We start from the raw sequence: 55,781 nt of genomic DNA on the forward strand, positions 1-55,781 counted from the left end.
TGAAAACTGGTTCGACTTCTTGCTCATGGCTCTATCCTCTCAGGGAAAAGAGCCTCCTCAAAACCCGGGGCGGTTCACCCTGCATTCTCAGGCAGGGACATGCTGTATAGCTTGCTCAAGACGCGGTACTTACTGAAGGGCGACTTGTGGTCGTACAGGTCTGCCCTCTCGTCGAGAGAATCGACTGGCAAGGCAGTTGTGCGCGACCACTCCGCAGTGTGATTGCTGGGGCAGGTCATCCGGGTGTAGTTCAACCCATGCTGCTTGGTAGCAAAAAAAAGCCCCGGGTGCAAAGCGCCGGGGCCATGAGAGGGACCGTGGGTGTTTCCTCTGTCAGTCTGCCGAGCCTGGCGCATTCGCACCATTCACCGTTGTCGGCATCTGACGACCGAACACGGCAGGCATCCAGCCACTGCCCTCGGCCAGTCGTTCGGCCTCCTGCGCAATCTCTGCCTTCTTGAGCTTGGACAGGCGCTGCACCTCATTCGGCGCGAACTGCGCTACCGCATCCAGGATCGCGGCCTTGGGCACGTGCTGGAAATAGCTGTCGGCCGTGGGCTTCCACCACGCGGCCACGTCCAGGCCCAGCGCCAGCGCCAGTTCGGCGCCGGACTGGCTGGCGGTCGCGCGGGGCGTCACCACGTCCACCGCCGGGGCGGTGCACAGCGCCAGCAGTTGAATCAGTTCCTCCTGAGATTTGTCCAGCAGCACCGTGAACAGTTCGCCCGGTTCCTGCGGCAGCTTGTCGGCCCAGGTCTGCCGCAGCTCGCGCAGCGCGACTGCGGCCGGCGACTCTGGCCAGTCGGGTGCCAGGTCTTCCAGACGATCGCGCAGACTCAGGCGCACGCCCAAGGGCAGGGCGTTGCGGTAGCCGCCTTGCAGGGCCTGCTGCACCAAGGCATGGACCAGCACAGCCAGCGCCACCTGTGGTTGTCGCGCCATTTCGATCTGCAGGGCGGCGGTTCGGTGCGCGCTCAGGCGCTGGGCCAGCCGGTCGGACAGGTGTTCGGCGCCGTGTGGCACATCACCCGTGGTCGATTCATCCGACTCGCCGCCTTCGTCGCTAGGGGTTTGGCCGTTGGCGGCGCGTTGCCGCGCAGCGTCCAGCGCGCGCAGGGCCTTGGCTTCGGCTTCGCGCAATAGTCCCCGGTGCATCAGAGGCAGCCCCTCACGGTCCAGCGTGACGATGGCCCCGGCTATGGTGCGGACCTCGGGCGCATGGCCGCTGAGCTGAGACTGGACGGCTTCGAGTTCAGTCGCCAGGGCCTCACGGCGCTGGTGCAGGGTTTCTGCCTTGTCTTCGTCGTCCGCTTCGTAGGCGTCCTCCAGCGCGGCATCGGTGCGGTCAAGGCGTCCTTGCAGGACGGCGATTCGCCGGGCTTCCTTCGCGCTGGGTTCGCGGCGCGTGCGCGGTGCATTCTGGAATGCCTGCCGCTCGGCAGGGCTCAGGTGCGGCACCGCCTCCACCCATGCCCAGCCCTCGGCGCGCACTGGCTCGGCCAGTGCCTCCAGCTTGTCGCGCACCAGCCGTTCCAGCAGCGCGGCATCGATCAGCGTGGTGCCGGTGGCCTCGTCGTCGTCGAACAGGTCGCGACGGATGCGGCCCCCGGCAGCGGTGTAGGCGTCCTGGCCGACGAAGCGCACCAGCGCATGGTCGGCACCGATTTCCCGCTCGGTCAGGCGCTGGCGAAGTGCAGCGGGCGAGCGCTGCCATTCGGGCGCGTCGTAGAACGCCGCTTCCTGGGCGGCAGGGTCGTCGGTGACGGCCAGCGCCATCAACTGGTCCAGGCTGACCGAGTCGGCGCGGTAGTCGGCCATCAGGCGCGGCGAGACGTTGGCGAGCTTGAGGCGGCGCTGCACCACCAACGGCGTGACGCCGAAGTCGGCCGCGATGTCTTCCACGGGTCGCCCTTCGGCCACCAGGGCGGCGAAAGCCTCGAACTGGTCGGCCGGGTGCATCGCCTCGCGCTGCACGTTCTCGGCCAGGCTGGCGGTGCGCGCGCTCGCGTCGGCCACCAGCAGGCAGGGCACGTCCCAATCCTTGGCGATGCGGCGCTTCTTGGCCAGCAGCTTGAGGGCCGCAAAGCGGCGACCTCCGGCCACCACCTCGTAATGCCCGCCGTCCGCCGCCAGCGTGACGGTGAGGTTCTGCAGCAGACCTACGCGCTCGATGCTGGAGGCCAGCGCTTCGATGGATGGTCCTGTCGTCTTGCGCACGTTGCGGCGCGACGGGCGCAGCCGCGACAGCGGCACGAGCAGCATCTGCTGCGAGGGCTGGGCGGGCACTTGCGGTGTGGGGATGGCGTGCAGGGCCTGAGCTTCGGGTTGGGTGAGTGCGTTCATGGTGAAACTCCTGTCGGGTGAGCGGTGAAGCGGGGTGTGTGGTGAGGGAAGGGCGGCTGCAGGGGCCAAGCCCTGCGCGCCGCGCGGGTTCGGAATCAGGCCTTGAGCTGGCGCATGCCATCGGCCAGCAGCCACAGGGCGCGGTTCAGGCGCAGGTTCTGGTCGATGCCCTGCACGGGACGGGTGCTCTGGCGGCGCCCGTTGGCGCTGCGGCCGGTCAGTCCGCCCTTGATCAGGTTTTCCTGGGTGCGGTTGAACACGCTCCACAGGTCGCGCCGGTCGTCGTCGTGGCGACGCGGCATCAGGATTTGCGACTCGGTGACGGGCGGCGCCTGCTCGGCGTCGTCGTACTTGAGGGCGAGCGCGGCACGCGCGAATACCTCCGACTCGCCCACGTCCAGCGCCACGGCCTGCATGGCCTCGCGCGATTCCTGCGCGTTCCCGAAGCCTTGCAACACCGTGTAGGCGCCTTCGATCACCTGCGCGGCCACGTCGCCCTTGTGCGGCACGCGCACGTCGGCCACGGTGTCGCCGCACACCAGCCCGTTCTGGCAGACGAAACGGAACATGCCCGCCAGCATCTGGTAGCTGCTGGTGCCGTCGTGCGAGTTGAGCAGGATGATTTCGTTGGCCTCGCGGCCGTTGATCTGGCTGGCGTGGCGCAGCCGGATCAGGTGCTTGGTGAACTCGCGCCGGTCGTCCTGGCGCACGCGGGTCTGGCACACCATGAAGGGCTGGAAGCCCTCGCCGCGCAACTCCTGCAGCACGGTGGCGGTGGGGATGTAGCTGTAGCGCTCGGAGCGACTGCCGTGCGGCGCCTCGGCAAAGATGGAGGGCGCCACGGCGCGGATCTGGTCATCCGACAGCGGGGTTTCGGAACGCAGCACCGGCGAACGCGGTGCGAAACGAGAGGCAAGTTGCATGGTCATTTCTCCAAATGAAGCTGGCTGTTGAAAACACCCACCGGATTCCTAGATTCGGAGCCCTCTTCGGGTCTTCCGGTGGGGTCGGCGCAAAGACCTGGGCCGGTCCCGTCGCCACCGTCTTTCCTGAGTTCATCGCCCGCGACCACAGGAGCGCGCCACCCGGTGCCGTCAAGGAAGCAAGCGCCAGGGTTGGTGCGGCCCGCAGGCGCAGCCGAGGACACGGCCTGGCGCGCCTTGACGACACCGGGCGGTGTGCTACGGTCGCGCAAGTGGTGATGGACGAGGGAAGAGGGCGCCAGTGGCCCCTGGCCGCAGATGGCGCCGACCCCACGCAAGCGCAGCGCGCAGGTCCGGTCGCAAGGCCGGGCCGATGGCGTCAGCCGACCGGAGGGAAGGAAACAATGGAAGCCCGCCAGGGACGAGACCGCGTGACCGCAGGGAACTGGGCTCGGTGCGCAGCACGACAGCGCGGCCGGCCAGCCTCACAAGGCCGGCGACGCCCGGTTGCACGGAGCGCTCTACGATGACGACATGACCGAGAAAGACCAGAACCACCCAGATCCCCTGGAGCAGATGCTGCTGCGCTCGGATGCCTTGCACGAACGGCTGAACGAGCTGCTTGACGACGCCGCGTTCGACGGGTCTGCGCGTGGCGAGGCCGCTCTGGGCATGTGCGTGGTGGCCATGGAGCACGGGACCGCCTTGCGTGCCTTGATGGCGCTGGGACTGCCGACCTCGGCGGTCAGCTTGATGCGGCTGCAGTTCGAAGCCTTGACCCGCTCGATGTGGCTCATCTATGCGGCCAGCGATGCCGCCATCGAGAAGCTGTCGGCCCCGCTCACGCTCGAAACCGAACAGGTCGCCAAGAACCTGCCCAGCGCAAAGGAAATGATCGAGCAGATCGGCAAGCGGGTCGGGCAGAGTGTGCCTGCTGCGGCCCACGGGATGCTGACCCAGTTCAAGGACGTGTCCTGGAACGCCATGAACTCCTTCGTGCACGGCGGCATCCACCCACTGCGACGCAGCGCCGATGGTTTCCCCGTGCACCTGGCCCTGCAAGTGCTGCGCAACTCCAATGGACTGAGCACCATGACCGGCATGACGATGGCAGTGCTCACCGGTGACGAATCCATCGTCCAGCCGATGATCAAGATCCAGCCGGCGTTCGCCGACTGCCTGCCGGATCTGCTGAAACCCTGAAAACCCGGGCGTCCGTGACACCCTGGTGGCTGGTCAGACGACGATGCGTCCGGCCAGCCGCGCGTCCCGAGCGTAGGCGCTCAGGCGCTTTTCGGCGCGAAAGTGCAGGTCGCGCTCAACCGGCAACCCGAGCCGACCACGTACCGTCGCCAGTTCCTGAAGACTGACCCAGCCCAGTTCGGGTGCACCCAGGCCCAGGTCGCACAGACCGAAAGCATGATCGTGGTCGTCCGGGTCGATCTCGGTCAGCAGCCAGGTTGCGCCAGCGTCGGGTGTGAACAGCTTGACCACGGGCGCCGGGTCGAAGTCGGGGTTCTGCAACGATTCGCGGCCGTTGGCCAGCAGCAGGACGCGCTGCTCGTCGGTGATGAGTGCGTTCATGGTGAACTCCAGAAGGAAAGCCGGGCGGGATTGCCCGCAGCCTCCGGGTCACGGCGCAGCGCAGCGGTCAAGGTTCGTAGACGGCCGCCCAGGCCGCCAGCGCAGCGCAGGTGCGCGCCGACCTTGACGGCGAGAACGACGTGGCACGCTGGGTACAACAGCAAGCCAGCCCCACACACTGCCCAGATGCTCCGATTGGGCGGAGTGCGTTCAGGAAATTTGCTGTTCCCGAAGGCTGAATGAATCGGATGACTCACACTTACCAGGCGCGTCTTTAACCAAGCCAACGTCCGAGTTCATCCCGAGCGCCACAACCTTCGCGGCAATGCGCGACTCCATTGAGACTCGTGGCGCCACCACCAGAATGACGGAGCCTTCGCAAACCACTTCGTGGTCGTCGGATGCCTGGATGCAGAACTTCGCGCTTCGCTGCCCCAGGCGTTCAACCCATCCTCGCAGCTTCAGGGTCGATCCGGGCGGGATCGGCCCCTTGTGCTCCAGCTCTATCGTCCGGCCCACCACGACCTCCGAGGTGGCATCCACGTGCCGCTGCATCTCGCGGATGCAGATGGACTCGACAACGGCGACCAGATACCCGGTCGCCAGGCATTCGATCAGCCGCTGCGCATAGTCGCTCCCATGCGGGAGCCTTGAAAACAGAGCCCGGGCCGTCTGTTCGGGCGGCACGCTGTAGGTTTCTTCAAAGGAAATTTCACTGATGCCTTGGTGGTTCATGGAATTGGGCGAGGGGTTGATGGCGCGTATTCGCTCTCCGAAACCCCGCGTCAAAGCGGGGTGACAGGAACAGCGTTCGATCCTCGTTCGGATGCATCGCGTCTTCAACCCAGCCAGGCGTTCTCCAGCGTAGCTGGCTCGATGCAGATGTCCGGGGTGGTTTCCGACAGAGGATGCCCCACCGCTTCCGGCCTTGAAACCATGAAGTGTTCGTGCCACTGGGTGGTGGCACGCTGTTGGGCAGGAAGCGAAAAAACGGGAGCCGGTGTGGCCCCCGGTCGCGCGGGCTCAGATCAGCCCACGCTCAGCAAAGGACAGGATCGTTGGCCCTGCCAAGATCAGGTGATCGATGACCCGCACGTCCACCAGCGACAGCGCGCTCTTGAGGGTCTGGGTCAGATGCTCATCGGCCCGCGAGGGCTCGGCCACGCCCGACGGATGGTTGTGCACCAGGACGATGGCCGCCGTGTTGTGTGCCATGGCTTCCTTGACCACCTCGCGCGGATAGACCGATGTCTGGGTCACGGTGCCGCGGAACATCTCGACGTACTCGATGACCCGGTGTTGGGCGTCCAGGTGGATCACCGCGAACACCTCGTGCTCCAGCGTGCCCAGCTTGATGCGCAGGAAATCGCGTACCGCTTGCGGAGACGACAGCATCTCGGTGCCGCGCAACTGACCTGCGAGCACCCGCAGCGCGGCCTGCAGCACCTCTGCCGGCTCGGCCGGACGGTAGCTGCCCGCGACATCGCGAACGAGCAGGGAGGAATCGATGGAAGACGTGAACGACAGGGAAGACAGCTGCGACATGATCGGCTCCGGTTCGGAATCGGGCGGGATTGCCCGGAACCGGCCACCCACGCCGCAGCGCAAGCAGTCAGGGGTCGGAGGCGAAGCCAGAGACGGCCGCCAGGACGCCAGCGTGCAAGGCACGCGCAGCCCTTGACGGCGAGAACGGCGTGGTAAGTTGAAAGGACACAGCAAAACGCCACCCCCGCACACCACAACAGCCCCGGCAAGCGGAGCGCGCAGCGGCCATGCCGCGGAGGCGTCAGGGATCAAAGCCGGATGGCCGGGATTCGGCACGAAGCCCGGGGCGCAGCCCGCGAGCCCGGTGGCGGGACGCCGAGACGTCAGTGAACTTGCATCTTTGCTGAACAGTAAATATTGCGATTTTTTGGAAAATTCGATAGAGTGCAGAAATTCACTGTGCAGTAAACCGCCCAAAAGCATGCTTGAGCTGACCATGACCGAACACCAGTTGGTCTCGCGCCTTGTGGATGCATTGCGCGAGCTTCCCGATGTCCATGCGGATGTGGTGCGTGGGGAGCTTTCAGGCGGACGACCTGATCGGGGCCTGGATGCTGCGGTCGATCTGCACGTGGCTGGGAAGTCGCTGGCCGTGCTGGTCGAAGCCAAAAAGGCGGTCTACCCCCGCGATGTGCGCCAGGTGATCTGGCAGATCCGGGATGCCAGCCGCGCGTGGGCAGGCAACCATCAAGGCGAGGTCGTGTCGCTGATCGCGGCGGAGTCGATCTCGCCCGGCGCCAAGGAACTGCTCAGGAGCGAGGGCGTGGGCTACTACGACAGTGGTGGAAGCCTCTACCTGCCCGCGCCCGGCATCTACCTCTACATCGACAAGCCTCCACCCAAGACGCTGGTCAAGTCGATCCGCTCTCTGTTTTCTGGCCGACGCGCCCAGGTGCTGCATGCACTGCTCCTTCATCGTCAGGCGTGGTTCGGCGTCACCGAACTGGCCCAACTGGCGCAGGTGTCTCCGGCCACCACATCTCAAGTGCTGACCGAGCTGGAACGCTTCGACTGGCTCGAAGAAAAGGGGCAAGGCCCCAGCAAGGAGCGCAACCTTCGCGAACCTACCGCCCTGCTTGATGCCTGGGCCAAGCAGGTGAAGATCGATCAAACGCCTGCGCTGAGCAGGTACTACGTCCCTGCGACCAAGCCGGACGCGTTGGTCATGCGCGTTGCCGAAGCACTGGAAGGGCGAGGCGTCGAGTACGCGATCAGCCACGAGGCTGCGGCCCAGCGGCTCGCTCCCTTCCTGTCCAACGTGTCCCAGGTGCGCCTGCGAATGTTGCCCGGGCACGCCACAGACTCCGCCCTGAGCGACCTGGGTGCGCGCTTGGTCACCGAAGGAGCCAATCTGGCTGTGATCGAGACTAAGTCGACTGGCGAGCTGCTGTTCAGGGAGCGCATGAACGGACTGTGGCTGGCCAGCCCGATTCAGATCTACCTTGACTTGGTGTGCGGCGAAGGTCGCTCGAAGGAAATGGCCGAGCATTTCCGCAAAGAAAGGATAGGCTTCTGATGGCCAAACCAGCAACGCTCGATGGCTACAGCGACCAGTACACGGTGGACTGCGAGCGAGTCCTGGTGACTTTGCTGCGCGGGCTCGGGCCTTGGAAGGATTCTGTTTACCTGGTCGGCGGGCTCACGCCGCGATATCTTGTCCCGGCACGGCCACCGGTCGTGCCCGCGCATGCTGGCACCCTGGACGTGGACATCGTCATCGACCTGCAGATCCTGGCCGACACCGAGGCTTATCACACGCTGGAGGACAACCTCAAGCGGATGGGCTTCGAACGCGCCGAGAACGAGGCCGGAAAGAAGCTCTCATGGCGCTGGCAGACCCGTACCGAGCACGGTGCGCTTATGGTGCTGGAGCTGTTGGCCGACGCCCCCGACATTGCCGGCGGCAAGGTTCAGCCTTTGCCGACCGAGGGCACGATCTCAGCGCTGAACATCCCGCACTCGTCGATCGTTTTCGACCTGCACCAGGTCACGGAAATCCAGGCTGATCTGCTGGGCAACAACGGCGTCGCCACCGAGAAGATCAAGCACGCCAACCTCGTCAGCTTCACCTGCCTCAAGTCTTTCGCTTTCGACCAGCGGTTCGAGCGCAAGGACGCGCACGACCTGATCTACTGCATCGAACATGCGCCCGAAGGCATCGATGCAGTGGCCATGGCTTTTCGGCAGGAGCTTGCCGGCAAACATGGCCCGGTGATAGCTGCATCGCTGGCAATCTTGCGAAGTCGCTTCGCCGGCGACGAGAAGATCGATGGCTATCGGAAAGATGGTCCGGTCTCGGTTGCCAAGTTCGAGCTGGGTAAGGGCGACGAGCCGGAGCAGCGTGAGGCGAGGGCGTTGCGGCAGCGGCAGGCGAGCGACGTGATTGAACAGCTCTTGGCTCGAATCGGATAGGGAGAGCGCGTGGCGATCAAAGCGATCTTCGTTGGCATCAACAAGCATCTTGACACCTCCATTCCCGAGCTGAGCGGGGCGCGGCGCGACGCCACGGCCTTGTGGGCGCTGTTCACCGACACCGTCGAGGGCCTGAATGCCCGCCTGCTGGTGGACGAGGCTGCCACGCACGCGGAAGTGTCCGGTGCGATGCTTGGCACCCTTGCCGCCGCGAACGCCGACGACGTGGTGGTCATCGCGTTCGCCGGGCACGGCTCTCCGGATGGCAACCTGGTGCTGTTCGACACGGATGCGGGCAACCTCGCCGGTACAGCCTTGTCAATGGCGGGCTTGGCGGACGCCTTCAAAGCGACGAAGGCCCGCGCCGTCCTGTGCATTCTCGATTGCTGTTTCAGCGGCCAAGCACCCGCGCGCGTTCTGGAGACGACTGCACGCCCACGCAATGCCTTTGCGCTCACGGGCATCTATGGAGAAGGGCGCATCCTCTTGGCTGCATGCGCGACGAACGAGTCTGCATGGGAGCAGCCAGGTACCGGGCATGGCTTGCTCACCCACGCCGTCATCGAGGCCTTGACCGGCGTGGCTGGCGAGTCGGTCAGCTTCCCGGAGATTGGGGGCGAGATCATCCGACTGGCGCGCGTGGAGGCCGAGCGCATCAGCGTCACGCAAACGCCCGTGTTTCTGGGCAGTGTGCAGGGTGGCCTGACGTTCCCGGTGCTCAAGCGCGGCGACAACTACGCCGCAGCTTTTCAAGCAAGGGCCGTGCAGCAGATGTCGGGATCGTTCGCGGAGTTTTCCGCCCACGGCTTTCCGCCGGAGATCGTCGAGAAGTGGGCAGCGGACTTTCCGCAAGGTCTGAATGCGCTGCAGCTCAAGGCGGTCAACGAGTTTGGCGTGCTCGCCGGCAACTCCCTTCTGGTCGTCGCGCCCACAAGTTCCGGCAAGACGATGGTTGGCGAGGTGGCGGCGATTCAGGCGGTCACGTCCGGCAAGAAGGCGGCATTCCTGTTGCCGTACCGAGCGCTGGTCAACGAAAAGTTCGAGGAATTCACCGAGCGCTACTCGGCTGCCGGGTTGCGGGTGGTCCGTTGCAGCGGAGATGCCACCGATGGGATCGGCCCCGTCCTTGCCGGGCGATACGACTTGGGGTTCTTCACGTACGAGACCTTTTTGAATCTCGCGCTCGGATCGCCGCGATTGCTGACCCAGCTCGGCCTGGTTGTGCTGGACGAGGGGCAGTTCATCACGGACCCGCAGCGCGGCATCACGGTCGAATTAATCTTCTCGCTGCTCTTGCGGGCCCGGCAGCGCGGCATCGAGCCGCAGCTCGTGATTCTGTCGGCAGTCATCGGGAACTTGAACAGCTTCGATCGCTGGCTCGGTGTTCCGCTGTTGTTGTCGCGTGAGCGCCCCGTGCCGCTCGTCGAAGGCGTGCTCGACCGGCGGGGAACATTTCAATACGTCGATATCGACGGGACCACGAAGATCGATGCCTTGCTGTCTTCGCACCGCATCGTGCAGCGTCGCGACAAGCCCAGTTCGCAGGATGTCATCGTGCCCCTGGCGCAGCAACTGGTGGAGCAGGGCGAGAAGCTGCTGGTGTTCCGTAACATGCGTGGTCCGGCCCAGGGCTGCGCGAAGTACCTCGCCAAGGAACTGAGGCAGCTGCCGGCTACAGCCGTCCTAGATGTTCTGCCTACCCAGGATCTGACCGGCGCATCGCAGGACTTACGGGAGTGCCTTGCTGGCGGCACCGCATTCCACAACACCAATTTGCTGAGGGCGGAACGCGAAGCTGTCGAGAGAGGGTATCGCAGCGCCACAGGCGGTATCCACGCTCTGGTTGCCACGACGACCTTGGCCGCCGGTATCAACACACCGGCCTCCACGGTCGTGCTCGCCGAGAACGAATTCGTCGGCGAGGACGGTCGACAGTTCACCGTGGCCGAATACAAGAACATGGCGGGGCGTGCCGGCAGGCTCGGCTTCAACGAAATTGGTAAGGCGATCATCTTGGCCGACACGCCAATGGAACGTGCGCAGCTTTTCCAGCGCTATGTGCTGGGCGTGCCCGAGGACGTGAAATCCTCCTTCCAACAACGCGACCTGCCGACATGGACGCTGCGCCTGCTCAGTCAGGTGCGCGGCGTTCGAGCCGGCGAGATTCCGGGCTTGCTGGTCAACACCTTCGGAGGTTACTCGGCATCGCGCGCGAATCCGCAATGGGTCGCGATGGTGGAGCGGGACGTGACGGCTCTGGTGGAGCGCCTCTTGCAGGCTGGGTTGGCCGAGCGCGAAGGCGATCTCATCCATCTGACGCTGCTCGGGCGTGCCTGCGGTTCGTCCTCCTTGTCGTTCGAGTCGAGCTTGCGCCTGGTCGAGCTGATGGGGCGCCTGAACGTTGCTCAGACGCCACCTGATCACATTCTCGCGATGGTGCAGGTGTTGGATGAGCTGGACGCTATCTATACGCCGGTGATGAAGAAAGGGCAGTCGGAGAGCGTGCGCGCCGGCGAGGCGGCGCAACGCTTCGGGCATCAGATGCCTCAAATGCTTCAACGGTACTGTCGTGACCAAATTGAGTTCTGGGCTCGATGCAAGCGCGCGGCGCTGTTGCATGACTGGATCGAGGGAACACCCGTCGATGTGCTGGAGAAGCGCTACTCCACGACGCCATTTGGCGGGGCCATCGGCTACGGCAACATCATCGGCATTGCCGATGCGACCCGGTTTCATCTGCGTTCTGCGCATCAGATCCTCGGGACGCTCTTCCCGGATCAGCCCGACTTTCTAAAAGGCTTGGACGAGATTCTTCAGCGGCTCGAGTTCGGGTTACCCTCCGCCGCGCTGCCTCTCACGAAGATTTCGGTAAGGCTGACTCGCGGCGAATGCTTGGCGCTGCTGTCCATCGGCGTGCGCGACGCCGACGACTTGAAGAATCTGGACGACGATCGAATGCGGCACTGCGTGGGGCCGGGTACAGCCGCGCTGTTACGACCAACGGGCGACATGGCTGGCGCGGCTGGATGAACAGGATGAGGCGAAATGTTCTTGGAGGAGGCGTGCATGAGGAGTAGAGAACAAGCGCTAGAACTCGTCGAAGCAGCGTTTATGCAGGCGCAGCGTAAGCAGGGCTCGAGCGCTAAGCCAATGGCGCTCGCGGTGCTGAACAACCGTCTTTTGCAGATGACGGATCGCCGGTTCAAACCTCAGGATTTTGGTGCGAAGGACCTCAGGGCGTTCGTAGCGATGTTGAGCCCGGTGTTCCGTCTGGACGGCGAAGCGTCGCGCGTCGTTGTGGAACGGGTTGCACCGCCTGCCACGGTGGATGGTGCAGAGCGCGCGGCGCGGCGCCCCACCGCTTCATCACCGGCGATTGAGCCCAAGGGCACGGCTGCTGCAGTGGTCGCCCATCGGGTCAATGCGCCCGCCACGATGCAGGTGGCGGAGTCCGGTCGGATCCGCAAGGATCTGTGGCAGGCCATCGTGGATTACAGCAGTGGGCGCACCTATGTTTGGGATGCGAGCGTGGGCCTTGCGCGCGTCGCCCAGCCTCATGATCTCGCACCGCGGATGCCGACGCTGTCGTCAGTCGAACTGGATGAATGGCGACTGACTTTTCTCGAAGCGAACAGAGCCTCCCTGCAAGGAGTCGCGTTGGTTAACGCGCAGCGCTGGCAGGAGCAGCGGCTGTCGACGAACTACTTGCCCTTCGAGCTGCAGCAGGCGTGGAATCGAGAGCTGACGTTGCGCGTGAAGCAGCGTCTTCAGGAGTTCTTTGTCAACCCGCCTACCGGGGAGCCCGCGGCGGAAGGGCCGAACGGCGCGGCGCGCGAGGAGGCGATACGTGAGGCCTTCGAGGTGGAGGTTTCCGCCGCCAGGGACCGTGGGGATCTGTTCTCGGTTGGGGCTCTGGTGACGAGCTTTCTTTGCGATCGCGTCGCCCGAATTCTCAACTCAGACGTGAGCGCACCCAGATCTGACTACGAAGCATGGCCGGCAGCAATTGCTCAACCATTTCGCTGGCGGTCATGCGGTCTGCGCGGCTTGAAAGGCTCAGCGCACCGACTACAGTGCCCCCAAGGTTGTAGAGTGGAATCGCAATAGAGCGCACGCCAACTTCAATCTCCTCGTTGCTCAGGGCATAGCCGTTGGCCGCGCAAGACACCAAGAGCTTACGTAGGCGCACAGGGTCCGTGAGAGTGTGCGGCGTCAGCCGACACAGTGGCATGGCATTGAAAAGTGATTCAAAGTCGGCACCCGACTTTGAACTCAATAGCACACGTCCAGTCGCTGAGCAGTGCAGCGGCAATCGTGAGCCAACGCCCAGACCCACCGTCAAACTCTTGCGCGCGGTGGAGCGGGCCGCGACCATTGCTTCCATTCCATGAAGCACGACCACCGAAGCCGATTCTCGGGTCCGCTCGCTCAAGGCATCCAGCGTGGGCTGCAACAAGCGAGGTAATCGGGTCGAGGTCGAATACGCATAGGCCAAGCGCAGAACTCCGTGATCAAGCCAGAAGCGTTTGCCATCGGTCCGCGCGTAACCCCCTTGGCACAGTGTCAGCAGACAACGTCGCGCGGCCGCAGGGCTGATACCGACCCGACGAGCCGCCTCAGACGAGGTTAGCCGCGCATGCTCATCGTCGAAAGCTTCGATCAGGCTCAGCCCCTTGGCGAGGCCAGCGATCAGGTCTTTCTCTTGGGTCGGCGGAGGGCAAGAAGTTACATCCATGGGACTGGCATCACATTGACAAGCGTCAAAGATATTTGGTCGTGTTTGCGCTATGCGCAATATTGACTATATCAACCTCGGGCAACAAACGCACACTACGCCCCGTTTTGACGACATGTCTGGCTTGGCCGGACTTCCACCACCCGAGGAGAAAACTTTTGAAAAAACTCACGATCTGGATTTGCTCGCTAGCCGCCACTTTCACCTGGACCTGCGCGCAAGCCAACGAATTCCCCAGCAAGCTGCTACGTCTCGTTGTTCCGTTCCCGGCAGGCGGCACGGCCGATGTCCTGCCGCGCATCCTGAGTGAAAAGCTGCGCGCCCGTTTCCCGGCTGGCGTGATCGTGGAGAACAAGCCCGGTGCAGGCGGCAACATCGGTGCCGAGTTGGTTGCCCGCTCTGAGCCTGATGGGCACACATTGCTGGTGTCCCCACCAGGTCCCATCGCCATCAATCGCAGCCTGTATGCAAAGCTGACCTACGATGCGAGCCAGTGGGTTCCGGTCACGGTGCTGGCGGCTGTACCTAACGTCTTGGCGGTCAGCAACCAGCTACCGGTCAAGAATGTGGCCGAGCTCATCGCCTACCTCAAGGCCCATCCCGGCACTGTTTCCTATGCATCGCAGGGCAATGGCTCAACCTCGCACTTGACAGCCAACTTGTTCCAGTCCCTGACCGGAACACAGATGGTCCACGTTCCCTACAAAGGCACGGCACCCGCACTGACCGATCTCGCTGGAGGCCAGGTGGATGTCTTCTTTGACAACCTCGGCTCCGCAAGCTCGCTGTACAAGGCCGGCAGGATTCGGATCCTGGCGGTCGCAGACAGCAAGCGCGCGTCCATCGTCAAAGAAGTGCCAACCTTTGCGGAAGTCGGCTTCAGCGGCATGCAAGCCGTGACCTGGTTCGCCGTCGTCGCACCACCCGGCACGCCGGCTGCCGTCGTCACGAAACTCAACAACGCACTGGTCGACATTCTCAAGCAGCCCGAAGTGCAACAGCGCTTTGCCGAGCAAGGCGCCGAAGCCGTGGGCAACACCTCAGAACAGATGGGCCAACTCGTTCGCGGAGAAGCCGCACGCTGGGCCAAGGTTATCAAGGATGCCAACGTCACGGTTGACTGACCGGCGACACATCTACCCGCAAACTCAAGGAAGCAACCATGAATCAGACTCACCCCATCACGTGGGTGCGGGGGCTACACACCCGCGTACCGTATGCCGTCTACCAGCGCCAAGACATCCTCGAACAGGAACAGAAACGCGTCTACGAAGGACCTGCCTGGAACTACCTCTGCCTGGAAGCTGAGATTCCCGAGCCAGGCAGCTATCGCACGACATTTGTCGGCCAAACACCCGTTGTTGTGGCACGCGACACGGACGGCGACATATACGCCTTCGAGAACCGCTGCTCCCACCGCGGTGCGTTGATCTGCCTGGAGAAATCCGGTACGGCCAAGGACTTCCAGTGCGTCTATCACGCTTGGACCTACAACCTGCAGGGCACACTCAAGGGTGTGGCCTTCGAAGCGGGTCTCGACGGTGCCGGCGGCATGCCGCCCTCCTTCTGCAAGGACAAGCACTCCCCGCGCAAACTGCGCATTGCTGTTTTCTGCGGCCTCGTGTTCGGCAGCTTTAGCGACGAGGTGGACAGCATTGAGGACTACCTAGGCCCAGAAATCTGCGCGCGCATTGAACGTGTGCTGAACAAGCCGGTGGAGGTTATCGGTCGCTTCACGCAGGCGCTGCCGAACAACTGGAAGCTCTACTTTGAGAACGTCAAGGACAGCTACCACGCCAGCCTGCTGCATCTTTTCTTCACCACCTTCCGCCTCAACCGCCTGTCGCAACGTGGCGCGGTGATCGTGAGCGAATCGGGTGGCCATCATGTGAGCTATTCGATGGTGGACGCGCCGCAGGCCGAAGCCGGCAAGCAATACCAGGAGCAGGGTCTGCGCTCCGACCAAGAGGGTTACAAGCTCGCCGACCCGACCTTGCTGGCCGGATTCAAGGAATTCGAGGATGGCATCACGCTTCAGATCCTCTCGGTTTTCCCAGGCTTTGTGCTGCAGCAGATCCAGAACTGCCTTGCCATCCGCCAGGTGCTCCCGCGCGGGGTGGAAGAAACTGACCTGAACTGGACCTACCTCGGTTATGCCGACGACACGCCCGCTCAGCGTGAAGTGCGCCTCAAGCAGGCCAATCTGATCGGGCCAGCCGGTTTTGTCTCGATGGAAGACGGTGCCGTCGGCGGCTTCGTTCAACGCGGCATAGCGACCGCTGGCGACGACGAAGCAGTTATCGAGATGGGCGGAGACAGCACCTCTTCGAGCCCGTCGCGGGTGACCGAGGCTTCGGTGCGCGGCTTTTGGAAGCTGTATCGCCGCCTCATGGATATCTAGGAGCATCTGACATGAACAACACTCTTTCACTGCGCGAGCGGATCGCGGCATTTCAGGCGGCCTACATCCGCTGCATCGACACCAACCAACTGGAAAGCTGGCCAGAGTTCTTTCTGCCTCAATGCCAATACACAGTGACCACGGCCGACAACCAGCGCGACGGCTTGGCCGCCGGCCTGATCTGGGCCAACAACCGCGCCATGTTGCAGGACAGAGTTTCGGCACTGCGCCACGCCAACGTCTACGAACGGCACAGCTACCGCCACCTCGTCGGCCTGCCCTTCATCACTGGTGAGCAGCCTGCAACAGCCAGTTGCGAAACGCCCTTCATGGTGGCCCGCATCATGCACGATGGGCACACCGACCTCTACTTCACCGGCGTCTATCACGACGAGTTCGACGCTTCGGGCGATGCCCTGCTCCTGCGCAGCCGTGTTGTGGTGTGCGACAGCAGCCGCGTCGATATCCTGCTGGCCGTCCCGCTGTGATCTCACAGGCTGTTCGAATTGCATTGCCGCTGGGTGACCCCAACGGCATCGGACCGGAAATTGCGCTCAAGACAGCCGCAGCCTATGCGGGACGCCCCGATGTTTGCCTGACGCTGTTCGGGCCACAGGTTGTACTTCAGCAGACGGCGCAGTGCCTTGGGCTGACTGACCTGTTGGCCGCCACGCCAGTGGTATCCACGGCGGCCATGCCGACCGGGACCTTCCAGCCTGGGCGGGTATGCGCTGAGGCTGGATCGGCCATGATCGCGGCTGCCAGTTCGGCCATCACCGCCACCCGGCGTGGCGATTTCGATGCGGTGGTGGCCGGCCCGCACCACGAAACCGCCGTGCATATGGCAGGCATCCCTTTTTCGGGCTACCCCTCGCTGGTGGCACGTGTCTGCGGCCAGCCCGAGGACAGCGTATTTTTGTTGCTGGTGGGCGGCGGCCTGCATATCGTGCATGCGACGCTGCACGAGAGCGTGCAGCACGCTCTCGACCGCCTGACGTCTGAACTGATCGTGCAGGCTGCTCTGGCCGGCATGCGCGCCATGCAGCGCCTGGGCATGAACGCGCCGACCATCGGTCTGTTCGGCATCAATCCGCATGCAGGTGAAAACGGCCTGTTCGGAGATGCGGACGAGCGCATCACCAAGCCGGCCGCCGAACGCCTGCGCGCCGTCGGCCTACAGGTAGACGGCCCTATTGGGGCAGACACTCTGCTGGCGGAGCGCCGCCACGACTTGTATGTCGCCATGCTGCATGACCAGGGCCATATCCCGATCAAGCTGTTGAGTCCCAAACAGGCCAGCGCCTTGTCAATCGGTGCCGACGTGATTCTGTCCAGCGTGGGTCACGGCAGCGCTATGGATATCGCTGGCCGGTGCATTGCCGATGCCAGGGCCATGATCAATACCGTCGCTCGGCTTGCTGCCGTGCCGGTCCCAACCTGAACCATTCAATGACGAATCAGATCAAGATCGAAGGCAGCGAAGTCGCCTTCTCCTGCGAGCACGGCGAGACTGTTCTCGATGCCGCCACACGCAACGGTATTGAACTGCCTTATTCGTGTCGCAAGGGCGTATGCGGCAATTGCCGCGGTTTGGTGCTCGAAGGCCAACTGGTGCCAAGCACCGCCGGCGGAAGCGCCGAGGCCGGCATTCACGCGCCCAACGAGCATCTGTTCTGCCATGCACAGGCTGCCAGCGACTTGCTGATCCGGCCTCGTAGTTGGCAGCGCATCGACCTGGACGCGCGCAAGACCCTGCAAGCCAAGGTGTTCCGCGTGACGCAGGCGGCCAGCGACGTGACCGTGCTGCAACTGCGCTTTGCCGCCGGCATGCGTGCGAAGTTCCTGGCCGGTCAGTACCTGCAGGTAGTCCTGCCCGATGGCCAGCGCCGCTCTTACTCCATGGCCAATGCGCCGCATGAGAGCGATGGCGTGCAGTTGCATATCCGTCATGTGCCCGGAGGCCACTTCAGCAGGGACGTCTTGCCAGGCCTCAAACCTGGCGACTTCTTGCAGCTCGAATTGCCACATGGCGATTTCTGGCTGCGCGAGGACAGCGAGCGCCCCTTGGTCATGGTGGCGGGCGGTACCGGATTTGCCCCGCTCAAATCGATCATCGACCACATGGTGCGCCGCAAGATCGGCCGCCCACTGACGCTGTACTGGGGGTCGCGCCTGCCCGAAGGCCTTTATGCGCAGGAGGTTATCGCCCGGTGGCAGCAGGGCCAGCTACCCGATCTGCGCTATGTGCCTGTCGTCAGCGACGTCGGCGATGACATATCGTGGCGAGGCCGTACCGGCCTCGTTCACGAAGCCGTACTCGCGGATCAGGCGGACCTGAGCGGTCATGACGTCTACGCGTGTGGTGCACCGGCCATGGTGGCGGCACTTCGGCGCGCCTGTATTGAGCGGCGGGGCTTGCCGGAACAACGCTTTTTCAGCGACGCCTTTGTCAGCAATCCACCTCACTAACTGGTAAGGACGGTGAGGGGAGGTCACAAGTTCGGGTCAAAAAGGGCCAGTCGGCGAGAACAGGTGGGCGGGCTGATTGGAGTCCAGACTGCCTCTAACGTCGGATGCACTCGAGGAGTGCCTCGACGGGATGACGCAGACGTTTCTCCCTCAGCCGGGAGACCTGGCCGCGACAGGAATAGCCAGTGGCTAGCAGTTCTGCCTGTTCATGCGTGTCGACGATTCTCGCCCATGACTGTTCGAAGATCGCACGGGACGTCCTCACATTTCTCGCTTCGTGCCCATAGGTCCCCGACATTCCGCAACAGCCTGCGGCTGGTGTGCTGAGTTCAAGGTTTGCGCGTTGAAACAACTGGGTCCAGTCGCTGCTGCTCGACGATGCGTTCGTTTTCTCCGTGCAGTGCGGCAGCAGAACGTACTGACGGACGGGCGCAGTGCACCTCGACTCAGGGAACACGTTGAGCAGCCACTCCTGCGGCAACAGCACGTTGGGTGACTGATCGATGCCCAGCAGCTTCCGGTACTCCTGGCGATAGACGAGCGTCATCGCGGGATCGAGGCCTACCAGTGCGACACCCGATTCCGAGATTCGCCGCAACTGGGCCGCGTTTTCGCGCGCCGCCTTGTCGAACGCCGACAGGAATCCCTGCACCTGAAGCGGCTTGCCGTTGGGAAGAAATGGGGCGAGGTAGACGCGAAAGCCCAGCCGCGACGCAAGCTCCATGAAGCTCGCGGCCACCGGTGATTCGAAGTAGCGTGTGAAGGCGTCCTGCACGAACACAACGGAGCGGACGCGCTGCGCAGATGTCAATGCACTCAGGCGCCGGACGGATGCGGTCTGCACGTTCCAGTGACGGGCGAACCGGGTCCAAGCGAACCGGCTGAGCAGGGGGCTGTCGACCATGCCGGCGTTCTTCTCAAGCCAGCGCTGGACAGGCGGCGCCGACATGAGTGTGTTGTAGAGCCCCGGCGCGTGAGCGAGATGCGGGATGGTGTACTCCAGCGAGCCTATCAGGTAGTCCCTGATGGGCCTCAGGTACCGGGCGTGATACAGCGCCAGGAACCTCGATCGAAACTCCGGGACGCTGACCTGGACGGGGCATTGCCCAGCGCACGACTTGCAAGCGAGGCATCCAGCCATCGCGTCGTACACCTCGTGCGAGAAGTCGTCTACCCCATTTCGGGGCCCGCGCGTGTTGCGCCATCGTACGGGCAGGCTACGCAGAAAGGAGGGTGTGCTGCGCTCGGACTGGATGACGTCGACGCCCGCCTCCCCCTGCAGCCGAAGCCATTCACGGAAGAGTGACGCTCGTCCCTTGGGCGAATGCATGCGCTCGCGAGTCGCCTTCCAGGACGGGCACATGGCGTCGTCGGGGTCGAAGTTGTAGCAGGCGCCGTTGCCGTTGCACTTCAGGGCGGAACTGTAGCTTTGCCAGACCTGCGGATCGATCTGTCCGTCCGCGTCGCCGCGTAGCTGTACCTCGTCGACTCGCGTCAACTGATGCCCTGAGCCTGAAGGGGTTGCGATCTTGCCGGGGTTGAGCTGGTTGTACGGATCGAAGGCGGCCTTCAGCGCCTGCAGCGACGGGTACAGCTCGCCGAAGAACGTGGGTGCGAACTCTGGCATGCGCGCTGATGCCGTGCTACCTGGCACCGTTACCCAGCGTGAATTGGCACCCTCTGCACGGCGCGAGATTCTCAGGGTCTGTGAGCGCTGGGGGTGGGGTGAAGAAGCTGCAGCACTCGGGGCGCTCGCGGTCGAGCAGGAAGCGATGGAGCCATGCTGGCCCGAGTGATCACGGCAGCGGCGCAAGTACCTGTCGATCTATTGAGACTGTCCGAAGGTTTGCAGCTCGCGTGCGTGGGATCCTGCCACTCCGACACGCTCATGACCGTGGCCGTTGGCAACAACCCGTCAACCATGAACGTCTCAGATCAGCCCCAGAAACGGTCATGAAGCCGGTGAGCCCGAAAGGTTGCTCCTGGCCGATGGAGCGGAAGTTGATAGCCATGGCTGCGTGCCATCACCGGACAAACAGAAGCCCGCTTGAGCGGGCTTCTGTTGCTTATCTGCTACGCGCTGCGTAGCGGATCGATGTTTTTGGCGTCCGATTGGCGTCTGTCGTCGTAAGTTGTTGATTCTCTTTGTATTAATTCGATCTTGTAGCCGTCGGGGTCGGTGACGAAGGCGATCACTGTGGTGCCGCCTTTGACCGGCCCAGCCTCGCGGGTGACCGTGCCACCGGCGGCGCGGATCTTGTCGCAGGCGGCGTAGGCGTCGGGCACACCCAGCGCGATGTGGCCGTAGGCCGTGCCCAGTTCGTACTGCTCGACACCCCAGTTGTAGGTGAGTTCGATCTCGGCCTGGCCGGGGTTGCCACCTTCGAAGCCGAGGAAGGCCAGGGAGTATTTGTATTCCGGGTTCTCGGAGGTGCGCAGCAACTGCATGCCCAGCACCTGGGTGTAGAAGTCGATGGAGCGTTGCAGGTTGCCGACGCGCAGCATGGTGTGGAGGATTCGCATGACAGGTCCCGAGTGCCGTGAATCGAGCAATTGTCCGTGCATTCCAATAACCCGCGTGGTGCCGCGCTCAATGGGTCCACTAAAGTCGGTCCCCAAACACGCCGATGTGAAGACGGGCCTGTCCTTTGGGTCCCTCTTGCGGTCACCGTGCCGTTCACCTGATGAATTTCGACCGCTTTGCGCCGGTCCGCCGTGTCGCGCTGGCTTATGCCCTGGTGTCCTTTGTCTGGATCCTTTTTTCGGACCGGGCGGCCGACGCTCTGTTCCCCGATCAGCAGACGCTCCGTTTGGTGCAGACCTGGAAGGGCTTGCTGTTCGTCCTGGTGACCACCGTGTTGTTGTATGCCGGCATGAAGAGGCTGTACGCCAGGCTTCTTGAGTCCACCGACGAGCAGTTGCGGATCTCTCGTCGAGAAGCGCAAACGGCGTCCTTGTTGAAGGCCTTGGCCGAGTCCTCGACCGATGCGATCTTCGCGAAGGACCTGCAGGGGCGTTATCTGTTCTTCAATCAGGCGGCGGCCCGACAGACGGGGACCTCTCCCGATCAGGTGCTGGGGCAGGACGACAACCTCCTGTTTCCGCCGGACCAGGCGGACATGGTGCGCGCCAATGATCGCCAGGCCATGGCCTTCGAACAGGCGCAAACCTTCGAGGAGCGTCTGGAAACCCCGGAGGGCCCTCGCACCTTTCTCGCAACGAAGGGGGCACTGCGGGGCATCGATGGTGTCCTGGGATCGTTCGGTGTGTCGAGAGACATCACCGAGATGGTCGCCGCGCGGCGGCTGCTGGAAGAGGGGGAGCGACGCTACCGGCTGATGTTCGAGCGGAATCCGCAGCCGATGTTTGTTTTCGACCTGCAGACGTTCCGGTTTCTGGCGGTCAACCAGGCCGCGGTGCTTCACTACGGGCACAGCCGCGAGGCGTTTCTCGCAATGTCCATCCAGGACCTGCGACCGACCGAGCAGGTCGCCGTCATGACGAAGATGATGGCTTCGCTTGAGGACCGAACCGAAGAGCGGGATTTCGGACCGGTGATCCACCAGACCGCCGCAGGGCAGCACATCGAGGTCAACCTGTCCTACAGCAACATGCCGTTCGAAGGGCGGCAGGCCCGGCTCGTGCTGGTGCACGACGTCACCCAGGTCAACCGGGTGGCCCGGGAGCGGGATGCGGCGCTCGAACGCCTCAACAGCATCATGAGCCGGGTGACCGACGGCTTCATGGCCTTGGGAGTCGATCAGCGCCTGACCTATGTCAACCGGCAGGCCGCTGCCTTGATTGATCCCTCGGCTTCACCGGCATCGCTGGTGGGCCAGCTCATCTGGGACCTGATGCCCGGCGCGGTGGGGACCCGCTACGCCGACGCCTTCTTCACCGCCATGGACAACGGCAGCCCCATGGTGGTGGAAGACTGGTTCGCACCATGGCAACGCTGGATCGAGTGCCGCGTGTATCCGTCCAGTGAGGGTGCTTCGGTGTACTTCACCGACATCAGCAAGCGGCGGACCATGGACATCGAGCTTGAGCAGTACCGAAACGAGCTTTCTGCGCTGGCAGCCCGCCTCATGTCGCAGGAGCAGGCCACGACCCGCCGCATCGCGCAGTCCCTGCACGACCGCCTCGGTCAGCAGCTGAGCAGCGCCCGCCTGTATCTGGATGTGCTGCAGGCCTCGGTGGCGGAGGATCGCCCGTCGTCGTCGGCAGACATGGTGTCCAAGACGCTGCAGATGGTCACGGAGGCCATCGGCGAGGTGCGGCATGTGCTGCTGGAGTTGCGCCCGCCGCTGCTGGAGGAGCAGGGGCTGGCCGCCGCGCTGGACAACGAACTGCGCAGGTCGCCCGCGGCGAGCCTGGGCATACGCATCGGGCTGGACACCAGGGCGGAGGTGTGGGGTGTGCGCTGGCCGGACACGGTGGAATACGCGGCCTTCATGATCGTTCGCGAGGCCATCGCGAATGCACTGAGCCACGCCGACGCCGGGACGGTGGTGGTGTCGCTGGACGGTGACGTCGGGTTCATGTGCATTCGCGTGGAGGACGACGGGGTGGGCATTCCTGCTGGCCGGCAGAACGGTGTTCCGGGGCACCTGGGCATCGTCGGCATGCGAGAACGCGCGCAGGCGATCGGTGGTCGCTTGACCATCGGACCAGGGGCCGGCGGTGGCACCGTGGTGGACTTCTGCATCGAGGAGCTGGAGCAGTGAGCGATATCTATCTGGTCGACGACCATGCCCTCATGCGGGACGGCCTGCGGGTGGTGCTGCAGCATGGGGGCCACCGCGTGGTGGGCGAGACGGGCGAGCTTGCGCAGGCGCTGTTGGACATTCCCCGGCTGACGCCTTGTGTGGTGCTGGTCGATCTCCACCTGGGGGACCGATCAGGCATGGAGTTGCTGGAGCGGTTGCCGCAACTCACGCCGTTCACGCGCTACGTCGTGCTGACCATGCTGGCCCAGCCCGGCAACGTGGCGGAGGCGTTCCGGCTGGGCGCCAGCGGGTATGTGCTCAAGGGGTCGCCCGCCGCGGAGGTGCTGGCGGCGGTGGAACAGGTGCGGCTGGGGCGCCGTCACCTGGGGCCTGGCGTCAAGGAACTGGCCGACAGGGCGCTCGCCGATACCCATCCGGGCGGCGCACTCGGTCTCCTGTCTGCACGGGAACGGCAGATCGTGGTCATGGTGGTGAGGGGGCGCTCGAGTGCAGCGATCGGCGAGGTGCTGGGTCTGTCGCCCAAGACGGTGGATACGTACCGCAGCCGCCTCATGGGCAAGCTGCAGATGGCGGATGTTCCTGCGCTGGTGCGTCTGGCCATCCGCGAAGGCCTGATCAGTGCCGACGAGTCCTGACCGGTCGGATCCGCCCAGGCAGGCAATTCGGGAAGTGCGGTTGGACTTGGCGTGCTGAATTTAACGGCACAGCCCCTCTGGCGGCTTGGTCTGTTGATAGATCCCTACAGTCAAACGAAGTCATTCACGGCAAAGTGTGTGGACGCTTGCGAGCACCTTTGTCATGAACTTGTTGCCTATTTCCTCCGATTTGTCCCGACTCCAGACCCTGCGTTCGCTGGCCGAGCTCGACACCTCCGCCGACGCGACGCTGGACGATCTGGTTCGCATGGCGGCGCAGGCCTTGCGCTGCCCGGTTTCGGCCGTCTGCCTGGTGGACAACGACCGGCACTGGATCAAGGCCTCTTACGGACTCGATCTGTCGGAGAAGCTGCACGACGCCCGATTTCATCTGCAGACCATTCAGGAGCGGGAGCTGGTCGTGGTGCCCGACGCGCGACTCGATCCCCGCTTCGCGGACAGTCCGATGGTGCAGCGCGAGAACGGGCTGAGGTTCTACGCCGGCGTCCCTCTGAGGATCGATGGCCACGCGGTGGGCACGCTGTGCATCAGCGCTCCCGAGCCGCGCACGCCCGATCCGTCCGAACGGGGCCTGTTGGTGGACCTGGCGCATGCGGTCGAGCACTGGTTCGTCAGCAGGCGGGAACAGGTCCGGCTGCGGGCGCGCGAGCGGGAGTTCAAGGAGCTGGCCGAGCAGATGCCCGGCGTCGTGTACCGGGCCGCTCTGGATGCGGACAGGTCCACCCTGTATGTGAGCTCCCGCGTGAGCGAGCTGGGGTTTTCGCCAGAGGAGTGGACGGCGAGACCGGACGCCTGGCTGAACGCCCTGCACCCCGACGACCGGGACCGGACCCGCGACGAACTGCGCCGCGGAATCGACGGCGGGCTGTCCTTCACGCTGGAGTACCGGTTGCGGACCCGGTGGGGCGCCTGGAGACACTTCCAGGACATCATCCGGATCGTCACGCCGCCCGATGGTGAAGAGGCGCTGATCCAGGGCGTGATGCTGGACGTGACGGACCGGGTGCTGGCCCAGGCCGAACGCGATCTGTTGCTGCAGGACCTGCCCGATGCCGTGTTGATGCTGGATGTCCATCAGCGCATCACCGACGCCAACCCGCTGGCCCAGCGCCTGCTGGGCAAGTCGCTGCACGAGCTGCGCGGGCGCTACATCGGACACCTGCATCGGGAGGAGCTCAAGGCCGAACCGGCCGAACAGGGCACCCGTGCATCGGCGGACGAACCGGACACCGTGGACTGGGAGTACTGGCACCCGGACGGGCGACTGCGCACGATCGAAGAGCGCCGGCGGGTCGTGGACGGCGGTGTGGAGATCCGCGTGTTGCGTGACGTGACCCACCGCCGGGAGGAGACAGGCTGGCTGCGGATGCTGGCGCAGGCCGCAGAGCAGGCCTCCGAGGCCATCGTGATCACCGATCTGGCCGCCAACATCGTGTACGTGAACCACGCGATGTGCCAGACCTCGGGGTATTCGCGCGCCGAACTCATGGGGCGCAACTCGCGCATGCTGCAGTCGGGCATGACGCCCGATACGAGGTACCGAAAGCTCTGGGCAGCCCTGACGGCGGGCAAACCCTGGCGCGGTTTCCTGAACAACCGGCGCAAGGACGGGTCCCTCTACATCGAATTCGCGGTCATCACGCCGGTGAGGGACACCGAGGGGCGCATCACGCACTACCTCGCCGTCAAGGAGGACATCACCGACAAGCGGCGCATGAGCGAGGACCTGGCGCACTACCGGGCTCACATGGAGGAGCTGGTCGCGCAGCGCACCGCGGAACTCGAACGCGCCAAGCGCTCGGCCGAGCTTGCCAGTGCGGCCAAGAGTGCCTTTCTCGCCTCGATGAGCCACGAGATCCGAACGCCCATGAACGGGGTCATCGGTATCGCGGAGGTGCTGCAGCAGACGGCCCTGAGTCCTCATCAACGGGAGATGGTGGAGACGGTCAGCGAATCGGCCGAGGTGCTGCTGGCGCTGATCGACGAGATTCTCGATTTCTCGAAGATCGAGGCGGGGCGGCTGGAACTGGTGCCCGCGCCATTCCAGTTGCGCCGTCTGCTGGAACGCGTCAGCGACGCGGTGCTGTCGGTGGCCGTTGCGAAGTCGGTTCGGCTGCACGTCTTTGCCCACCCGTCACTGGCGGAGCGCTGGGTGGGCGACGCTTCCAGACTGCGGCAGGTGTTGATGAACCTGGTCGGCAATGCCATCAAGTTCTCGGCCGGGCTCGAGCGGACCGGCCGCGTGTCTCTGCGTGCGCTGCCCTCGCAAGGCGGGGGTCTCTGTTTCGAGGTGAGTGACAACGGCATCGGCATGTCCGAGGACGTTCTCAAACGGATCTTCCAGCCCTTTGTCCAGGGCGATGCATCGACCAACAGCAACTACGGCGGGACCGGTCTTGGTCTGACGATTTGTCAGCGACTGATTGCAGCGATGGCCGGAGCCATCGCCGTGCGCAGCACGCCGGGCGCCGGCACCACGTTTTCGGTGGACATCCCCTTGTCCAGCATGGCGGACGTGGTCAGTCCGTTTTCGGTGGCGCTTGAGGGACTGAACTGCGCCCTCGACGTCGAGCCGGAGGACCCCGCCGACGACTGGCGCAGCGTGCTCGAGTCGGCGGGGGTGTCCACGTCTTCCGAGCAGCCGCCGGACGTGCGCATCAGCGCTGGCTGGTCGGAACACCCGCCTGTGGTCTCGGTGTCGGCACCACCCTGTCCGACGGTGTTTCTGCAGCCGCGGGCCAGAGACGAACCCTGGGTCAGGGACGATGGATGCGTGGACCTGCACGCCGAAGGCATGCACCGGGACGATCTTCTGCTGGCGGTCGCATTTGCCTCCCGCAGGGCTTCGCCGGTGGCGCTCCCGCCCGCTCCGGCCGCGCTCAAGCCCAACAGTCTGGAGGAGCACGCACGGGGAAGGGCGGTGCTGGTCGCCGAGGACAACGAAATCAACCAGCGCGTGATCTCGCAGCAGCTGAAACTGCTCGGGTTAAGGGCTGAGGTGGTGAACAACGGAAAGGAAGCGCTTGCGCGCTGGAAGCAGGACCGGGACCGCTATGCGCTGCTGATGACGGACTTGTTGATGCCTGAGCTGAATGGACTGGAACTCACCAGGGCCATCCGTGAGGCGGAAAAAGGCTTCCCCCGCTTGCCCATACTGGCACTGTCCGCCAACGTGCTCAGCAGTGAATGGACACGCTGTCATGAGGCCGGCATGAACGGCTTCCTGACCAAGCCGGTCACCTTGGGGCAGCTTCGCACGGCCCTGCTCGACTGTCTGTCAAGAATCCCCGACGAATGGGGCGGGTCGGATTGGGACTTGAACAGGACGCGACCACAGGACAACGACAACCTCGATTCGGAGGAGTTCGATGATGGCGCCCTGGCCCGCATGATGGGCGAGGACGAGGCGCTGATCTCCGATCTGCGCATGCGTTTTGTGCGTGCCTGCGCCGCGGGAATGGATGAGATGCTGTCGCTGGCTGGGCAGGCGGACTGGTCGGGTGTCCGCCTGGTGGCCCACCGGATGAAATCGTCCGCCCGGGCCACCGGCGCAGTCCGGCTCGCCAGCCTGCTCGAACGCATTGAACGGTCCGTGCAGAACAACGACATGAGCGCTGTTCCGCCGCTCATGGAACAACTCGTGCCGGCCGCGTCTTCGGTGAGAGATCACTTCCGGGAACTGGCCACGGCCTCCGGGGCCCTGGCACTGGAGCTGGTGTGCGTGGACGACGATCTGGATCACATCGGCGATGTGCTCCAGATCTCCGCCTCGCTGGTGGACGCCGGGCCGAAGCTGTTCTCCGACGCGAAGGCCGCGCTGAAGTATGTCGGGGGAAAGCCCACCGCGGGCACACTGATCCTGGTGGACCTGCTCATGCCGGACATGGACGGCGTCGAGCTGATCCGGCATCTGGGCGCCAGCGGCTTTTCGGGTGGCGTCGTGCTGTTCAGCGCGGCAGATGAGTCGGTGATCGAAGCCGCGTTGCGTCTGGTGAACGCACACGGCATGCGGTCCATGGGCCAGTTGGCCAAGCCCGTGTCCCGGGGGCAGCTGGAACAACTCTGGTTGGACTGGCAGATCCTGAACGGGTTGCTGCCATTGGCCTTTTCTCAGGACAACTAGATGCCGGTGAGGTCCTGGTATGCACGGCGCGTCGCAGGCGATACCGCCTGCAGCACCTGCTCGTAGGAGGTCTTGTGGCGTGCCAGCAGCCGCGCAGACGCGAGGCTGCGCGAGCGGCAGAACCAGTGGCAGCTGTGCTGCATCAGGTACAGCTCGGCCAGCAGGGTGCGGGCCCGGTCGCGCACCGGCAGTTGCTGCGGGTTGGCCACCACACGGGCGATGCCTTGCGCGTGCAGCCGCATCAGGGCCCGCGCGTCGAAGCCGGGGGCCAGCCAGGCGGGCAGCCAGCGGTGTGCGTAGGGCAGTGGATTGCGGTTGACCCAGGTGGTCGGCCCCTCGGCCTGCGAGAACGCCTCGGCGAATCTCGCGAACTGCTGGGCCAGGGCTTCTTCGGTGGCGCTGTGCAGCGACCAGATCTGCTGCTGCCGCTGCGCGTCCGGTTCATCCAGCGCCCGCAGGTAGCCGTCGTTGAGCCGCTCCATGAGCTTCTCGATCTGGAACTGCGCCAGGTGGGTTCCCAGCAGGGAGATGCGCTGGCGCTGTTCGCCGGTCTTGAGCAGGAAGCTGCCCGCCGCAAACAGCAGGGTGAGGGTGAGGATGTCCATGCAGCGGGCCGGTACTCAGGGCTGCATGCCCAGCCAGTTGGCCAGGCCGGCGGTGTCCATGGAGCCGGCCCGGGTGATCACCTGGCCGCTGCTGGCGTGGCGCGCCACCACGAACGGCACCGAGTCGGCACCCAGCCGGTCCAGCAGGCCGGTGTTGGCCTTGATGGTGGCCTCGATCTCGGCCGGGATGCTGGCCGAAGCGGCCATGCCGCCCTGGCCCGCGAGCAGCGATTTTTCATGGGCCGTCATGGTTTCCACCGGGTTGGCCGCCTGCATCAGCGCTGCGCCTTGCGGCAGGCTCTTGGGGCCGAGGATGGCCACCGGAGCCCAGACGAACTTCACCTTGGTCTGCAGCGGCAGCGACGATTCCCAGAGGTGGCTGCAGTGCGGGCACTGAGGGTCGAACAGCACGTAGACCGTGTGGGCACTCATCATCGCGCCCGCGGTGAACCCCTTGGCTTCACGGGCCACGGTGTCGTAGGCCTGGGCAGGGTCGATGGGAGTCGCGGCCGCGGACGGACCGCTGGCCGTTTCCTGTTTGGAGCAGGCGGCAAGCCCCAGGGCGGAAGTGGCCAGCAGGGCGAGGGAAAGGCGGCGGGTGATCATGGTGTTCTCCGGGGGAAAGCCGTTGGGATCGGCCAGCAGGGGGGGAAGTTCGTCAGGTGCGGGCGCGCAGGCCCTGCAACAGGGCACCCAGGGCGATGCCGCCCAGCGCCCACAACAGGTCCCAGTTGCCGGTGCCCAGCCCGGCAATTGCTGGGCCCGGACAGACGCCGCACAGGCCCCAGCCGGCACCGAACAGGGCGGCACCCACGAGGGTATCGCGGTTCCAGGCACTGACGTGCTGGTGAAAGTAGCCGCCCAGCAGCGGCTGGCGCAGCAGCGCCGGGCCGAAGCGGTAGGCCAGCAGCGTGACGAGCACCGCGCCGCCCATGACCAGCGCCAGGCCCATGTCCTGAAATCGGAGGAAGCCGAGCACCACCTCGGGCCGGACCATGGTCGACAGCGATAGGCCAAAGCCGAACAGTGCGCCGCTGGCGAGCACGGCCAGGGCCTTGAGCGGTGTCATGTTGAAGCCGCTCATACCAGCCGCCCCATCAGGTGGGCCACCAGAAAGGCGGTCGCCATGAAGGTCAGCACCGCGCCCAGCGAGGGCAGCTGCAGCGAGCCCAGACCGCAAATGCCGTGACCCGACGTGCAGCCGTTGCCCAGTCGGGCGCCGTAGCCCACCAGCACGCCGCCCAGCAGCAGCTGCCAGGCCGGCATGCCGGTGGACCCGGGCGTTCCATCCGAAAACCCCAGCCACCAGACCAGCGCCCCCAGCACCAGGCCGGCGGCGTAGACCAGGCGCCAGACCCGCGAATCGGTGAACCGCGCCTGCTGAAAGAATGGCCGCCGAACGACGAACGACCAGGTGGACGAAAACACGGTGCTCATGCCGCCCACCAGGCCGGTGCAGACGAACAGCAGGGCCACGCCCGCGCCGATCAGCAGGCCACCGGCGAGGTAGTGGGCCCAGCCCAGGGGGAAGAGGGAGGCGATGGAGTCCGTCATGGGTCTCGCTTGAAAGGCACTGACGTGAAAAAGCCCTGAGTCTTTCGAGTCAGGGCTTTGGGTTTGGTGCCGGAGAGAGGAGTCGAACCCCCGACCTTCTCATTACGAATGAGCTGCTCTACCAACTGAGCTACACCGGCGAAGCCCGCCATTCTAGCAAAAACTCATTTCGCTGCGTTGGCCTCGCGGTGGTAGGCCGTGATGCGCTCGACTTCGTTCTTCGAGCCCAGAATCACGCTCACACGCTCGTGCAGCTTGGTCGGGGTGATGTCCAGAATGCGACCATGGCCGTTGGTGGCGGCGCCCCCGGCCTGCTCGACCAGCCAGCCCATGGGGTTGGCCTCGTACATCAGGCGCAGCTTGCCGGGCTTGTCCGGGTCGCGTTTGTCCCAGGGGTACATGAACACGCCGCCGCGCGTGAGGATGCGGTGCACGTCGGCCACCATGGAGGCGACCCAGCGCATGTTGAAGTCCTTGCCGCGCGGGCCTTCCTTGCCTGCCAGGCATTCGTCGACGTAGCGCTTGACCGGGTCGGCCCAGTGGCGCATGTTGCTCATGTTGATCGCGAATTCCTTGGTGTCCGCCGGTATCGTGACGTTTTCCTTCGTCAGCATGAAAGAGCCTTGCTCGCGGTCCAGCGTGAACATGGCCACGCCGTCGCCTACGGTGAGCACCAGGGTGGTCTGCGGTCCGTAGACGCAGTAGCCGGCCGCGACCTGCTGGCTGCCCGGCTGCATGAAGTCGGCCTCGCTCACGCCGGGGCTGCCCTCGGGCTTCTTGAGCACGCTGAAGATGGTGCCGATGGAGACGTTGACGTCGATGTTGGACGAGCCGTCCAGCGGGTCGAACATCAGCAGGTACTCGCCCTGCGGGTAGCGGTTGGGCACCACGTAGATGCTGTCCATTTCCTCGGACGCCATGGCCGCCAGGTGGCCGCCCCATTCGTTGGCCTCGATCAGCACCTCGTTGGCGATGATGTCCAGCTTCTTCTGGACTTCGCCCTGCACGTTTTCCGTGTCGGCCGTGCCCATGACCTCGCCGAGGTCGCCTTTGTTGACGGCCTGGCTGATGCGCTTGCAGGCGCGGGCGACGACTTCCAGCAGCAGGCGCAGGTCACCGGGAATGTGGCCGTCGACGCGCTGCTGTTCAACAAGGTAGCGTGTGAGGGAGATGCGTTTCATGAAGGCTCCAAAAGTGTTTATTCGGCCAAGGCGCGGGTCACCACCTCGCGCACGTCGGCGCTGAGGTCGGACTTGGCGGCGACGCGGGCAATGGCCTCGCGGGCGGCGCTGCGGTAGGGCTCGGCCAGCTTCTTCCAGCGGTCCAGCGCGCGCGCCAGGCGGGCAGCGACCTGCGGGTTGATGGCGTCGAGTTCGAGCACGCGCTCGCTCCAATACACATAGCCGGCCGCATCGCTGCGGTGGAAGCCGGCCGGGTTGGCGGAGCAGAAGCTGAAGATCACGCTGCGCGCCCGGTTGGGGTTCTTCAGGTTGAAGTCGGGGTGGTTCATCAGCTGGCGCACGGCGGGCAGCACGTTGCCGCCGCGGTCGGGCGCGCCAGCCTGCAGCGCGAACCACTTGTCGATCACCAGGGCCTCGTCCTTGAACATCGCGTGGAAGCGCGCCAGCGCCTCCTGCGCCAGCGGCTGGCCGCTGACCACCAGGGCCGACAGCGCGTTGAAGCGGTCGGTCATGTTGCCGGCGTCCTTGAAACGCTGGTAGGCCTTGCCGGGCCACACCGTATCGCCGGTCTCGCGCGCTGCGATGCACAGCATGGTCAACGCCATGCCCGCCAGGGCGCGGCGGCCGCTGCTGAGCGGGTCGGGGCGGTAGGCGCCGTTGTCCTTGTGTTGTTCGAACGCCCAGGCCCAGTCGGCCTGCAGCGCCTCGGCCAGCTGCTCGCGCATGGTCTCGCGCACCGCGTGGATGCGCTGCGGATCGACCACGTCGAGCTGTTCGGCGATGTAGGTTTCGGCCGGCAGAGTGAGCACCAGTTCCTTGAGCGCGGCGTCCAGCGAGGGGTGGCGCAGCACGGCGCGCATCGCTTCGACGAAGGCCTCGTCCAGCGGTGCGGGGCCCACGGGACCGTCGGCGCGCACGGCCTGCACCGCACGGCGCAGGGCCAGCTGCTGGCCGGCCTCCCAGCGGTTGAAGGCATCGCTGTCGTGGGCCAGCAGGTGCAGCAGCTGGTCGTCGCTCAGACCGTTGTCGACGATCACCGGCGCCGAGAAGCCGCGCAGCAGGGACGGCACCGGCTCGGCGTCGATGTCTTCGAACACGAAGCTCTCGCTGGCCTGCGTGAGAACCAGCAGGCGGGTGCCGCCGCTGGCCTGCGATTCGCCCTGCAACCGCAGCGCCAGATCCTGCCCATGGGCGTCGATCAGGCCGACCGCGACCGGGATTACGAAGGGTTGCTTCTCGCTCTGGCCCGGCGTGGGCGGGCAGCTCTGGCTCAGCGTGAGGGTGTAGCGGCGTTCGGCGGCGTCGTAGCGGCCGCTGGCCTGCAGCCGCGGCGTGCCGGACTGGCTGTACCAGCGCTTGAACTGCGACAGGTGGCGCGCCAGATCGCTGTCCGGGTTGGCGTCGGCGATGGCCTGCGCGAAGTCGTCGCAGGTGACGGCCTGGCCGTCGTGGCGCTGGAAGTACAGGTCCATGCCCCGGCGGAAGCCGTCGCGCCCCACCAGGGTCTGCATCATGCGCACGACCTCGGCGCCTTTCTCGTAGACCGTGACGGTGTAGAAGTTGTTGATCTCGACGTACTGGTCGGGTCGCACCGGGTGGGCCATCGGGCCGGCGTCCTCGGGGAACTGCATGGTGCGCAGCACGCGCACGTCCTCGATGCGCTTGACCGCGCGCGCCGAAGGCTCGGCGCACAGGTCCATGCTGAATTCCTGGTCGCGGAAGACGGTCAGGCCTTCCTTGAGCGAGAGCTGGAACCAGTCGCGGCAGGTGATGCGGTTGCCGGTCCAGTTGTGGAAGTACTCGTGCGCCACCACCGACTCGATGTTGGTGAAGTCGGTGTCGGTGGCGGTGGCGCTGTTGGCCAGCACGTACTTCGTGTTGAAGATGTTCAGGCCCTTGTTCTCCATCGCCCCCATGTTGAAGTCGCTGGTGGCGACGATCATGAAGCGCTCGAGGTCCAGCGGCAGGCCGAAGCGGGCTTCGTCCCAGACCACGCTGGAGATCAGCGAGTTCATGGCGTGTTCGGTCTTGTCCATGTCACCGGGGCGCACATAGACCTGCAGCAGGTGTTCCTTGCCGGCGCGGGTGACGATGCGCTGCTCGCGCGAGATCAGGCGGCCGGCCACCAGGGCGAACAGGTAGGACGGCTTGCGGTGCGGGTCGACCCACTTGGCGAAGTGGCGGTTGTCGGGCAGCTCGCCGCGCTCGACCAGGTTGCCGTTGGACAGCAGCACCGGGTACCTGTCCTTGTCGGCGCGCAGCGTCACGGTGTAGCTGGCCATCACGTCGGGACGGTCCAGGAAGTAGGTGATGCGGCGGAAGCCCTCGGCCTCGCACTGGGTGAAGAAGTCGCCCTGGCTCAGGTACAGGCCGGAGAGCTGGGTGTTCTTCTCGGGCGAGCAGGTGGTGAAGATCTCCAGCTCGAAGGGCTCCGGACCCTCGGGCAGGCTGCCCAGCACCAGGGCGTCGCCGTCCATCTTGAACGAGCAGCCACCGCCATTGAGCACCACCCGCGCCAGGTTCAGCTCTTCGCCGTCCAGGCGCAGCGGCTGGGCCGGCACCTCGGGGTTGCGGCGCAGCACCATTTTGTTGAGCACGCGGGTCTTGATCGGATCGAGGTCGAAGGTGAGCTCGATGCGGTCGATCCAGAACGGGGGCGGGGTGTAGTCTTCGCGACGGATCACCATCGCAGGGCCGGTGGCCTCACGCAGTTGCATGGACGGTCTCCAGGAATCGGGTTTGGATCAGGGTCTGGTAATCGGGAACGCGGGTCAGCACATGGGGGCCGTCGAGTTCGTCGGCGCTGTGAGAGCTGCAGATGCCGACCGCGCGCATGCCGGCGCGGCGCGCCGCCTCGATGCCCAGCGGCGCATCTTCGAACACGATGCAGTGTTCCGGCGCCACGCCGAGCCGGCGCGCCACCTCCAGGAAGATCGCGGGCTCGGGCTTGCCGGGCAGGCCCTCGTCGCCGCCGACGGTGGGCAGTGTCTGTCCCAGCGACAGGTGCTGGTAGGCGAAGGCCTGGTTGTGGCGGTCGCCGGCCGTGCCCACGCCCACCGCCAGGCCGCGCGCCTGCGCCTGGCCGAGGAAGGCCTTGAAGCCGGCGATCTCGGCGAACACGGGGGCGAACAGCTCGCGGTAGAGGCCTTCCTTCTCCTCGACAAGGGCCTGCGCCTGCTCGTGCGGGAGGCCGCCGAACAGCTCCACCATGCATTCGATGCCGGTGCGGCCGGTGGTGCGGCGCATCAGGTCGGGCACGTCGATGTCCAGGCCGCGGCGCTCGCAGAAGGCGATCCAGCTCTTCCGGTGCCACGGCATCGAATCGATCATCGTGCCGTCCATGTCGAAGATCAGCGCGGCGACCATCAGACGCCCTGCTTGAGCGAGGCTTCGATGAAGGCGTCCAGGTCGCCGTCGAGCACCTTCTGCGTGGCCGAGATTTCGACGTTGGTGCGCAGGTCCTTGATGCGGCTGTTGTCCAGCACGTAGCTGCGGATCTGGTGGCCCCAGCCCACGTCGGTCTTGGTGTCTTCCAGCTTCTGCTGCTCTTCCATGCGCTTGCGCATCTCGTGGTCGTACAGGCGCGAGCGCAGGCGCTGCCAGGCCACGTCGCGGTTGCTGTGCTGGCTGCGGCCGTCCTGGCACTGCACCACGATGCCGGTCGGAATGTGGGTCAGGCGCACGGCCGAGTCGGTCTTGTTGATGTGCTGGCCACCGGCGCCAGACGCGCGGAAGGTGTCCACGCGCACGTCCGCGGGGTTGATGTCGATCTGGATCGAGTCGTCGATCTCGGGATAGACGAACAGCGAGGCGAAGGAGGTGTGGCGGCCGCCCGAGCTGTCGAACGGACTCTTGCGCACCAGGCGGTGCACGCCGGTCTCGGTGCGCAGCAGGCCGTAGGCGTACTCGCCCTCGACCTTGATGGTGGCGCTCTTGATGCCCGCGGTGTCGCCCGGGGTTTCGTCCTCGACCGTGGTCTTGAACCCCTTGCGCTCGGCGTACTTGAGGTACTGGCGCAGCAGCATGCTGGCCCAGTCGCAGGCTTCGGTGCCGCCAGCACCGGCCTGGATGTCGACGAAGCAGTTCAGCGGGTCGGCCGGGTTGTTGAACATGCGGCGGAACTCGAGCTTCTCGACCTCGGCCTGCACGTTCTTCGCTTCGCCTTCGATGGTTTCAAGGCCAGCGTCATCGCCCTCGGCCTCGGACATCTCGAACAGCTCGCTGTTGTCGGCCAGTTCGCTGGAGAGCCGGTCGAGCACGACCACCACGTCTTCCAGCGACTTCTTTTCCTTGCCCAGCTCCTGGGCGCGTTTGGGGTTGTCCCAGACGGTGGGGTCTTCCAGCGCGCTGGTGACCTCCGAGAGCTTCAATGCCTTGGCATCGTAGTCAAAGATACCTCCGGAGCTCGACCACGCGTGCGCTGAGGTCGGCCAGTTGATTGCGGATGGCGTTGATGCGTTCGGCTTCCATGGTGTGTTCTCGCAGTCGGTGGCGCGGGACAGGCCCGCGAAACCGGCGATTTTCTCACGCCAGGAAGTTTTCGATCAGCTGTGCCAGTTCTTCCGGCTGGTCGTGGTGGAGCATGTGGCCTGCGTCATCGATGTGGGCCTCGGTGAGTCGGGGTACATGGCGCAGCCGCTCGCGGTACTGCTCCAGCGTGAACCGCCCCTTCCACCACTGGTTCAGGCTGTCGTCGCCGGCCGTCACCGAGAGCACCGGCGCGCTGATCCGCTCGTACAGCGCGAGCGCCTCGGGCACCTGGTAGAGGTGGGCGTTGACCACCTTGTGGGCCGCGTCGCCCAGGATGGTCCAGCGGCCCTGGGCGTCCGGCGCGGCCCACTGGCGGGCCAGCCAGTCCGCCTTGTCTTGTGTCAGGCGCGGGTTGGTCTTCATCAGCCGGCGCGCCACACCCTCGGCGCTGTCGTAGGACTTGAGCTCCATCTCCCCGCGGTGCAGCGCTTTGAGCTCGTCGATCCACTGGGCGTAGCGGCCGGGCGCCTGGGCGGGGCGGGTCTCGGGCATGCCGAAGCCCTCGAGGTTGACCAGGCGGCGGATGCGCTCGGGGCGCACACCCGCGTACATCATGGCCACGTTGCCGCCCATGCTGTGGCCCACCAGGTCCACCGCCTGGCCGGGTGCGAGGGCGTCGAGCAGGAAGTCCAGGTCGGCCAGGTAGTCGGGGAACCAGAAGTTGTCGGCCGGCGGCCCATCGCCGATGCCCGACTTCGTGAGACCGTAGCCGCGCCAGTCGGGCGCCACGATCCAGCGCGGCGTGCGCAGCGCGTCCACCATGAACTGCCAGGACGCCGCCACGTCCATCCAGCCGTGCACCAGCGCCAGCGGCGGCACGCCGGCCTCTGGCGTGCCCCATTCGCGCACGTGGTAGGACAGGTGGCGCACGGGCACGAAGCGGCTGCGGGAGGCGTTCAGGGCTTGATACATTCGATCCATCATAAGGAACGAGACGGAGACCGGCGATGCGACAGCGTCAACACAGCGACACCCACAAATCGCGCCCCCAGCCCGATGGCTATGCCGATCTGCACCGGCGGTTCGGCTGGCAGGTGCCGCGCCCATTCAACATGGCCGAGGTGTGTTCGCGCCGCTGGGCCGCCGACCCTGCGACAGCGCAGCAGACCGCGGTGATCGCCTGTGCCCCGGATCGCAAGGACCATCACCACAGTTACGCCGAGCTGCAGGCGCAGGCCAACCGGTTGTCGAACGCGCTGGCGGCGTTGGGTGTGCGGCGCGGCGACCGCGTGGCCATCGTGCTGCCGCAGCGTTTCGAAACCGCGGTGGCCTACATGGCGGTGCTGCAGATGGGCGCGGTCGGCATGCCGCTGTCGCAGCTGTTCGGCCCCGAGGCGCTGGAGTTCCGCCTGCACGACAGCGAGGCGGTGGTGGCGATCTGCGATGCGAGCACCTTGCCGGCGATGCTGTCGGTGACCGCCCAGTGCCCGCTGCTGCGCAGCGTGATCGCGGTGGACGCCGGCGCGCCCGGCGTGCTCGACTGGTCGGCGGTGCTGGCGCAGGAGCCGGCCTTGTTCGATCTGGTGCCCACGCTGGCCGACGAAGCCGCGGTGCTGATCTACACCAGCGGCACCACCGGCAACCCCAAGGGCGCGCTGATCCCGCACCGCGCGCTGATCGGCAACCTCACCGGTTTCGTCTGCAGCCAGAACTGGTTCGGCTTCGACCCGTTCGATGCATCGGTGGCATCGCAGGCGGTGTTCTGGTCGCCCGCCGACTGGGCCTGGACCGGCGGCCTGATGGACGCGCTGTTGCCCACGCTGTATTTCGGCCGGCCCATCGTCGGCTACAACGGCCGCTTCGCGCCGCAGACCGCGTTCGAGCTGATGCAGCGCCACGGCGTGACCCACACCTTTCTGTTCCCGACCGCGCTGAAGGCCATGATGAAGGCCTTCCCGCGGCCACGCGAACAGTTCACCCTGCAGCTCGAAGCCATCATGAGCGCGGGTGAGGCGGTGGGTGACGCGGTGTTCGCCTGGTGCCGCGACCAGCTGGGCGTGACCGTCAACGAGATGTTCGGCCAGACCGAGATCAACTACATCGTGGGCAACTGTGCGCGCCTGTATCCGGCCCGGCCGGGCAGCATGGGCAAGGGCTACCCCGGCCACCGCGTGGCAGTGATCGACGAGGAGGGCCACGAGTGCCCGGTCGGCGTGCCGGGGGATGTGGCGGTGCACCGGCTGGACATCCACGGCGACCCGGACCCGATTTTTTTCCTGGGCTACTGGAAGAACGAAGCCGCCACGCGCGCCAAGTTCACCGGCGACCTGAGCGATTCATGGTGCCGCACCGGCGACCTCGCGGTGCGCGACGCCGACGGCTACCTCTGGTACCAGGGCCGCAGCGACGACGTGTTCAAGGCCGCGGGTTACCGCATCGGCCCCAGCGAGATCGAGAACTGCCTGGTCAAGCACCCTGCGGTGGCCAACGCAGCGGTGGTGCCCAAACCCGATGCCGAGCGCGGCGCGGTGGTCAAGGCCTATGTGGTGCTGACGCCGGGCACGGCGGGCGACGCCGCCCTGGTCGCGGACCTGCAGGCGCATGTGAAGGGCAAGCTCGCGCCCTACGAGTACCCCAAGGAGATCGAGTTCGTCGACGCCCTGCCCATGACCACCACCGGCAAGGTGCAGCGCCGTGTGCTGCGCCTGCAGGAGGATGAACGCGCGCGAGAACGCGCAGGACAGCGCGGGCTTTGATTCGCTCCTAAACTCGCCGGCAGTCGCCGGTTTTCCATCCTTCCAGACCCACCCATGAACCACGTCACCCTGGGCCAGAGCGGCCTGTCCGTCACCCCCGTCTGCCTCGGCACCATGACCTTCGGCGAGCAGGTCAACGAAGCCGACGCCCACGCCATCCTCGACCGCTCGCTGGCCCGCGGTGTCAACTTCCTCGACGCCGCCGAGATGTACTCGGTGCCCGCGAAGGCCGAGACCTGTGGGGCGACCGAAACCATCATCGGCCACTGGTTTGCGAAGAACCCCGGTGCGCGGCAGAAGGTGGTGCTGGCGACCAAGGTCGCCGGCCCGGCGCGCGGCATGCCCTGGCTGCGGCCCGAGGTGAGCAAGGCGGGGATCATCGAGGCCTGTGAGGGCAGCCTCAAGCGCCTGCAGACCGACGTGATCGACCTCTACCAGATCCACTGGCCGGCGCGCAACACGCCGGTGTTCGGTGCGATCTACTTCGATGCGGCCAAGGACAAGCCCATGCCCTCGATCGAGGTGCAACTCGAAGCCTTGGCCGAGCTCGTCAAGGCCGGCAAGGTGCGCGCCATCGGCCTGTCCAACGAGTCGCCTTACGGCGTGCACGAATTCGTGCGCCTGGCCGAGCAGATGGGTTTGCCGCGCGTGGCAACGGTGCAGAACCCCTATTGCCTGATCAACCGCTCCTACGAGAACGGCCTGGACGAGACCTGCCACCGCCTGGGTGTGTCGCTGCTGGCCTACTCGCCGCTGGGCTTCGGCCTGCTGACCGGCAAGTACGACGAGACCGGTCTGGCGGGCACCCACGGCCGCATGGCGCTGTACGACAGCATGAAGGCGCAGCGCTGGGGCCGCCCCGAAGCGCTGGCTGCGGCCAAGCGCTACAACGCGCTGGCGCGCGAGCACGGCCTGACGCCCGCCCAGCTGGCGCTGGCCTTCTGCTACCGCAACCCCAAGGTGGCCAGCACCATCATCGGCGTGACCTCGATGGCGCAGCTGGAGCAGTGCCTGGATGCCTGGGAGACGGTGCTGTCGCCCGAGGTGCTCAAGGCCGTCGACGCCATTCGGTGGGAAGCCCGCGACCCTGCGCAGTGATGGCGAAGAAAGCCCATGTCTCCGAGACGCCCGCCACCGCCTGGCTGAAGGCGAAGGGGGTGGCGTTCACCGAACATCCCTACGAGTACCTGGAGCACGGGGGCGCGCAGCACAGCGCGGCGGTGCTCGGCTTCGACCCCTTTGCGGTGGTCAAGACCCTGGTCATGCAGGACGAGGCGGCCAAGCCGCTGGCCATCCTCATGCACGGCAACCGCACCGTGTCCACCAAGAGCCTGGCGCGGCAGATCGGTGCCAAGTCGGTCGAGCCCTGCAAGCCCGAGGTGGCCAACCGGCACAGCGGCTACCTGGTGGGCGGCACCTCGCCGTTCGGCCTGAAGCGCGACATGCCGGTCTATGTCGAATCCACTGTGCTCCAGCTGCCGAAGATCTGGATCAACGGCGGGCGGCGCGGCTTCCTCGTCGGCATCGATCCGGCCGTGCTGAGCGGACCACTGGGCGCGAAGCCGGTGCAGTGCGCGCTGGCAGAATAGGCGCCCGCGCCGCCGCAACGCGGTGACAACAAGGACGTCGAACGTGGAATTCCTGACCCCCGCCATCGCCACCGTCGTGGCCTACCTGATCGGCTCGCTCTCGTTCGCCGTGGTGGTCAGCCGCCTCATGGGCCTGGCCGACCCGCGCACCTACGGCAGCAAGAACCCGGGCGCTACCAATGTGCTGCGCTCGGGCAGCAAGAAGGCCGCCGTTCTCACGCTGCTGCTGGACGCGCTCAAGGGCTGGCTGCCGGTGGTCGCGGTGAAATGGTGGGGTGAGCCCTGGGGCCTGGGCGACGGCACGGTGGCGCTGGTCGGGCTGGCGGCCTTCCTTGGCCATCTCTGGCCTGTGTTCTTCCGCTTCGAAGGCGGCAAGGGCGTGGCCACCGCGGCGGGCGTGATCATCGGCTTCAATCCCTGGCTGGGGCTGGCCTCGCTGCTGACCTGGGTGATCGTGGCCTACGCGTTCCGCTATTCGTCACTGGCGTCCATGGTCACGGCCATCTTTGCGCCAGCCTTCTTCCTGTTCGGCCACCAGGTGGCCTGGACCGCGCCGTCGACCCAAGTGCTGGCGCTGGCGCTCATGGCCCTGCTGCTGATCTGGCGGCACGCCGAGAACATCAACCGCCTGCTGGCTGGCAAGGAAAGCAAGCTGGGAGCCAAAAAATCATGAGCCACGACATCACACGCATCGGCATGGCCGCGCGCTACAGCGAAGCGGCTGTGTTCCATGGCGTGGTCTACCTCGCCGGCATGGTGCCCGAGTGCGAGGCCAAGGACATCCGCAGCCAGACCGCCGACGTGCTGGCGCAGGTGGAGCAGCGGCTGAAGGAGGCGGGCAGCGACAAGTCGCGCATCCTGCGCACGCAGATCTACCTGACCGACATCCGCGAGATCGGGATCATGAACGAGGTGTGGGACGCTTGGGTGGTGCCGGGCACCGCGCCGCCGCGCGCCACGGTGCAGGCCGCGCTGGCCGATCCGTCCTGGAAGATCGAGATTGTGGTGACCGCTGCGCAGGCCTAGAAGCGTTTTTCCAGCGTGAGCTGGTCGTTGTTCTTCTGCATCTGGAAACGGTTGAGGAAGCTGTTGCCGAGCAGCACGAAGGGCATGGGCTGCGGCGAGACCACGGCTTCCACATCGTAGGCCACAACGTCGCCCACCCGAACCGACTCCAGACGGATCAGGTAGCCGGTCGACAGGCCGTTGGCCGTGCTCATCTGGATGCGCCGTCCCTGGTCGTATTTCAGGTTGATGCGCCGCGCCTCGGCTGCCCCGAGGGCCACGGTGGTGGCACCCGTGTCCACCAGAAACTTCACTGCCTTGCCGTTGATCTGCCCGTCCGGCACGAAGTGGCCGCTGGGGTCGGCGGTGAGCACAATGCGCTGGCCCCCGCCTCCTGTATGGCTCTTGCCCACACTTACCGGCGCGGCGCCCACCTGCAGCACATGGTGCTGACCCTGGATGTCCACGGTGGCCGAGTCGCCCTCCACCGACAGCAGCTTCACGCCCTGGTGGGTCTGCCCGGCGGCCAGGAATCTTGGCGCTGCCCCGTCGATCACCAACAGCGCCTTCTGCCCGGACACGCCGGAGAGCGCCACTTGCGGGGAGGTCTGGGCCACCGCCTGGCCTGAGACCAAGGCCAGGAGCAGGGCGGGGGGGAGCATTTTGAAAACTGGCATGGTCGACAGGTTCCCCCGCGTGGTGTGGGTCAACGGCTACCGCCGACCGTCGAGTAGATGTCGGTGTGGCGGTTGGTCAGGAAGGATTGCAGCTTGACCGGTGCGCTCTTGCAGTTGTCTGTGTTGCGGGCGGTCTCATTGCCGGCTCGCAGTTGCAGGGACTGCTCCAGCAGGCCGACGATGTCGCCCACACTGTCGGCACGCTCGCGCGCCGTGGTGTATTTCTCGATCAGGCTTTCGCTGGTGCTGATGGCGACCGCGTGCTGCTGCCGCCACCCGTTGTAGACCTGCTCGATGCCGGCCACGTGCGCGGCCGCGTGGGTCCTGCAGAACTCGATTCCCCTGCGCATGCCCTGGTCCAGCCCTGAGATCTTGAGCGCGGCCTGCAGACGCTCTTTTTCTTCCGGGGTCTTGAATCGCTTGTCCATCGGCTGGGTCAGGTCGACGGCAGGCCCGCTGCCGCCCTTCGGCGTCTGCAGCGACTGGCTGGCAGGGCCGCATTCGCTGTCCTGGAAGATGGTGGTGCCCTCCGGGCCCTTGCACTTGAACACGCCAGCGAAGGCCGGCCCGGTGAGCGCCAGCGGGAGCGCCACGATCAGCGCCGGAACCAGGCGGCAGGGGCTGCGCATGGTGCGTGCGAGGCAGCGCCGTTCAGTCGCGGAAGTTGTTGAAGCCCAGCGGCAGTTCCTTGAGCTCGCTGCGGATCAGCGCCATGGCCGCCTGCAGGTCGTCGCGCTTGGCGCCGGTCACGCGCACCGCATCGCCCTGGATGGCGGCCTGCACCTTCATCTTGCTGTTTTTGATGGTCTGCTGGATCTTCTTGGCGTCTTCGCTGGCGATGCCGTTGCGAACCTTGACCACCTGCTTGACCTTGTCGCCGCCGATCTTCTCGACCTTGCCGATGTCGAGGAAGCGCACATCGACGTTGCGCTTGGTCATCTTGTTGCGCAGGATGTCCTCGACCTGCTGGAGCTGGAAGTCCGCGTCACCGAACAGGGTGATTTCCTTGTCCTTTTCCTTGAGCTCGATGCCGGCGCTGGTGCCCTTGAAATCGAAGCGCGTGCCGATCTCCTTGGCCACCTGGTCGACCGCGTTTTTCACTTCCACGAAATCGGCTTCAAGAACGGTGTCGAAAGAGGGCATGGATGAAACTCCCGGGTGCGTGAATGAGACAATCCGTGGATGTTAGTCGAGAACAATGTCGCCCTCCAGCCGATGAACACCTTCGGCATCGCCGCGCGCGCGCAACGTCTCGCTCGTCTTCGTTCCGTCGATGACCTGCTCGGTCTGATGGCCAGCCCGGACTGGCGGCAACCGTCCGCGAAACACCCGGTGTTCGTGCTGGGCGGAGGGAGCAATCTGGTGCTCACGGGAGACCTCAAGGCCTTGGTGCTCAAGGTGGAGATCGGCGGACGGCGGCTGGTCGAAGAAACCGCCAGGGGCTGGCTGGTGGAGGCCGGCGGTGGAGAAGGCTGGCACGATTTTGTCCGCTGGACGCTGGAACAGGGCTGGCCGGGGCTGGAGAACATGGCGCTGATTCCGGGCACGGTGGGCGCAGCGCCGGTGCAGAACATCGGTGCTTACGGCGTCGAGTTGCAGGACCGCTTCCACTCGCTGGACGCGATGGACCTGGACACCGGGCGCATGTTTTCCCTGGACGCGGCCCAGTGTGGCTTCGGTTACCGCGATTCGGTGTTCAAGCACGCACCTTCGGACGACAGGAGTTTCGGCCTGAAGGGGCGGGCGCTCATCACGCGCGTGCGCTTCTGGCTGCCCAAACCCTGGAAACCTGTGCTCGGTTACCTGGACCTGGAGCGCAAGATGGACGAGACAGGCGTCCGCCAGCCCGATGCACGGCAGATCTTCGACTGGGTGGTGGCGATCCGCCGCGCCAAGCTGCCCGACCCGGCTGTCATTGGCAATGCCGGCAGCTTCTTCAAGAACCCGACCGTGACGCCCGAGCAGTGCGCCGACATCATTGCGCGCGACCCCAAGGTGGTGCACTACCCGATGGACGACGGCAGCATCAAGCTGGCCGCCGGCTGGCTGATCGACGCCTGCGGCTGGAAGGGCAAGACCATGGGCCACGCCGGCGTGTATGAGAAGCAGGCGCTGGTGCTGGTCAACAGGGGCGATGCGGAACACCCCTGCACGGGGGGCGAGGTGATGACCCTGGCCAAAGCGATCCAGACCAGCGTGTACGAGCGCTTCGGCATCCGGCTGGAGCCGGAACCTGTCGTCATCTGACGCCAAGCGAAAGCGGCGCGGCACCCGGGTGGGCGCTGCGCCGCTCATGTCCCCCGGCGGCCCTGCGGCCTCCTCCTCCTTTACTTCGCTATGCAGCACCCACCCGGGCGCCGCACCGCTTTCACTTCCCGCCTTCGAGCTTGAAGATCTCCGACGTGCCGTCGCCCATGGACAGCAGGCCGGTGTGGGCGTAGATGCCCAGCTTGGCGCGGGTGTCGGTGATGTCGAGGTTGCGCATGGTCAGCTGGCCGATGCGGTCCAGCGGGCTGAACGGCGCGTCTTCCACCTTCTCCATCGACAGACGCTCGGGCGCGTAGGTCAGGTTGGGCGACTCCGTGTTGAGGATGCTGTAGTCGTTGCCACGGCGCAGTTCCAGCGTCACTTCGCCGGTGATGGCACGCGCCACCCAGCGCTGGGCCGTCTCGCGCAGCATGATGGACTGCGGGTCGAACCAGCGGCCCTGGTACAGCAGGCGGCCGAGCTTGAGGCCGTTGATGCGGTACTGCTCGATGGTGTCTTCGTTGTGGATGCCGGTGACCAGGCGCTCGTAGGCGATGTGCAGCAGCGCCATGCCGGGGGCTTCGTAGATGCCGCGGCTCTTGGCTTCGATGATGCGGTTCTCGATCTGGTCGCTCATGCCCAGGCCGTGGCGGCCGCCGATCTCGTTGGCCTTGAGAAACAGCTCGACCGGCGAGGCGAAGGTCTGGCCGTTCAGGGCGACGGGCTGGCCTTCCTCGAAGCGGATCGTCACTTCTTCGGCCTTGACCTCGACTTCCGGCTTCCAGAACGCCACGCCCATGATCGGGTTGACGATGCGGATGCCGCTGTTGAGGTGCTCCAGGTCCTTGGCTTCGTGCGTGGCGCCGAGCATGTTGCTGTCGGTGCTGTAAGCCTTCTCGACCGACATCTTGTAGTCGAAGCCGTTGGCGATCAGGAACTCGCTCATTTCCTTGCGGCCGCCCAGCTCGTCGATGAAGCGCTGGTCCAGCCAGGGCTTGTAGATCTTCAGGCTCGGGTTGGTCAGCAGGCCGTAGCGGTAGAAGCGCTCGATGTCGTTGCCCTTGAAGGTGCTGCCGTCGCCCCAGATGTGGACGTCGTCTTCCTTCATGGCGGCCACCAGCATGGTGCCGGTGACGGCGCGGCCCAGCGGGGTGGTGTTGAAGTAGGTGATGCCGCCGGTGCTGATGTGGAAGGCACCGCACTGGATGGCGGCAATGCCTTCGTGGGCCAGCTGCAGGCGGCAGTCCACCAGGCGGGCCTTCTCTGCGCCGTAGGCCATGGCCTTGCGCGGGATTTCTTCGTAGTCGCTCTCGTCGGGCTGGCCGAGGTTGGCGGTATAGGCATAGGGCAGGGCGCCCTTCTGCTTCATCCACAGCAGCGCGGCGGAGGTGTCCAGGCCGCCGGAAAAGGCGATGCCGACTTTCTGCTGGGCGGGCAGGTTCTGAAGGATGGTGGCCATGTGATTAACCGAAGTGGCAGATGTAGTGGTAGGCCTCGGTCACGCGGATCTCGAAGCTGCTGTTGCCAGGGATGCTGAACTTTTCGCCAGGGCCGGAGGTGAGCCAGGCGTCGGTGCCGGCGAGCTTGTATTCGCAGCCGCCGGCCACGCATTCCATGATCTCGGGCGCGCCGGTGTTGAAGGTCAGGGTGGCGGGCAGCACCACGCCGACCGACTTCTTGGTGCCGTCGGGGAAGGTGATGCCGTGGCTGACGCATTTGCCGTCGAAGTAGACGCTGGCCTGGGTGTTGACGGCAACGCCGGTGATCTGGGTGGTGCTCATGGAAATGTCCGGATGAAAAACGAAGGCGAAGCGGCGATTTTAGGCGGCCGGACGGGCGCGCCGCTCCGTTCGGATGCACTCAGAGGCGGGGAGCCCAGTCTCCGGCGTCGAAGCCCACAGTGACCGAACCGTCTGGCCATTCGACCACGGGGCGCTTGATGGCACTGGCATGTTCAAGCAGCAAGGCACGGGCGCTGGCGTTGTCCACCACGGCGGCACGGGTGGCTTCGGCCAGTCCCCGCCAGGTCGTGCCCTTGCGGTTGACCAGTTGCTCGTGGCCGGCAGCGGCCAGCCAGCGGTCCAGCGCGGCCTCTGGCACGCCTTGTTTTTTGAAATCGTGGAAGGCGTGTGAGACGCCGTGCTCGGAGAGCCAGGTACGCGCCTTCTTGACGGTGTCGCAGTTGGGGATGCCGTAGAGTGTGGTCATCCCCAAATTCTGTCACGCGCCCCCGGGGCGCTGCGCCGCCTTCGCCATGACCCTTCGCAGCTTTTACCCGCCGATCGAACCCTTCCGAACGGGGCTGCTCGACACCGGCGACGGCCACCAAGTCTACTGGGAACTCTGCGGCAACCCGCAAGGCAAGCCGGCTGTGTTTCTGCATGGCGGGCCGGGCTCGGGCTGTTCGCCCGACCACCGCCGCCTGTTCGACCCGCAGAAGTATTGCGTGCTGCTGTTCGACCAGCGCGGCTGTGGTCGGTCGAAGCCCGCGGCCTCGCTGGAGAACAACACCACCTGGCACCTGGTGGCCGACATGGAGCGCCTGCGCACCCTGCTGGGCTTTGAACGCTGGCTGGTGTTCGGCGGCTCCTGGGGCAGCACGCTGGCCCTGGCCTACGCGCAGACGCACACCGACCGCGTGTCCGAGCTGGTGGTGCGCGGCATCTTCACCCTGCGCCGCGAGGAGGTTCGCTGGTATTACCAGGACGGCGCGTCGTGGCTTTTCCCGGATCTGTGGGAGGGTTTCCTGGCGCCGATTCCCGAGGCTGAGCGCGGCGACCTGCTCAGCGCCTACCGCCAGCGGCTGGCCGGTGACGACCCTGTGGCCCAACTGGCCTGCGCCCGTGCCTGGAGCCTGTGGGAGGGCCAGACCATCCGCCTGCTGCCCGACGCGGCCAACACCGCCAAACATTCCAACGACGCCTTCTCGCTGGCCTTCGCGCGCATCGAGAACCACTACTTCGTGCATGGTGGCTGGTTGGCGGAAGGCCAGCTGATCCGCGACGCGCACAAGCTGGCAAGCATTCCCGGCGTGATCGTGCAGGGCCGCTACGACGCCTGTACCCCGGCACACACCGCCTGGGACCTGCACCGGGCCTGGCCGCAGGCCGACTTCCACCTCGTGCCCGATGCCGGCCATGCGTTCAACGAGCCCGGCATCCTGGACCGGCTGATGGAGGCCACCGACCGCTTCTCGGGCTGAGCGCGGGGCTTTGCGAGGGCCGGGATAATCCCGGTCATGAACACCTTAGACGACTGGCTGGCGCACTGCGAGCGCCAGCATCCCCAGGGCATCAGCGGCATCGAACTCGGGCTTGACCGTGTGCGCCGCGTGGCGCAGCGCATGCGCCTCTCGCTGCCCTGCCCGGTGGTCACCGTGGCTGGCACGAACGGCAAAGGGTCCACCTGCGCCATGCTCGAGGCCATCTACAGCGAAGCGGGCTACCGCACCGGGGTCTACACCTCGCCGCATCTCGTGCATTTCGAGGAGCGTTGCCGTATCGGGCGTGAATCCGTGGCGGCCGATGCCTTGCTTCCAGCGTTCGCCGAGGTCGAGCGTGCGCGGCTGGGCGACGGCGGAGCGGGGGACGACGGGGTCGTGGTGTTGACCTATTTCGAGTTCACCACGCTGGCCATCCTGCGCACGCTCTCGGACAGCGGCATCGATGTGGCGATCCTGGAGGTGGGCCTGGGCGGGCGGCTGGACGCGGTGAACATCATCGACCCGGACTGCGCCGTCATCACCTGCATCGCACTGGACCACATGGCCCTGCTGGGCAATGACCGCGAGGCCATCGGCTATGAAAAGGCCGGCATCATGCGCACCGGCCGGCCGGTGGTGATCAGTGACCCGGTGCCGCCGCAGAGTGTGCTTGATCGCGCGCTGGAGATCGGTGCCGAGGTCTGGCGCATCGGCAAGGACTTCCACTTCGCGGGCGACAAGCAGCAGTGGGGCTGGGCGATGCACCCGTCCCAGGGCGGGCGCAAGTTCAGCGGTCTGGCCTACCCGGCCCTGCGCGGAGCCAACCAGCTGGTCAACGCCTCGGGCGTGCTGGCCGCCATCGAGGCGCTGCGGCCCCGCCTGCCGGTGACGGCCCAGGCCGTGCGCAATGGGCTGGCGATGGTGGAGCTGCCCGGCCGTTTCCAGATCGTGCCCGGACAGCCTGCGCTGGTGCTCGATGTCGCGCACAACCCGCATTCGGTGGCGGCGCTGGCGGAAAACCTGGACGCGATGGGCTATTACCCCACCACGCACGCGGTGTTCGGTGCCATGGCCGACAAGGACCTGCCCGCCATGCTGGAACGCATCGCACCACTGATCGACCGCTGGCACATCACCGATCTGCCGTTGCCGCGGGCCAGCCGGGCGGCCGATCTGGCCGCGGCGCTCGACCCTGGCCCCGGCCAGGTGTCCGGCGCGTCTTCCCGGGTGGCCGGATGCCATCCGAACCCGCTGGACGCCCTGCGCGCCGCGGTGCTCGAGGCAGACCCGGCTGATAGAATCGTGGTCTTTGGTTCCTTCCACACGGTGGGGGGTGTTCTGAAGGATGGTGTGCCGCGTCTGACGGCCAAACACCTCGCGAACTGACCCCGCCGCGATCACCGCCGGACCCCTTCCGCATGCTCACTTCCCGTTCCGGTTCCGCGGGCCATCCGGCCTCCACGCCGCCGCAAAGCATCGAGGCCGTGCGTCGACGGGCACGGCACCGCCTGATCGGCGCGGCCGTGCTGGTGCTGGTCGGGGTGCTGGGGTTTCCACTGTTGTTCGATACCCAGCCTCGCCCGATCGCGGTAGACGTTCCCATAGAGATTCCCTCTCGCAACACGCCCGCGGCGCCCGCGCCCAAGTCTGAGCCTGCGGTCACCAGGCCGGCGCCTGTGGCCACGGCGCCCGTGACCACAGCCGACAGTCTGGCAGCGCGCGAAGAGGTGATCGAGCCGAAGGTCGAGGCCAAGCCGGCCGACAAGCCCGTGGAGAAGCCTTCAGACAAACCGTCCGGCGAAAAACCGCCCGCAGAGAAGCCTTCGGCCGACAAGGCCTTGGCGGAGAAGGCCACTGAAAAGCCAGCCGAAAAGCCCTCTGACAAGGCCACCACGGGCAACGAGCGCATCGTGGTGCAGGTGGGGGCGTTCTCGGAAGTCGAGCGTGCCCGTGAAGCCCGTCTGAAGCTGGAGCGTGCCGGACTCAAGACCTACACCCATGTGGCCGAGACGCCGCAGGGGCGTCGCATCCGGGTGCGTCTGGGTCCTTTTGCGACGCGTGCAGAGGCCGAAAAGGCGGCCGAGCGCGCCAAGGCGCTGGGTCTGTCGACGGCCTTGCTCTGGTTGTGATGGCTTCGGCCCCGGGCCAGGGTGCGGCGACATGAATGCGGTGGACGGTGTGTTGCTGTTCGTGCTGCTGCTGTCGGCAGTGGTGGGCATGTGGCGGGGCCTGGTATACGAGGTGCTTTCATTGATGGCCTGGGTGGCGGCGTTCGTGCTGGCCCAGGCCTACGCGGGTGAGGTGGCGCGTCTGCTGCCGCTGGACGGGCTCTCGGCGGCGCTGCGCACGGCGGTGGCCTTTGCGCTGGTGTTCGTGGCCAGCGCGTTTGCTGGCGGTTTTGTGGCGTGGCTGGTGAAGAAGTTGGTGGCGGCCGTGGGTTTGCGTCCTATCGACCGCGTACTGGGTGGCGTGTTCGGCCTGTTGCGTGGCGTGGTGGTGCTGCTGGCGGTGGCGGTGGTCGTGGGCATGACCCCGTTCCAGTCGCAGGACGCATGGCAGGCGTCTGCGGTGGCGCGGATGCTGGGCGACAGCCTGCACACTCTGCGGCCGTTGTTGCCGGAGCCGGTGGCCCGCTACCTGACCTGAGTCGACAGTCTTTGTTTCGTTGAGGATCCGATCATGTGTGGAATCGTGGGCGTGGTGAGCCAGGCGCCTGTCAATCAGCTGATTTACGACGCCCTGTTGCTGCTGCAGCACCGGGGACAGGATGCCGCCGGCATCGTCACCCAGCAGGGACGCAAGTTCTTCATGCACAAGGCCAAGGGCATGGTGCGCGACGTCTTCCGCACGCGCAACATGCGGGCGCTGCCGGGCAACGTGGGACTGGGCCAGGTGCGCTATCCCACCGCGGGCAATGCCTTCAGCGAGGAAGAGGCCCAACCCTTCTACGTCAATGCGCCGTTCGGCCTGGTCATGGTGCACAACGGCAACCTGACCAATGCCCAGGGCCTGAAACAGGAGCTGTTCCAGACCGACCACCGCCACATCAACACCGAGAGCGATTCCGAGGTGCTGCTCAACGTGCTTGCGCACGAGCTGGAGAAGTCCACCCGCGGGGCCAAGCTCAAGCCGGCCGACGTGTTCGCCGCGGTGCGCGGTGTGCACCGCCGCATCAAGGGCTCGTATGCGGTGATCGCGCTGATCGCGGGTCACGGCCTGCTGGCGTTCCGCGATGCGTATGGCATCCGTCCGCTGTGCGTGGGCCGCAACGCCGACGGTTCCGTGATGGTCGCGAGCGAGTCGGTCACGCTGGAGGGTAATGGCTTCGAGCTCGAGCGGGACGTGCAGCCGGGTGAGGCCCTGTTCATCGACCTGGAGGGCCAGGTGAGTTTCGAGCAGTGCGCGGACAAGGTCAGCCACAACCCCTGCATCTTCGAGTACGTCTACCTGGCGCGACCCGACTCGGTGCTCGACGGCATCTCGGTCTACCAGGCCCGCCTGAACTTGGGCAAGACCTTGGCCAAGCGCCTGGTCTCCACCGTGCCGCCGAGCGAGATCGACGTGGTCATTCCGATTCCCGAATCCTCGCGCCCCAGCGCCATGGAACTGGCGCAGATCCTGGGTCTTCCCTACCGCGAAGGCTTCGTGAAGAACCGCTACGTCGGCCGCACCTTCATCATGCCCGGCCAGGGCGTGCGCAAGAAGTCGGTGCGCCAGAAGCTCAACGTGATCGCCAGCGAGTTCAAGGGGCGCAACGTGCTGCTGGTGGACGACTCCATCGTGCGTGGCACCACCTCCAAGGAGATCGTGCAGATGGCGCGCGATGCGGGCGCGCGCAAGGTCTACATGGCCAGCGCCGCGCCGCCGGTGCGCTATCCCAACGTCTACGGCATCGACATGCCCACCGCGCAGGAACTGGTGGCGCACGACCGCACGGTCGAGCAGGTCCGCGAGCTCATCGGCTGCGACGCCCTGATCTACCAGGACGTGGACGCCATGAAGCAGGCCATTGCCGCGCTCAACCCGCAGCTGGCGGGTTTCGACGCCTCGTGCTTCGATGGCGTGTACGTCACCGGCGACATCACGCCCGAGACCATCGCCCGCATGAACCAGGGCCGTGACCAGACCGAAGAGGGCCAGGAGGACAGCTCGCGCCTGGCCTTGCCCAACGCCCAGACCGCCTGATCCGTCATGTCATCGAACCTGAAACCCGGCGACGCCCTGCACCGCGAAACCCTGGCGGTGCGGCTGGCCACCGAGCGCAGCCAGTACGGCGAAAACTCCGAAGCCCTGTACCTGACCAGCGGGTATGTGCAGCCTTCCGCCGAAGACTCCGCGCGCCGTTTTGCCGGCGAGGACGATGGCTACACCTATGGCCGCTCCGGCAACCCGACAGTCACCAGTTTCGAGTTGCGTCTGGCCGCCATGGAAGGCGCTGAGGCCTGCATGGCCACTGCGTCCGGCATGGCCGCCGTCATGCTGATGTGCTTCAGCCTGCTCAGGGCGGGTGACCACGTCATCATCTCGCAGTCCATGTTCGGCTCCACGCTCAAGCTGGTCGGCTCAGAGTTCGCCCGCTTCGGCGTCGAGACCTCGGTGGTGCCACAGACCGATCTGGCAGCCTGGCGTGCGGCCATGCGGCCGACCACCCGGCTGCTCTTTGCCGAAACGCCCACCAACCCGCTGGGCGAGGTGTGCGACATCCAGGCGCTGGCCGATCTGGCCCACAACGCCGGCGCGCTGCTGGCCGTGGACAACTGCTTCGCCACGCCGGCGCTGCAGCGTCCCATTGCGCTGGGGGCCGACATCGTCATGCACTCGGGCACCAAGTACCTCGATGGTCAGGGCCGTGTGATGGCCGGCGCTCTGTGCGCTCGCGAAGCCATGGTGCGTGAGAAATTCCTGCCGGTGCAGAAGAACTCCGGCATGGTGCTCTCGCCGTTCAACGCGTGGGTGGTGCTCAAGGGGCTGGAAACGCTGGACCTGCGCATGAAGGCGCAGAGTGCGCAGACGCTGGCGCTGGCGCACTGGCTGGAGGCTCACCCCGCCGTGGGTCGTGTGTACTACCCGGGTCTGGCCAGCCACCCTCAGCACGAACTGGCCATGCGCCAGATGAACGGCATCGGTGGTGCGGTGCTGTCATTCGATGTGAAAGCCACCGGCCCTGAGCAGGCGCGCCAGCGCGCCTTCCATGTGCTCGATGCGCTGCAGGTGCTGTCACTCTGTACGAATCTTGGCGACACCAAGACCCTGTGCACCCATCCGGCCAGCACCTCGCATGGCAAGCTATCCGAAGCGCAGCGCCAGGCCGCCGGCATCGGTCAGGGCCTGATCCGCGTGGCCGTTGGCCTTGAACATCTGGACGACATCCGCGCCGACCTGGACCGCGGCTTGTCCAGTTTCTGACTCTTCTTTTTTTCCATGACCGTCCGCACCCGATTCGCGCCGTCGCCCACCGGCTTCATCCACCTGGGCAACATCCGCTCCGCGCTCTACCCCTGGGCTTTCGCCCGCGCCACCGGCGGCACCTTCATCCTGCGCATCGAAGACACCGACCTGGAGCGATCGACCCAGGCGGCGGTGGACGTGATCATCGAGGGCATGCAGTGGCTGGGCCTGGACCACGACGAGGGCCCGTTCTATCAGATGCAACGCATGGACCGCTACAAGGCGGTGCTGGCCGAGATGCTGTCCCAGGGCTTGGTCTACCCCTGCTACATGAGTGTCGAGGAACTCGACGCGCTGCGGGAACGCCAGATGGCCAACAAGGAGAAGCCCCGTTACGACGGCACCTGGCGCCCGGAACCGGGCAAGACCTTGCCCGCGATCCCTGAAGGCGTGAAGCCCGTGCTTCGCTTCAAGAACCCGCAGGGCGGGTCTGTGGTCTGGGAAGACAAGGTCAAGGGCCGTGTCGAGTTCAGCAACGAAGAACTCGACGACCTGGTGATCGCACGTCCTGACGGCACGCCGACGTACAACTTCTGTGTGGTGGTCGACGACATCGACATGGCCATCACGCATGTGATCCGCGGCGACGACCACGTCAATAACACGCCACGCCAGATCAACATCTTCCGCGCCCTGGGCAAGGAGCCGCCGGTCTACGCCCACCTGCCCACCGTGCTCAACGAGCAGGGCGAGAAGATGAGCAAGCGCAACGGTGCCAAGCCGGTGACTCAGTACCGCGATGAAGGCTATCTGCCCGACGCAATGGTGAACTACCTGGCGCGCCTGGGCTGGAGCCACGGTGACGACGAGATCTTCAGCCGCGAGCAATTCCTGGGGTGGTTCAACCTGGACCACCTGGGCAGCAGTGCTGGTCGCTTCGACGAGGCCAAGCTTCGCTGGGTGAATGCGCAACATCTCAAGGCCATGGACGACGCCGAGCTCTCGGTCCTGGTGACTGAGCAGCTCACCAAGCTCGGCATCACGGCCGACGAGCGCTTGCCTCGCATCTGCGGCCTGTTCAAGGACCGCTGCGACACCACGGTGGCGCTGGCCGGCTGGGCCGCGGCGTTCTACACCGATGTGACGCCTTCGGAGGCCGAGCGCACGCAGCACATCACCGACGCCATTCGCCCCGCATTGCAGACGCTGGCGGCCAAGCTGGCCGACTGCACCTGGGACAAGGCCAGCCTTTCGGCCGCGATCAAGGAAACCATCACCGCCCACGGTCTGAAAATGCCGCAACTGGCGATGCCGGTGCGCGTGCTGGTGATGGGCACCGCTCAGACACCATCGCTGGATGCGGTGCTGGAACTGCAAAATCGCCAAACAATTTTGGCGAGGTTGCAGAAGGCCTGAAAAATGGTCTATAATTTGAGTCTTGCTGATTCGCACTGAGTTGTTCGCAACAAAGCAAAAGTCGGCATCCCAGAAATGGATTTCGTGGGGGTATAGCTCAGCTGGGAGAGCGCTTGCATGGCATGCAAGAGGTCAGCGGTTCGATCCCGCTTACCTCCACCAAAAATTGAAGAATTGGGCAGCGTGGTTTTGCTATAATGCACAGTTCGGTTCTTAGGTTTTGACCCTATCGTCTAGAGGCCTAGGACATCACCCTTTCACGGTGAGTACCGGGGTTCGAATCCCCGTAGGGTCGCCAAGTTTGTGGCACTTGGTCTGTTGCGACAGCAGCAGACGAAAGCTGCACCACTGCGGAGTGGTAGTTCAGTTGGTTAGAATACCGGCCTGTCACGCCGGGGGTCGCGGGTTCGAGCCCCGTCCACTCCGCCAAAATCTGTAGTCAGATCAACGGGTTACACGCTTCGGCTTGTAGCCCGTTGTGGTTTTTGGAATCTGATTTCTCGTTTTTGGAATCAGGCTCACCGAGCCGGTGTCGCTTTCTTGAACTGTCTCCGGTCGTAGTGCTGGCCCAGCATCCGGTCGCTCGTGTGGCCGAGCGCGTCCTTGGCGTCGGCGTGCCCGGCCGTCAGCTTGTCGGTCGCACCCTTGGGCCGGCAGTCCTGCAGGCTGAACCTCTGGAACTTCACCCGGCGCTCGGCGGCCACCTTCTCGCAGTCCTGCATCAGGTCGTCCAGCACAGCTTTCCAGCCGCCCTTCGTGTACCGCTGGCCCTTCATATTGCCGAACAGGTAGATCGTGCCGGCGACGTGGTGCCGCTTGATCTGCAGGGCCTCGGTGATGGTGGCGCGCAGCTCTGGCGTCCACTCGATCAGCACCGGGGGCTTGTCCTTGTTCTTGCCGTCCTGCCAGACCACGCCGGCTTCTGTGACCGCATCCCGGGTGATACCGCGCACCTCGACCGACCGGCGCACGCACAGGTAGGCCGTGCGCAGCGCCAAGGCCACCAGGTGCCGGGTGCCACCCTTGGCGCGGCCGACCTCCAGAGCCAGAGCGAGATCCGCGTCCGTGACGTAGTGCTTTGACGACACGGTCTTGTTCTTGCGGATGCCGGCCAGCGGGTTGGCGGTGATCACCCCATTGCGCACCCCGAACTCCAGGATGACCTGCAGCAGTGAGATTTCCTTGTTGCCCTTCGCCGCGCGCTTGGCCTGCACGCAGGCATCAAGGTAGGCGTAGCCGTCCGTCTTGGTGATGTCGCCCGGGGCCATGTGGCCGAACGCCTTCTTCAAGTTCGCGGCCTCGCGCCGGTTCTCGGTCAGCGTGGAATCAGCGCGCCGGTTAGGGTCCCCGGCCGGCATGGCATCCTGGGCCTTGAACCACGCGTCGATCAGATCCTCGGTGGCTCCGGTCGCGGACACGCCAGCGCCGATCTGGGCCGCCTCGGTGATGGCGCGGCGGCGGTGCTCGGCGATCTGGGCCGCGTCGTCGGCCGGGCACGAGTACCGGAACGCCCACTTCCCATTCGGCAGTTTGTAGCCGATGGAGTAGACGCGGGCGCCATTGCGCTCGTAGACCCGGAAGGGAAGGCCGTCCGGTTTGTCGCGGCGTCGGATCATGCTGCTTTCCTCAAGAAGGCGACGTTCACTGCGGGCTTGGCCGGCGCCTGTGCTCCGAATTCACCCCGGCACACGGCATCGTAGTGCGGGCGCTCCAGCACTACTTTGCCCTGCCGGTTTCGATAGGCCCGAGTGAACCCGCGTTCGTGCAACG

At 65.5% G+C, this 55,781-nt stretch carries 49 protein-coding genes, 4 tRNA genes and 1 pseudogene (1 of these 54 running past the window's edge); 28 read left to right on the top strand and 26 right to left on the bottom strand.

The window, feature by feature from the left end; genetic code table 11:
* Window positions 1-333: 333 nt before the first annotated feature.
* On the bottom strand, window positions 334-2,343 hold the full coding sequence (locus RCO38_RS13395) for a ParB/RepB/Spo0J family partition protein (RefSeq protein ID WP_308328831.1): 2,010 nt from the start codon (window positions 2,341-2,343) through the stop codon (window positions 334-336).
* 95 nt (window positions 2,344-2,438) lie between these two features.
* Complete coding sequence (locus tag RCO38_RS13400) at window positions 2,439-3,266, bottom strand: DUF932 domain-containing protein (protein WP_308328832.1); 828 nt, start codon at window positions 3,264-3,266, stop codon at window positions 2,439-2,441.
* A 534-nt stretch (window positions 3,267-3,800) separates the two neighbouring features.
* On the opposite strand from RCO38_RS13400, the gene RCO38_RS13405 reads away from it, so the two are divergent.
* The gene (locus RCO38_RS13405; protein ID WP_308328833.1) at window positions 3,801-4,469 is read left to right on the top strand and encodes a DUF6988 family protein; all 669 of its coding nucleotides are present in this window, start codon (window positions 3,801-3,803) and stop codon (window positions 4,467-4,469) included.
* A gap of 33 nt (window positions 4,470-4,502) precedes the next feature.
* On the opposite strand, the gene RCO38_RS13410 is transcribed toward RCO38_RS13405, so the two are convergent.
* The 3 genes from RCO38_RS13410 to radC form a co-directional block, all read right to left on the bottom strand.
* Window positions 4,503-4,850: a DUF2958 domain-containing protein gene (locus RCO38_RS13410; RefSeq protein WP_308328834.1), complete on the bottom strand. Its 348-nt coding sequence runs from the start codon at window positions 4,848-4,850 to the stop codon at window positions 4,503-4,505.
* A 210-nt stretch (window positions 4,851-5,060) separates the two neighbouring features.
* On the bottom strand, window positions 5,061-5,585 hold the full coding sequence (locus RCO38_RS13415) for a thioesterase family protein (RefSeq protein WP_308328835.1): 525 nt from the start codon (window positions 5,583-5,585) through the stop codon (window positions 5,061-5,063).
* A 288-nt stretch (window positions 5,586-5,873) separates the two neighbouring features.
* On the bottom strand, window positions 5,874-6,395 hold the full coding sequence (gene radC, locus RCO38_RS13420) for a RadC family protein (RefSeq protein ID WP_308328836.1): 522 nt from the start codon (window positions 6,393-6,395) through the stop codon (window positions 5,874-5,876).
* Between the two features lie 421 nt (window positions 6,396-6,816).
* Here radC and RCO38_RS13425 point away from each other — a divergent pair, with 421 nt between their 5' ends.
* From RCO38_RS13425 to RCO38_RS13435, 3 genes are read left to right on the top strand one after another with little or no spacing between them, the layout of a single operon-like run.
* Window positions 6,817-7,911, top strand: coding sequence for a helix-turn-helix domain-containing protein (locus tag RCO38_RS13425; protein WP_308328837.1), 1,095 nt, complete (start codon window positions 6,817-6,819; stop codon window positions 7,909-7,911).
* Window positions 7,911-8,807 carry an antitoxin gene (locus RCO38_RS13430; RefSeq protein ID WP_209801846.1) on the top strand — a complete coding sequence of 299 codons (897 nt, stop codon included), beginning with the start codon at window positions 7,911-7,913 and terminating at the stop codon, window positions 8,805-8,807. The genes RCO38_RS13425 and RCO38_RS13430 overlap by 1 nt, the downstream gene beginning before the upstream one ends.
* A 9-nt stretch (window positions 8,808-8,816) precedes the next feature.
* Complete coding sequence (locus RCO38_RS13435) at window positions 8,817-11,837, top strand: DEAD/DEAH box helicase (RefSeq protein WP_308328838.1); 3,021 nt, start codon at window positions 8,817-8,819, stop codon at window positions 11,835-11,837.
* Between the two features lie 922 nt (window positions 11,838-12,759).
* On the opposite strand, the gene RCO38_RS24285 is transcribed toward RCO38_RS13435, so the two are convergent.
* Entirely contained in the window at window positions 12,760-13,542 is a 783-nt protein-coding gene (locus tag RCO38_RS24285; protein WP_374694543.1) for an IclR family transcriptional regulator domain-containing protein, read from the bottom strand.
* A 158-nt stretch (window positions 13,543-13,700) separates the two neighbouring features.
* Here RCO38_RS24285 and RCO38_RS13445 point away from each other — a divergent pair, with 158 nt between their 5' ends.
* The 5 genes from RCO38_RS13445 to RCO38_RS13465 are packed head-to-tail and all read left to right on the top strand — an operon-like array spanning window position 13,701 to window position 18,412.
* Window positions 13,701-14,666: a Bug family tripartite tricarboxylate transporter substrate binding protein gene (locus RCO38_RS13445; RefSeq protein WP_308328840.1), complete on the top strand. Its 966-nt coding sequence runs from the start codon at window positions 13,701-13,703 to the stop codon at window positions 14,664-14,666.
* A gap of 38 nt (window positions 14,667-14,704) precedes the next feature.
* On the top strand, window positions 14,705-15,943 hold the full coding sequence (locus RCO38_RS13450; protein ID WP_308328841.1) for an aromatic ring-hydroxylating dioxygenase subunit alpha: 1,239 nt from the start codon (window positions 14,705-14,707) through the stop codon (window positions 15,941-15,943).
* Between the two features lie 11 nt (window positions 15,944-15,954).
* Entirely contained in the window at window positions 15,955-16,431 is a 477-nt protein-coding gene (locus RCO38_RS13455) for an aromatic-ring-hydroxylating dioxygenase subunit beta (protein WP_308328842.1), read from the top strand.
* A 23-nt stretch (window positions 16,432-16,454) separates the two neighbouring features.
* Window positions 16,455-17,384, top strand: a complete 930-nt coding sequence (locus tag RCO38_RS13460) for a PdxA family dehydrogenase (protein ID WP_308328843.1) — start codon at window positions 16,455-16,457, stop codon at window positions 17,382-17,384.
* An 8-nt stretch (window positions 17,385-17,392) separates the two neighbouring features.
* Window positions 17,393-18,412 (top strand): 2Fe-2S iron-sulfur cluster-binding protein, encoded by a 1,020-nt coding sequence (locus RCO38_RS13465; RefSeq protein WP_308328844.1) that lies wholly within the window; start codon window positions 17,393-17,395, stop codon window positions 18,410-18,412.
* A 94-nt stretch (window positions 18,413-18,506) separates the two neighbouring features.
* On the opposite strand, the pseudogene RCO38_RS13470 reads toward RCO38_RS13465, so the two are convergent.
* Window positions 18,507-20,033: pseudogene (locus tag RCO38_RS13470) on the bottom strand ((Fe-S)-binding protein); the annotation flags it as partial.
* A 452-nt stretch (window positions 20,034-20,485) separates the two neighbouring features.
* Window positions 20,486-20,935, bottom strand: coding sequence for a lactoylglutathione lyase (gloA, locus tag RCO38_RS13475; protein ID WP_308328845.1), 450 nt, complete (start codon window positions 20,933-20,935; stop codon window positions 20,486-20,488).
* 161 nt (window positions 20,936-21,096) lie between these two features.
* Here gloA and RCO38_RS13480 point away from each other — a divergent pair, with 161 nt between their 5' ends.
* From RCO38_RS13480 to RCO38_RS13490, 3 genes are all read left to right on the top strand, one after another.
* Complete coding sequence (locus RCO38_RS13480) at window positions 21,097-23,139, top strand: PAS domain S-box protein (protein ID WP_308328846.1); 2,043 nt, start codon at window positions 21,097-21,099, stop codon at window positions 23,137-23,139.
* Entirely contained in the window at window positions 23,136-23,777 is a 642-nt protein-coding gene (locus RCO38_RS13485) for a response regulator transcription factor (RefSeq protein WP_308328847.1), read from the top strand. Before RCO38_RS13480 ends, RCO38_RS13485 begins: the two co-directional genes overlap by 4 nt.
* A gap of 163 nt (window positions 23,778-23,940) precedes the next feature.
* Window positions 23,941-27,921, top strand: a complete 3,981-nt coding sequence (locus RCO38_RS13490; protein ID WP_308328848.1) for a PAS domain S-box protein — start codon at window positions 23,941-23,943, stop codon at window positions 27,919-27,921.
* Here the strand turns inward: RCO38_RS13490 and RCO38_RS13495 are convergent.
* The 10 genes from RCO38_RS13495 to RCO38_RS13540 all read right to left on the bottom strand — a co-directional run bounded on the left by RCO38_RS13495 (window position 27,918) and on the right by RCO38_RS13540 (window position 36,703).
* Window positions 27,918-28,526 carry a hypothetical protein gene (locus tag RCO38_RS13495; protein ID WP_308328849.1) on the bottom strand — a complete coding sequence of 203 codons (609 nt, stop codon included), beginning with the start codon at window positions 28,524-28,526 and terminating at the stop codon, window positions 27,918-27,920. The two genes, RCO38_RS13490 and RCO38_RS13495, sit on opposite strands and share 4 nt — an antisense overlap.
* A gap of 15 nt (window positions 28,527-28,541) precedes the next feature.
* Window positions 28,542-29,132 carry a thioredoxin fold domain-containing protein gene (locus RCO38_RS13500; protein ID WP_308328850.1) on the bottom strand — a complete coding sequence of 197 codons (591 nt, stop codon included), beginning with the start codon at window positions 29,130-29,132 and terminating at the stop codon, window positions 28,542-28,544.
* Window positions 29,133-29,184: 52 nt separating this feature from the next.
* On the bottom strand, window positions 29,185-29,595 hold the full coding sequence (locus RCO38_RS13505; protein ID WP_308328851.1) for a DUF6691 family protein: 411 nt from the start codon (window positions 29,593-29,595) through the stop codon (window positions 29,185-29,187).
* Between the two features lie 11 nt (window positions 29,596-29,606).
* Window positions 29,607-30,080, bottom strand: coding sequence for a YeeE/YedE family protein (locus RCO38_RS13510; RefSeq protein WP_308328852.1), 474 nt, complete (start codon window positions 30,078-30,080; stop codon window positions 29,607-29,609).
* Between the two features lie 64 nt (window positions 30,081-30,144).
* Window positions 30,145-30,220 (bottom strand) — tRNA-Thr (locus RCO38_RS13515).
* A gap of 24 nt (window positions 30,221-30,244) precedes the next feature.
* Window positions 30,245-31,261, bottom strand: coding sequence for a class 1 fructose-bisphosphatase (locus RCO38_RS13520; protein WP_308328853.1), 1,017 nt, complete (start codon window positions 31,259-31,261; stop codon window positions 30,245-30,247).
* A 17-nt stretch (window positions 31,262-31,278) separates the two neighbouring features.
* Window positions 31,279-33,978 (bottom strand): aminopeptidase N, encoded by a 2,700-nt coding sequence (gene pepN / locus RCO38_RS13525; RefSeq protein WP_308328854.1) that lies wholly within the window; start codon window positions 33,976-33,978, stop codon window positions 31,279-31,281.
* A complete protein-coding gene (locus tag RCO38_RS13530; protein WP_308328855.1) occupies window positions 33,965-34,627 on the bottom strand; it encodes an HAD family hydrolase in 663 nt (220 codons plus the stop codon). Before RCO38_RS13530 ends, pepN begins: the two co-directional genes overlap by 14 nt.
* Window positions 34,627-35,731 (bottom strand): peptide chain release factor 2 gene (prfB, locus tag RCO38_RS13535; protein ID WP_308328856.1). Its coding sequence is split into 2 segments (ribosomal slippage): window positions 34,627-35,649 and window positions 35,651-35,731, totalling 1,104 coding nucleotides; the frame shifts between segments, so codons are not numbered across the junction. Before prfB ends, RCO38_RS13530 begins: the two co-directional genes overlap by 1 nt.
* A 54-nt stretch (window positions 35,732-35,785) precedes the next feature.
* Window positions 35,786-36,703, bottom strand: a complete 918-nt coding sequence (locus RCO38_RS13540; RefSeq protein WP_308328857.1) for an alpha/beta fold hydrolase — start codon at window positions 36,701-36,703, stop codon at window positions 35,786-35,788.
* Window positions 36,704-36,738: 35 nt separating this feature from the next.
* Here RCO38_RS13540 and RCO38_RS13545 point away from each other — a divergent pair, with 35 nt between their 5' ends.
* The 5 genes from RCO38_RS13545 to RCO38_RS13565 are packed head-to-tail and all read left to right on the top strand — an operon-like array spanning window position 36,739 to window position 41,102.
* The gene (locus RCO38_RS13545) at window positions 36,739-38,487 is read left to right on the top strand and encodes an acyl-CoA synthetase (RefSeq protein WP_308328858.1); all 1,749 of its coding nucleotides are present in this window, start codon (window positions 36,739-36,741) and stop codon (window positions 38,485-38,487) included.
* Between the two features lie 54 nt (window positions 38,488-38,541).
* On the top strand, window positions 38,542-39,585 hold the full coding sequence (locus RCO38_RS13550; RefSeq protein WP_308328859.1) for an aldo/keto reductase: 1,044 nt from the start codon (window positions 38,542-38,544) through the stop codon (window positions 39,583-39,585).
* Window positions 39,585-40,076 carry an aminoacyl-tRNA deacylase gene (locus RCO38_RS13555; protein ID WP_308328860.1) on the top strand — a complete coding sequence of 164 codons (492 nt, stop codon included), beginning with the start codon at window positions 39,585-39,587 and terminating at the stop codon, window positions 40,074-40,076. Before RCO38_RS13550 ends, RCO38_RS13555 begins: the two co-directional genes overlap by 1 nt.
* A gap of 43 nt (window positions 40,077-40,119) precedes the next feature.
* On the top strand, window positions 40,120-40,749 hold the full coding sequence (gene plsY / locus RCO38_RS13560; RefSeq protein WP_308328861.1) for a glycerol-3-phosphate 1-O-acyltransferase PlsY: 630 nt from the start codon (window positions 40,120-40,122) through the stop codon (window positions 40,747-40,749).
* Complete coding sequence (locus RCO38_RS13565; protein WP_308328862.1) at window positions 40,746-41,102, top strand: RidA family protein; 357 nt, start codon at window positions 40,746-40,748, stop codon at window positions 41,100-41,102. Before plsY ends, RCO38_RS13565 begins: the two co-directional genes overlap by 4 nt.
* Here the strand turns inward: RCO38_RS13565 and RCO38_RS13570 are convergent.
* The 3 genes from RCO38_RS13570 to RCO38_RS13580 are packed head-to-tail and all read right to left on the bottom strand — an operon-like array spanning window position 41,099 to window position 42,901.
* Window positions 41,099-41,743 (bottom strand): retropepsin-like aspartic protease family protein, encoded by a 645-nt coding sequence (locus RCO38_RS13570; protein ID WP_308328863.1) that lies wholly within the window; start codon window positions 41,741-41,743, stop codon window positions 41,099-41,101. The genes RCO38_RS13565 and RCO38_RS13570 overlap by 4 nt on opposite strands.
* 44 nt (window positions 41,744-41,787) lie before the next feature.
* Window positions 41,788-42,387: a hypothetical protein gene (locus RCO38_RS13575; RefSeq protein WP_308328864.1), complete on the bottom strand. Its 600-nt coding sequence runs from the start codon at window positions 42,385-42,387 to the stop codon at window positions 41,788-41,790.
* Window positions 42,388-42,409: 22 nt separating this feature from the next.
* Window positions 42,410-42,901, bottom strand: coding sequence for a YajQ family cyclic di-GMP-binding protein (locus RCO38_RS13580; protein ID WP_079366963.1), 492 nt, complete (start codon window positions 42,899-42,901; stop codon window positions 42,410-42,412).
* A 39-nt stretch (window positions 42,902-42,940) separates the two neighbouring features.
* Here RCO38_RS13580 and murB point away from each other — a divergent pair, with 39 nt between their 5' ends.
* Window positions 42,941-44,005, top strand: a complete 1,065-nt coding sequence (gene murB, locus RCO38_RS13585) for a UDP-N-acetylmuramate dehydrogenase (RefSeq protein WP_308328865.1) — start codon at window positions 42,941-42,943, stop codon at window positions 44,003-44,005.
* 121 nt (window positions 44,006-44,126) lie between these two features.
* Here the strand turns inward: murB and argG are convergent, their stop codons facing one another.
* From argG to RCO38_RS13600, 3 genes are all read right to left on the bottom strand, one after another.
* Window positions 44,127-45,464 (bottom strand): argininosuccinate synthase, encoded by a 1,338-nt coding sequence (gene argG / locus RCO38_RS13590; protein ID WP_308328866.1) that lies wholly within the window; start codon window positions 45,462-45,464, stop codon window positions 44,127-44,129.
* 4 nt (window positions 45,465-45,468) lie between these two features.
* On the bottom strand, window positions 45,469-45,786 hold the full coding sequence (gene ppnP / locus RCO38_RS13595) for a pyrimidine/purine nucleoside phosphorylase (protein ID WP_308328867.1): 318 nt from the start codon (window positions 45,784-45,786) through the stop codon (window positions 45,469-45,471).
* Window positions 45,787-45,865: 79 nt separating this feature from the next.
* Window positions 45,866-46,213 (bottom strand): arsenate reductase, encoded by a 348-nt coding sequence (locus RCO38_RS13600; protein ID WP_308328868.1) that lies wholly within the window; start codon window positions 46,211-46,213, stop codon window positions 45,866-45,868.
* A 46-nt stretch (window positions 46,214-46,259) separates the two neighbouring features.
* Between RCO38_RS13600 and pip the strand changes: the two genes are divergently transcribed.
* The 10 genes from pip (at window position 46,260) to RCO38_RS13650 (ending at window position 54,440) form a co-directional block, all read left to right on the top strand.
* On the top strand, window positions 46,260-47,207 hold the full coding sequence (pip, locus tag RCO38_RS13605; RefSeq protein WP_308328869.1) for a prolyl aminopeptidase: 948 nt from the start codon (window positions 46,260-46,262) through the stop codon (window positions 47,205-47,207).
* A 36-nt stretch (window positions 47,208-47,243) separates the two neighbouring features.
* Window positions 47,244-48,593, top strand: a complete 1,350-nt coding sequence (gene folC / locus RCO38_RS13610; protein ID WP_308328870.1) for a bifunctional tetrahydrofolate synthase/dihydrofolate synthase — start codon at window positions 47,244-47,246, stop codon at window positions 48,591-48,593.
* A gap of 32 nt (window positions 48,594-48,625) precedes the next feature.
* Window positions 48,626-49,336, top strand: coding sequence for an SPOR domain-containing protein (locus RCO38_RS13615; RefSeq protein WP_308328871.1), 711 nt, complete (start codon window positions 48,626-48,628; stop codon window positions 49,334-49,336).
* Between the two features lie 31 nt (window positions 49,337-49,367).
* Window positions 49,368-49,853 carry a CvpA family protein gene (locus RCO38_RS13620; protein ID WP_308328872.1) on the top strand — a complete coding sequence of 162 codons (486 nt, stop codon included), beginning with the start codon at window positions 49,368-49,370 and terminating at the stop codon, window positions 49,851-49,853.
* 33 nt (window positions 49,854-49,886) lie between these two features.
* Window positions 49,887-51,392, top strand: a complete 1,506-nt coding sequence (purF, locus tag RCO38_RS13625; RefSeq protein WP_308328873.1) for an amidophosphoribosyltransferase — start codon at window positions 49,887-49,889, stop codon at window positions 51,390-51,392.
* 6 nt (window positions 51,393-51,398) lie between these two features.
* The gene (locus tag RCO38_RS13630; RefSeq protein ID WP_308328874.1) at window positions 51,399-52,613 is read left to right on the top strand and encodes an O-succinylhomoserine sulfhydrylase; all 1,215 of its coding nucleotides are present in this window, start codon (window positions 51,399-51,401) and stop codon (window positions 52,611-52,613) included.
* A 15-nt stretch (window positions 52,614-52,628) separates the two neighbouring features.
* Window positions 52,629-54,011, top strand: coding sequence for a glutamate--tRNA ligase (gene gltX / locus RCO38_RS13635; protein ID WP_308328875.1), 1,383 nt, complete (start codon window positions 52,629-52,631; stop codon window positions 54,009-54,011).
* Between the two features lie 86 nt (window positions 54,012-54,097).
* A tRNA-Ala gene (locus tag RCO38_RS13640) sits at window positions 54,098-54,173 on the top strand.
* 60 nt (window positions 54,174-54,233) lie between these two features.
* A tRNA-Glu gene (locus tag RCO38_RS13645) sits at window positions 54,234-54,309 on the top strand.
* Between the two features lie 54 nt (window positions 54,310-54,363).
* A tRNA-Asp gene (locus tag RCO38_RS13650) sits at window positions 54,364-54,440 on the top strand.
* An 89-nt stretch (window positions 54,441-54,529) separates the two neighbouring features.
* Here RCO38_RS13650 and RCO38_RS13655 read toward each other — a convergent pair.
* Both RCO38_RS13655 and RCO38_RS13660 read right to left on the bottom strand, forming a co-directional pair.
* Complete coding sequence (locus RCO38_RS13655) at window positions 54,530-55,627, bottom strand: hypothetical protein (protein ID WP_308328876.1); 1,098 nt, start codon at window positions 55,625-55,627, stop codon at window positions 54,530-54,532.
* Window positions 55,624-55,781, bottom strand: partial view of a DUF4224 domain-containing protein gene (locus RCO38_RS13660; RefSeq protein ID WP_308328877.1) — the 3' portion only. It continues 73 nt past the right edge of the window; the window shows 158 of its 231 coding nt (coding positions 74-231); the start codon falls outside the window, past its right edge; it ends in the stop codon at window positions 55,624-55,626. Before RCO38_RS13660 ends, RCO38_RS13655 begins: the two co-directional genes overlap by 4 nt.

The sequence above is a fragment of the Hydrogenophaga pseudoflava genome (genome assembly GCF_031020795.1).
Taxonomy (GTDB): Bacteria; Pseudomonadota; Gammaproteobacteria; order Burkholderiales; family Burkholderiaceae_C; genus Hydrogenophaga; species Hydrogenophaga pseudoflava_A.

Bases quoted from the DNA above. Each gene is read 5' to 3' on its own strand.
- RCO38_RS13520 (WP_308328853.1), bottom strand. From the start codon at position 31,261: ATGAAACGCATCTCCCTCACACGCTACCTTGTTGAACAGCAGCGCGTC.
- RCO38_RS13570 (WP_308328863.1), bottom strand. From the start codon at position 41,743: ATGCTCCCCCCCGCCCTGCTCCTGGCCTTGGTCTCAGGCCAGGCGGTG.
- RCO38_RS13430 (WP_209801846.1), top strand. From the start codon at position 7,911: ATGGCCAAACCAGCAACGCTCGATGGCTACAGCGACCAGTACACGGTG.
- RCO38_RS13600 (WP_308328868.1), bottom strand. From the start codon at position 46,213: ATGACCACACTCTACGGCATCCCCAACTGCGACACCGTCAAGAAGGCG.
- argG (WP_308328866.1), bottom strand. From the start codon at position 45,464: ATGGCCACCATCCTTCAGAACCTGCCCGCCCAGCAGAAAGTCGGCATC.
- RCO38_RS13530 (WP_308328855.1), bottom strand. From the start codon at position 34,627: ATGGTCGCCGCGCTGATCTTCGACATGGACGGCACGATGATCGATTCG.
- RCO38_RS13550 (WP_308328859.1), top strand. From the start codon at position 38,542: ATGAACCACGTCACCCTGGGCCAGAGCGGCCTGTCCGTCACCCCCGTC.
- gloA (WP_308328845.1), bottom strand. From the start codon at position 20,935: ATGCGAATCCTCCACACCATGCTGCGCGTCGGCAACCTGCAACGCTCC.
- RCO38_RS13580 (WP_079366963.1), bottom strand. From the start codon at position 42,901: ATGCCCTCTTTCGACACCGTTCTTGAAGCCGATTTCGTGGAAGTGAAA.
- RCO38_RS13655 (WP_308328876.1), bottom strand. From the start codon at position 55,627: ATGATCCGACGCCGCGACAAACCGGACGGCCTTCCCTTCCGGGTCTAC.
- RCO38_RS13455 (WP_308328842.1), top strand. From the start codon at position 15,955: ATGAACAACACTCTTTCACTGCGCGAGCGGATCGCGGCATTTCAGGCG.
- RCO38_RS13630 (WP_308328874.1), top strand. From the start codon at position 51,399: ATGTCATCGAACCTGAAACCCGGCGACGCCCTGCACCGCGAAACCCTG.
- RCO38_RS13615 (WP_308328871.1), top strand. From the start codon at position 48,626: ATGCTCACTTCCCGTTCCGGTTCCGCGGGCCATCCGGCCTCCACGCCG.
- RCO38_RS13480 (WP_308328846.1), top strand. From the start codon at position 21,097: ATGAATTTCGACCGCTTTGCGCCGGTCCGCCGTGTCGCGCTGGCTTAT.
- RCO38_RS13540 (WP_308328857.1), bottom strand. From the start codon at position 36,703: ATGTATCAAGCCCTGAACGCCTCCCGCAGCCGCTTCGTGCCCGTGCGC.
- RCO38_RS13405 (WP_308328833.1), top strand. From the start codon at position 3,801: ATGACCGAGAAAGACCAGAACCACCCAGATCCCCTGGAGCAGATGCTG.
- RCO38_RS13495 (WP_308328849.1), bottom strand. From the start codon at position 28,526: ATGGACATCCTCACCCTCACCCTGCTGTTTGCGGCGGGCAGCTTCCTG.
- RCO38_RS13490 (WP_308328848.1), top strand. From the start codon at position 23,941: ATGAACTTGTTGCCTATTTCCTCCGATTTGTCCCGACTCCAGACCCTG.
- RCO38_RS13415 (WP_308328835.1), bottom strand. From the start codon at position 5,585: ATGAACCACCAAGGCATCAGTGAAATTTCCTTTGAAGAAACCTACAGC.
- RCO38_RS13400 (WP_308328832.1), bottom strand. From the start codon at position 3,266: ATGCAACTTGCCTCTCGTTTCGCACCGCGTTCGCCGGTGCTGCGTTCC.
- RCO38_RS13425 (WP_308328837.1), top strand. From the start codon at position 6,817: ATGCTTGAGCTGACCATGACCGAACACCAGTTGGTCTCGCGCCTTGTG.
- RCO38_RS13565 (WP_308328862.1), top strand. From the start codon at position 40,746: ATGAGCCACGACATCACACGCATCGGCATGGCCGCGCGCTACAGCGAA.
- radC (WP_308328836.1), bottom strand. From the start codon at position 6,395: ATGTCGCAGCTGTCTTCCCTGTCGTTCACGTCTTCCATCGATTCCTCC.
- murB (WP_308328865.1), top strand. From the start codon at position 42,941: ATGTTAGTCGAGAACAATGTCGCCCTCCAGCCGATGAACACCTTCGGC.
- gltX (WP_308328875.1), top strand. From the start codon at position 52,629: ATGACCGTCCGCACCCGATTCGCGCCGTCGCCCACCGGCTTCATCCAC.
- RCO38_RS13555 (WP_308328860.1), top strand. From the start codon at position 39,585: ATGGCGAAGAAAGCCCATGTCTCCGAGACGCCCGCCACCGCCTGGCTG.
- RCO38_RS13465 (WP_308328844.1), top strand. From the start codon at position 17,393: ATGACGAATCAGATCAAGATCGAAGGCAGCGAAGTCGCCTTCTCCTGC.
- RCO38_RS13545 (WP_308328858.1), top strand. From the start codon at position 36,739: ATGCGACAGCGTCAACACAGCGACACCCACAAATCGCGCCCCCAGCCC.
- RCO38_RS13620 (WP_308328872.1), top strand. From the start codon at position 49,368: ATGAATGCGGTGGACGGTGTGTTGCTGTTCGTGCTGCTGCTGTCGGCA.
- RCO38_RS13505 (WP_308328851.1), bottom strand. From the start codon at position 29,595: ATGACACCGCTCAAGGCCCTGGCCGTGCTCGCCAGCGGCGCACTGTTC.
- RCO38_RS13575 (WP_308328864.1), bottom strand. From the start codon at position 42,387: ATGCGCAGCCCCTGCCGCCTGGTTCCGGCGCTGATCGTGGCGCTCCCG.
- RCO38_RS13395 (WP_308328831.1), bottom strand. From the start codon at position 2,343: ATGAACGCACTCACCCAACCCGAAGCTCAGGCCCTGCACGCCATCCCC.
- folC (WP_308328870.1), top strand. From the start codon at position 47,244: ATGAACACCTTAGACGACTGGCTGGCGCACTGCGAGCGCCAGCATCCC.
- ppnP (WP_308328867.1), bottom strand. From the start codon at position 45,786: ATGAGCACCACCCAGATCACCGGCGTTGCCGTCAACACCCAGGCCAGC.
- RCO38_RS13450 (WP_308328841.1), top strand. From the start codon at position 14,705: ATGAATCAGACTCACCCCATCACGTGGGTGCGGGGGCTACACACCCGC.
- purF (WP_308328873.1), top strand. From the start codon at position 49,887: ATGTGTGGAATCGTGGGCGTGGTGAGCCAGGCGCCTGTCAATCAGCTG.
- RCO38_RS13510 (WP_308328852.1), bottom strand. From the start codon at position 30,080: ATGACGGACTCCATCGCCTCCCTCTTCCCCCTGGGCTGGGCCCACTAC.
- pip (WP_308328869.1), top strand. From the start codon at position 46,260: ATGACCCTTCGCAGCTTTTACCCGCCGATCGAACCCTTCCGAACGGGG.
- RCO38_RS13500 (WP_308328850.1), bottom strand. From the start codon at position 29,132: ATGATCACCCGCCGCCTTTCCCTCGCCCTGCTGGCCACTTCCGCCCTG.
- RCO38_RS24285 (WP_374694543.1), bottom strand. From the start codon at position 13,542: ATGGATGTAACTTCTTGCCCTCCGCCGACCCAAGAGAAAGACCTGATC.
- RCO38_RS13410 (WP_308328834.1), bottom strand. From the start codon at position 4,850: ATGAACGCACTCATCACCGACGAGCAGCGCGTCCTGCTGCTGGCCAAC.
- pepN (WP_308328854.1), bottom strand. From the start codon at position 33,978: ATGCAACTGCGTGAGGCCACCGGCCCTGCGATGGTGATCCGTCGCGAA.